We start from the raw sequence: 57671 nt of genomic DNA, 5'->3' as shown, positions 1-57671 counted from the left end.
CGGGCGGTTGACGCAGGATCTGGCCGCCGGGGCGCGGTTGCTCGTCGATGACGGCGATATCGAGCCCCCGGCCCGCAAGATGCAGCGCCGCCGCCTGGCCGGCCGGACCGCCTCCGACGATCGCGACGTCGAGAATGTCAGCCATCGGTGCGGACCTCCAGCCCATCGGCCGCCTCGGTCAGGCAGGCGCGGATGCGCCGTCCGTCGGCGACGCGGGTGACCAGGCATTCGGAGCAACTGCCCATGTTGCAGAACAGCCCGCGCGCCACGCGGCGCGTGTCGTGCCGAAAGGCTGTGCGGTCAGCGGCGATCATCGCTGTGGCAAGCGTCTCGCCGGCGAACGCGGGCACAGGCGCGCCATCGACGATGACGGTGATCGCCGCGCCGCGCGTTTCGCCGGGGATGCGCGTGCCGCTCATCCCATGAACCCGTTGAGATGTTCGAACCGCGCGGGCGAGACGATGTCGAGAGCTTCGGACGGCCCGCCCGCCATCGCCGAGGCGACCAGTCGCGCGAAGGTGGGGCCGAGCGTGAAAGCCGATCCGCCCGCCGCAATCCACAGCCCCGGCATGCGCGGCACCTGCCCGACGATCGGCAATTGGTCGGCGGAAATCGCGGTGACGCCGGTCCAGCTCCGGATCAGGTTCAGCCGCGAAATCGCCGGGACGACGTCGATCGCGGCGCGCAGGTTTCCGGACAGCGAATCCGGGATCATCGTCGCGCGGCGCGACAGGTCGAAACCGCCGCCCGGCAATTGCGCCAGCCGCGACGGCCAGCCGCCGCCGATCAGCAGATTGCCGGCATGGGTCTGCTTGAGCGACAGCCGGCGCCCGACATGCTGGACGAGATGCGGCACCATCGGCGCGGTCCGCTCGGTGGCGTTCATCAGCAGCGCAACCGGGTAGAGTGGCATATGGAGATTGGCGAGCGTGCAGAGCGCAGCCGTCCAGGCGCCCGCCGCGATCAGCACCTGATCGGCATGCAGCGAAAAGCCGTTGCCTGCGATCGTGAAACCGCCGCCCGCCCGGCGGCCGATAGCATGAACCGCACTGTGCGTCCGGATCGTCGCACCGGCCGCGCGGGCGGCGGCCGCGAGCGCGGGAGTCACCGTACGGGGATCTGCATGGCCCTCATCGGCGCTGTGATTGGCGGCCAGAACTGAGGCGGACAGATAGGGGGCGATCGCGCGCGCCGCGTCGCCATCGATCGTGCGCACCTTCAACCCTTCACGCTGTTCGCGCGTGGCCTTGCGTTCCAGCAGCGCGACATGATCGGCCGTCTCCGCGACCATCAAGCCGCCGGCCATCGAGACATGAAGGTCCGCATTCAGCGCGGTTTCCAGTCCGCGCCAATCCTCGACGGCGATGCGGCTGAGCGCGACGATGCTGCTCGCCTGCTCCGCCAGCGCATCGCCATTCTCAAGGAAGCGGCGCTCGATCTGGAAATGCAGCGACCCGGCATTCTGGCCCGATGCGCCGGCATTGATGTCCGCCGCTTCGATCAACTCGACCGATGCGCCGGCGGTGGACAGGCGCCATGCGGTCGCGCAGCCGACCAGCCCGCCACCCACGATCGCCACGTCCACCCGTTTCATGAAACTCTAGATGCGCCCGAGTGCGACCAGAGTCTCCCTGATTCGATCCAGGTCCTCCGCCGAGACGTCCTGAAGCGGGGGGCGAACATGGCCGCCCGGAAGCCCCTGGGCGTTGAGCGCCGCCTTCAGGATCGCGGGTCCGGAACCGAAGCGCCCGACCAGATCCGACGTATACCATTCGTCGAGGATCACGCGATCCTTGCGGCCGCATTCGCGCGCCGCATCGATATCGCCGGCCCAGAGATGGTTGTAGAAGTCCGGGTGGATGCGCCCGAGTACGCCGCCGGCCCCCATCGTGCCGTCGCCGCCACGCGCCTGGAGCAGCGCCAGGCCGTGCTCGTCCATCGAATGGCCGAAGACGCGGACGCGTTCGTTCAGGGCGAAGAAGGTCTTCACGAACCGCCGCAGATCGCCGGTCGACTGCTTGATCGCGACGACATTCTCGAGATCGGCAAGTCGTTCGAGCAGATCGAGCGGCATGTCGATGCCCGTGCCCGGCGGCCAATTATAGACGCAGATCGGCAGCGGGGAGGCGTTGGAGATATCCGAATAGAAGCCCAGTATCTCGGCCGGAGACGGGCAGAAATAGGGCGGAGGCGTCACCATGATTCCGTCGAAGCCGCTCGAAGCGGCCTGTTCGGCCAGGTCGATCGCTTCCTTGGCGGTGAAGGCGCTGCAGCCGGCGAGCAGGTGAAGCTTGCCCGAAAGCTGGTTCCCCGCCGCATCGAACAGGCGCTTGCGCTCAGCCGCCGACATGCTCGGCCATTCGCCGGTGGTGCCGGCGATGAGCAGGCCGTGCATACCCTCGGCATGCAGCCATTCGAGCAATCCGCCCAAAGCGGCGAGATCGAGCTCGCGGGCTTCGTCGAACGGCGTGGTGATGGCGGGGATATAGCCGCGCCAGTCTACGCGCGATCTTTTGGTGGTCGAAATCGGCTTTCCCCCTTGCTTGCGACACGTGGCCCGATGGGACCCGAGCGCCTCGATACGGCAAGGTGCATTGGCAGCAAGGGCAACGAAAGACGAATTTGATTGCGAAATACGCAACACTGCCGCCATGATGAAATTGCAGCACAGGATGGAGCGGCACGCGCATGTGGGACAATGCACTTCACTATTTCTACGAAGCGGCGAGCCTGGGATCGATGCGGCTGGCGAGCGACAAGATCGGCGTCGCCGTTTCGTCGATCAGCCGGCAGATCGCGCAGCTCGAAACCGAGATGGGCATCGCGCTGATCGAACGGGGCCGCCGCTCGATACGGCTGACCGAGGCGGGGCAGCTCGCGTTCGAATATCACAAGAATCAGCTCTCCGACCGCGAGGCGCTGATGAACCAGCTTCAGGAACTGCGAGAGGTGAAGACCGGGCGCATCGACCTGGCGATCGGCGAGGGCTTTTTCGGCCCGCCCTTCACGCGGACGATCGATGGCTTCCAGCGCCGCAATCCAGGCATCTCGATCACGGTGACGAGTTGCCCCAGCTCCGAGATCGTCCGCATGGTGCTGGACGACGAAGCCCATATCGGCATGATCCTGCACACGACCAGCGAGCCCAAGATCCGCACGCGCACCGCAGTCGTCCAGCCGCTGGTGGTCCTCTGCGCGCCGCAGCATCCCGCGGCGGCGATGGACGCGCTCACCATCGCCGATTTGAAGGAGTTCGAGCTGTGCCTGCCGCCGCGCGGCTTTCGTATCCGCACTTCGCTCAATGATGCACAGAAACGGGCGCATGTCTGGCTGGAGCCGAGATTGGTGACGACCTCTATCCAGATGATGCGCGAAATCGCCAAGGCCGGACGGGCGCTCACCATCCTGCCGCGCATCTCGGTGCTGGCGGAACTCGAGGAAGGATCGCTGGTCGCCCGCCCACTGCTCGACGACGGGCTGGAACACAGCACGGTCAGTCTGATCCACCGGTTGGGCCGTCAATTGGAAGGCGCACCGGCCCGGCTGCTCGCCATCCTCGAAGCCAAGCTGAAGACCTGGGTGTAGGGGGGCGGGCTATTTGGATGGATCTGGCTATTCTTCGACGTCATTGCGAGCGCGGCGAAGCAATGACGTTCAGGTTTGCGCGATATGATTTTCATGCCCGAAAGCTTGGATTTTCGCCGGCCAGACCAGGCACACCGCCGCCGCCACAGCGGCATCGATCGCCATTGCGATCAGCCCATGGTCCCATTGCGGCAGAAGCTGGTTCCACAGCGCCTGCGCCTGGGGAAGCAGCAGCGCAAGATAGCCGGCGACGATGCCCGCGAAGATGCCGGCGGCATGCGCACGTTTCCACAGAAAGGCGAAATAGACGCCGGGTGCGAGCATGCCGATCGCGGCATAGGCCGACAGGCCGATCTCGACGAGCGATCTGGAGCCGCCCAGGGTGAGCCAGACCGCGATGCCCGCGAAGACGATCATCGCGCCGCGTGACACCAACAGGCTTGCGCGGTCGCTCATGCCCTGCCGCAGCGGCAGCACGACATTGCGGCTGAAGATCGATCCGGCGGTCAGCAGCAGCACCGATCCGGGCACCAGGGCAAGCAGGCAGGCGGTGCCGGCGAAGATGCCGATCGCCCAGGGCGGATAGCGATCCGCGACGAACTGGAGCAGCACGGCGTTGGTATCGCCGCCATCGGGCACCGTTCCGGCCAGCAGCGCCGCGAAGCCCATCAGGATGATGAAGAAATAGGAGAGCGAGTAGATCGGCTGCCAGATCGCGTTGCGCCGGATCGTCGCCTCGCTTCCGGCAGAGAAGCAAAGCTGGAACATGTGCGGCAGGATCCAGTTGCCGAGCGCGACGTTGAGCGCGGCGGTCATCAGCCAGGTTGTCGACATGCCCGCTTCGGGCTGGAGTCCTGGAAAACTGCCGATGCCTGGATGCGTGTCCTGCGCCAGCCGGTAGACGTCGAGCATCGACGATGCCCCCACCTTGCCCGCGACGGTCAGGCAGAGGCCGGCGACGACCAGCAGCATCAGCACGTCCTTCACCCCGGCCGCGAAGGCGGCGGAGCGCAGTCCGGCGAAATAGACGAAGGCGAGCATCACCGCGGCGGCGATCAGCGCCGCGGCGAGCGGGGAGACATCGGGCCCCAATGTCAGCCGTACGATCAGGCTCAGCGCGACGATCTGGATCTGGACATAGACGACCAGCGCCGCGATGCCGGCGATGCCGACGACGACGCCCAGCCAGGTCGCCTGGTAATGATCGGCGAAGAAATCGGCCTGGGTCACCAGCCCGCGCCGCCGCCCGGCATCCCAGATGCGCGGCATCAGCCAATAGCCCAGCGTCGCCGAGAGCGAGACCGAGGTGAAAGCGAGATAGGCGGGCGCGCCATGCGCCCAGGCGAAGCCCGAAATGCCGAGCACGGCGAAGGTCGTGTAGATTTCCCCGGCATTGAGGAACCAGAAGACGAGCACGCCGAAACGGCGCCCGCCGACCGCCCAGTCCGCCAGCGTGCGCGCCCTGGCCTGGCGTCGGCTGTAGAGCAACGCGCCGGCCATGGTGCCGAGCACGATCGAAAGCGTGAGTGCGAGGATCAAGGCACCTCCTCCGCGCCAGGCTGTTCTGGGCCGTCGAATTCGGGATGCCGTTTGTCGATGGCGAAGACGATCGCGATCACGATCGAGGCGAGGATGATCCCCGCCATCTGCCAGACCATGGGGAAGGGCAGGGAGAAGGGGCGCCACGCGACTTCGTTGACCAGCGGCACCATGCCCACCTGCCAGAGAAAGGGCAGCAGCAGCAGCCAGCGATGGCGCCGGGGGCGCTGTGCTGTCGGGGTCTGGGATATCACGAAAAATTCCTCATCTTCATGGAGCGGGCTCAGCCCTTGCCGCCGCCCGCCGCGATCCATTGCCGGATCTTGGCGTCCAGCACGTCCATCGGCAATGCGCCGGTGCCGATCGCCTGATGGTGGTAATCGCGCACGTCGAATGCCGCGCCCAGCTTCGCCTGCGCCTCCTCGCGGAGCTGGCGGAACTTCAGTTCGCCGATCTTGTAGGCGCAGGCCTGGCCGGGATAAGCGATGTACCGGTCGATCTCGACCGCTACGTCGCGCGGCGCCATCGAGGTATTGTCGAGCATATAGTCGATGGCGCGCTGCCGATCCCAGCGCATCGCATGGATGCCGGTATCGACCACCAGCCGCACCGCGCGCAGCATTTCCATGTCGAGATGGCCGAACAACTGCATCGGATCGCCGAACATGCCCAGTTCCGGGCCCAATGATTCGGCATAGAGCCCCCAGCCTTCCGAAAAGGCGGTGGACGATCCATAGCGCAGCAGCGGCGGCAGCTTTTCGGTCTCGCGCGCCAGCGTGATCTGGAAGTGATGGCCGGGAATGCCTTCGTGCAAGGTCAGCGTTTCGAGCGTCGGGATCGGCCGCGTGCCCAGCATCGACATGTTGAAGAACAATATGCCGGGCGAGACGCCGTCGGGCGGACCGGGGCGATAATAGCCGGTGCCGCGCTGGTCGCCGAGCGCGGGCAGCGGGCGAACCTCGAACGGCGCCTTCGGGCGTTCATGGAACAGCTTCGGAATGCCAGGCCAGATCTTCGCCTCGATCGCCTTGAAGCGGGCGAGGAGTTCGTCGGGGGTCCTGCAATAATATTTCGGGTCGGTGCGGACATGCTCGAAAAAGGCCTTCAGGTCGCCGCCGAAGCCGGTTTTCGCGCGTACCGCCTCCATGCCGGCGCGGATGCGCGCGACTTCCGACAGGCCCAGCGCATGGATGTCGGCGGCGGTGCGCCGGGTCGTCGTATGCCGCGCCAGATCCCAGTCATAGAGCGCCGCGCCATCCTTCATCGCCCACAGGCCCGGCGCTTCCGGCGCCCTGGGCAGATAGGTTTCGCGCAGATAGCGCTGCCAGAGGCGGTAACCCGGATAGACGCGGTCGGCGATCATTGCGCGATAGGCGGCGGTGAGATGATTCCGGTCGGCCGCCGCGATGGTTGCGGGCATGCGGCGCACGCCGGCGTAGAAGGGGCTATCCTCCACGGGCAGCGCCAGCATCGCGTCGACCTGCGCCAATATGTTGTTCACGATGATCCGGGGCTGGATATAGCCTTCGGCCAGGCCGCGCTTGAGCCAGGCGATCGTGCTTTCCAGATAGCCGGCGAAACCCGCGAGGCGTTTCAGTCCGTCCTCATAATCGCCGATATCGGCGAAGGGGGCCGCACCGCTCGAAACGAAGTCGGGAAACTCGACCTGAAGCCCGAAAGACGGATTGAGCGGTGCCTTGCGCTGGACGTCGAACAGACCCGTCTCGAACAGGTCGAGGGTCTGGCGCGTGCGATAGTCGAAAACGTCATAGGCGATCCGATCGATCGGGCCGAGCTTTTCGCGCGAGATTCCCGCCAGCTCCGCCAGATCTCGCCGCTTGTTGGCCTGAAGCGCGCGCGCATGATCGTCACTCAGCGGATCGACGAAAAGTGGGCCGACGCTCGCCTTGCCCTTGCGGACCGATCCCATGGGGTCGAGCGCGGCGTCCGCGGCTTCGCTGCGATCGAGCAGGGCGCGCAGCCGCGCCGCATCGTCAGCCGCCTGGGCGAATGCCGGAAAGGCGGGCGTCATCGCGGTCGCCGTCATCATCCCCAGCATATGCCGGCGGGAAACCCCGCTTCGCCCTTGGTTCATGGTTCGCCCCTTGTTTCTTCACCCGATGGTGTCGCGGTCCGGCGAGAATGCAACCGCCGCGATCCAGGCGGGCGTAGCGGCGAAGACATCGTCAGAGTGACGGTTTTTCGCCATTTTGCGCTTCCATCCTTGCTTTTTTCGGTGCAATTTTGAGTTTACGTTGCATTATACGCAAAGAATTTGCGTCGCATTGCACATTGTTTTCTCGCGCCTTTCCCGCAGTCTTGGAAAAGATACCGGTCCACACCGGAGGGAGGGTTCCGCAATGAGATTAAGGCACTGGGTCGTCGCGGTCGCGGCATCGTTCGGCATGGCGGGAAACACCGCCGCGCAGGAGGCGCCGGCCACCACCGCGCTGGTCGGGGCGACAGTGGTCGCGATCGACGGCGGCAAGCCGATCGAGGATGCCACGGTGATCGTCCAGGGCGATCGCATCCTCCAGGTCGGCCCTTCGGCGTCGGTCAGCGTGCCCGCCGGCGCGAAGGTCGTGCCGATGAAGGGCAAATGGCTGATCCCCGGCCTGATGAACATGCATGTTCATTTCGGGTTGAAGCTGCCGGGCGCTGCCGGCGCCGAACTGCTCGACGAACAGGACGGCGAGGAAGCGCTGCGCATGGCCGACAATGCACGCCGCAGCCTGCTCGCCGGCGTGACCACGGTTCGCCTGACCGCCGAGGATCACGGCATCGATTTCATGCTGAAGCGCGCGATCGCGAAGGGGCAGGCGATCGGCCCGCGCATCGAATCCGCAGGCGAACTGATCGTGCCGACAGGCGGCCATGGTTCGCTGGAGGCCGACGGACCGGCGGAGTTCTCCAAGGTCGTGCGCCAGCAGATCAAGCGCGGCGCGAGTTGGATCAAGATCGCGATCTCGGGCGGCATTTCGGACACGCATGGCAGCATCGCCGCCGCACCGATGACCGATGCGGAAATGTCCACGATCATCGAGGTGGCGCACCGCAACGGCGTGAAGGTGACGGCGCATAACGGGTCGTCGGAGGCCGCGCTACAGGCGCTGCGCTTCGGCATCGACTGTTTCGAGCACGGCTATCATCTGAACGACGAGGTGTTGACCAGGATGAAGGCGCAGGGCGTCTGGCTGGTGCCCACCATCGTGGTCAGCCAGCCCGGCGCCTATGAATTCTACAAGAAGATCGGATCACCCGACTGGTATCTCGATCGCGTCGCATCGACCGGCAAGGATCATTGGGCGGTGCTGCAAAAGGCGATCCAAATGGGCGTGAACGTGGCGCTGGGCACCGACCAGTTTCCCTTCGAGCCCAATGGCGGCACCACCGCCACGGTCGCGGAGGCCGAGCTTTACGTGAAGGCGGGCATGACGCCGCTTCAGGCGTTGCAGGCCGCGACGATCCAGCCCGCGAAGATGCTGGGCATCGACAAGCAGGTCGGCCGCATCGTGCCCGGCCAATATGCCGATATCGTCGCGGTCTCGGCGGATCCGGTGCGCGACATCGCGGCGCTGCGCACGATCGGTTTCGTGATGAAGGGGGGCGCGATCCATCGCAACGATAGCGATCCCGCGACGATCGCGCGATGAGCGGGAAGGAGAGACGCGGAATGAAACATGCCCTGCTCGCCGCCGCTACGATCGCTCTGCTGTCCACGGCATCCGCTCATGCCGAAACCGTCGCGCTTGTCGGCGGCAATATCGTCGATCTGGCGGGCAAGGCGCCGCTGCACGATGCGGTCGTCCTGATCGATGGCGAGCGCATCACGGCGATCGGCCCGGCTGCGAGCACACCCGTGCCGGCCGGGGCGACGGTCGTGCCGATGCACGGCAAATGGCTGATCCCGGGCCTGATGAACATGCATGTGCATCTGGCGCTCAATCTGCCGGGTGCGGCGCGCATCCACAACGAAACGCCGGATTCCATGGCGCTGCGTACGCTCGACAATGCGCGGAAATCGCTCTGGTCGGGCGTCACGACGATCCGCCTGACCGGATCGGACGCCGGCGTCGACTTCACGGTCAAGAAGGCGATCGACGCGGGCATGTTCGACGGGCCGCGCATCCATACGGCCGGATCGTCGATCGTCGCGACCGGCGGGCACGGCAAGACCGAGGTCGATGGTCCGGCCGCATTCGCCAAGGCGGTGCGCGAACAGGTGAAGCGCGGCGCCACCTGGATCAAGATCGGTATATCCGGCGGCATATCGGACACGCATGGAGATATCGGCGCATCGCCCTTCACCGATGACGAACTCAAGACCGCGATCGAGGTGGCGCATCGCAACGGCGTGAAGGTGACCGGCCATACCGGTTCGCCGATCGCATCCGATGCCGCGATCGATGCGGGCATCGATTGTTTCGAGCATGGCTATTTCCTGACGCCGACAGTGTTGGGCAAGATGAAGGCCAGGGGCGTCTGGTATGTGCCGACCATCGTCGTCAGCCAGAGCGGCGCACGCGCCTTTTATGCCAAGATCGGATCGCCCGACTGGTATCTGGCGCGCGTCGATTCGGTGGGCAAGGCGCATTTCAGATCCTTGCGCGATGCGATCTCGGCCGGCGTCAGCATTGCGCTGGGCACCGATCAATATCCCTGGGAACCGAATGAAGGCACCACCGCCACCATCCGCGAAGCCGAGCTTTATGTCGATGCGGGCATGACGGCGGCACAGGCGTTGCGCGCCGCCACGATCGAGCCGGCACGGATGCTCGGCGTCGACAAGGAGGTGGGGCAGCTCAAGCCCGGCTATTATGCCGATATCGTCGCGGTCGACGCCGATCCCGCCCGGGATATCCGCGCGTTGCGCACCATCGGTTTCGTCATGAAGGGCGGCAAGACGATCCGTAACGATGCGAGTGTTCCGTCGGGCGCAAAGATCGATCGGTGATTTCGGTTATTTTGCGTTCAACGCAATGAATGTGAGTTTGTAATGTCGTTGCAACAACGATGCAACTGACGGACACTCATTTCCGCAACGAAGGGACATGAAGCCCTTCGAAAGATCAGATCAGGGGGGTCCATAGAATGAAGAAACCGATCCTGGCTTGCGCGCTGGCCGCCGCCTTCGGCTTCGCCACCGCATCGCCCGCGATTGCCGAGCGCCCGGCCACCGACATGCTGTCGCAGATGTTCCTGTGGTGGAACCAGGCCTTCAAGACGCCCGGCGCCTATACGGCCAAGAATTTCTCCAAATTCTTCACCCCCGATGCGACCCTGGTTCTGGAGGGCCGGACGGTGATCAGGGGCGTCGACCAATGGGCGACGCACTTCCAGAAGATCCAGGCTGGCGGCGGCGATGTCGAGATCGTCGTGCCGTTCAAGGAAGTCTTCGAAAAGGACGGCATGATCTACAATTATCATGTCATCCGTTCGCGCCGCGGCGGCAACACCGGCTGTTCGCTCGCGGCCGGACATGCGGTGCTGAGGGACGGCAAGATCGCCTCCATCGTTCTCGTGCGCAGCGAACTGGACCCGAAGAAAGGGCCGCTCGACCCGCAATGCTGGACGAAATGACCGCCTGAGCGCGGCCGCACCGGAGAGGTTTGGGAAACATCGAGCCGATGGCATGGCCACCGGCTGACGAGGGGGTTTTGACATGAAGAACGAGACAATCGGACGATACCGGCGCAGTCAGTTCGTGGGCTGTTCCGCGTTCGCCGCACTCGCGGCGGCGATCATGGCCACGCCCGCCATGGCGCAGGAACGCCCGGCGGGCGAGGCCGCGGCTCCGGCCGGCGACGATATCATCGTGACCGCGCAGCGCCGCGAGCAGAGCCTGCAGGACGTGCCGATCGCGATCACCGCGGTGACCGCCGAAACGCTGCGCGACCAGAATGTGCAGAGCGTCGAGGATTATTTCGCGCTGACCCCCAATGTGAGTTTCCAGAGCAACGGTTCGCGCGACCGCAAGGACCTGTCGATCCGCGGCATTTCCAACCAGCTCAACCCCTATGCCGACGTCCGCCAGGCGACCTATGCCTTTTATATCGACGAGTTCAACGTCGCGGCGGGCACCAGCAATCCGCAGATCGTCGACCTCGAGCGGATCGAGGTGCTGCGCGGACCGCAGGGCACCTATTTCGGCCGCAACTCGGTGGGCGGCGCGATCAACGTGATCACCAAGAAGCCGGTCAACCGGTTCGAAGGCAGCGTCGAGCTCGGCTATGCGAGCTATGAGACCTTCCGGGGCGAAGGCGTGATCAACGTGCCCGTGATCGATGGCCTGCTCGCCATCCGCGCATCCGGCAAATACGAGAAATCCGACGGATATATCAAGAACATCAATCCGGTCGGCGGCGGCAATGACAGCGAATATTATACCTATCGCATCCAGGGCAGGCTGACGCCGACGCCCAATCTGACGCTCGACGTCACCTATAATTATTCCGACGAGACCTTGGGCATGCGCAACGGCGTGCCGACCGGCTTCGTCACCTCCACCTGGGCGTCGGTCTATTATGGCAAGACCTCGGGCATGATCGGCAATCCCGATGGTGTCGGCTTCTTCCCGACCAACGACAATCGCGTGAACTTCAACCGTCCGCAGCAGGTGGGCAGCACCTTCGAATATCTGAGCGGCCGTGCGGTCTGGGATATCGGCACGGTTTCGGTGACCGGCGTGCTCGGCAAGCTCAAATCGACCTTGTTCAACTATGGCGATGTCGATGGCGGCAGCCGCGACTATTTCTACGAAGACCTGCTGCTCAAGCGCGAATCCACGAGCGGCGAACTGCGCGTCCAGTCCACCGGCAAGAATTTCCTCGACTGGAGCGTGGGGATTTCGGCGGGTCGCGACACCGGCGTTTCCGATCAGTCGACCTATCACGGTGCCGACAGCCCGATCTGCCCGGCGGCACAAGCCGGCAATTGTTCGGGGCTTGAAGTGACGGGCGCCGACGGCAAGAGCTCGTCCGATTATTGGGCGGTGTTCGGCCAGGGCACCTTCAACTTCACCGATGCCTTCGCCGCGACCGTCGGTCTGCGTTACTCGCGCGAGACCACCAAGAACAATTCGGTCACGCGCTCCAACACCATCCTGACCGGGGTCAACAACCGCATCGCGAAGTTCGACGACGTCTCGCCGAAGCTGACCCTCAGCTACAAGATGAATCCCGACTGGATGATCTTCGCGACCGCGTCGCGAGGCTTCAAGTCCGGTGGCACGCAGACCAGCAACAACGTCAATCTTCTCAATGAGTTCAAGCCAGAGACTCTGTGGGATTACGAGCTTGGCACCAAGTTCGACCTGCTCGACGGCAAGCTGCGCGTCGACATCACCGGTTTCTATATGGACTGGAAGGACGTCCAGCAGACCATCCGCTTCCAATATATCGATCCGATCACCGGGCTGCTGCGCGGTGTGAGCGGCATCGCCAACGCGGCGGCGGCTGAAAGCTATGGCGTGGAGGCGAGCTTCGATGCGCGCATCACGCCGCAGTTCAAGCTCAGCGGCCAGGTCGGCTACAACAAGACGCGCTTCAAGGACTATCCCAACGCGCTGATCGACGGCGTGGTCATCGACGTGACGGGCAAGGCGCTGGTCAACGCCCCCAAATGGTCGCTGGGTGCGCAGGCCCAGTATAATGTGCCGATCAGCGACGGGTTCGAAGGCTTCGTGCGGGCGGAATGGAATTTCCGCGACGCGATGATCTCGAACCCCTATGCCTATCGCTATCCGGTCTATCCCTTCATTTCGCCCAGCTATCACAATGTGAACCTGCGCGCGGGTGTCGAGACCGACGCGTTCCGCGCTGTCGTCTATGTCGAGAATCTGTTCGACGCGAAATATTTTGCCAATGCCTATGAGAAGGCGTTCTACAGCGGCGTTCAGGTCGAGCCGTCCTATCGCAGCTTCGGCGTCAGCGTGGGTTATAAATTCTGATTGCCGGGCGGCCCGAAACCGGGCCGCCCTCGATACCGAAACAGTGGAGAGCGTCATGGATCGCCGTCGGTTTCTCGAAGGGACGGCGGCGACCGTTCTGTTGGGCGTTTCAGGCCAGGCGGGGCAGGCCGCCGCGCCGGGATCGGCGGACAAGGCGCTGGCGGCGTTGCTCCAGCGGCATAGCGAGGCCTATCTTCGTCGGTCGCCGGAAGAAGCGACCGCCAATGATTTCGATACCGGCGCCAATGCCGCGCTACGCAGCCGGCTCGACGACCGCTCGCTTGCAGCGCGATCGGGCGATCGCGCTGCGATCCGGGCGGCGCTGAAGGATCTGGGCGGCGTCGACGCGCCGGCGCTTTCCTCGCGCGCCGCGCTCGATCTGCGCGTTGCCCGCTATGTCTACGAAACGCTCGACGATCTTCTTGGCCGTTATGGCTATGTGGACGGCAATCTGCGCCCCAGCCCCTATGTCGTCAGCCAGATGAACGGCGCTTATTACTGGCTGCCGGACTTTATCGGCACCCGTCATCCGATCGAGAATCGCGCGGATGCCGATGCCTGGCTGTCGCGCGTATCGGCGCTGGCGGTCGCGCTCGACCAGGAGACCGATCGCATAAAGCATGATGCCGGCATCGGCGTGATTCCGCCCGATTTCGTAATCGCGCGCACCGTCACGCAGATCGAAGGCCTGCGCGACGGCGATCCGCTCGGATCGTCGCTGTTGGCGCCGGCGTTGAAGCGGATCGCGGAAAAGGGGCTTGGCGATTGGTCCGCGCGCGCATCCGATGTTTTTCGTTCCGCGGTCGCGCCAGCGCTCGATCGCCAGGCCGCCGCGATGAAGGCACTGACCGCCAGGGCCGACGATCGCGCCGGGGTGTGGAAACTGCCTGACGGCGACGCCTATTATGCCGCCTCGGTCCGCTCCAACACCACCGCCGATACGCCGCCGGGCGAACTGCACCGCATCGGGCTGGCGCAATGCAAGGAATTGCTCGCCCAGATCGATATGCTGCTGAAACAGCAAGGACTATCGCAAGGCAGCGTGATGGCGCGGATCGGTGCGCTCAATTCGGATCCGCGCTTTCGCGTGGCACCCGACGATAGCGGGCGCGAGAAGCTGATCGCGCTTGCCAGGGCGCATCTCGATACCATCACCGGATTGCTGCCCGGCGCGTTCGGCATCACCGGCGTCGATCCGATCGTCGTCCGGCGCATTCCGCCGGCGATCGAGGCCGGAGCACCCGGCGCCTTCTATTCGGAAGGGGCGCCCGGCCAGCCCGGCATCTATTCGCTGAACCTGAAAACGCCGGGCGAGCATGTCACCTGGCGCCTGCCGACACTGACGCATCATGAGGGCATTCCCGGCCATCATTTCCAGTACAGCGTCCTGCGGCGCGCGCCGGCCTTGCCGCTGTTCCGCCGGATCGTGCGCTTCTCCGCCTATACCGAAGGCTGGGCGCTCTATGCCCAGCAGGTCGCCGACGAGCTCGGCGTCTATGCCCAGGATCCGTTCGGCCGGATCGGCTATCTCCAGTCCGAACTGTTCCGCGCCGCGCGCATCGTGGTGGATACCGGCCTGCACCATCATCGCTGGACCAAGGCTCAGGCGGTGGCCTGGATGGTCGACAATGTCGGCGAGCAGCGCGAGGCGACCGACCGGGAGGTGACACGCTATGCCGTCTATCCGGGGCAGGCGTGCAGCTTCAAGGTCGGCGCCAATGCCATCCATGCGGCGCGCGAGCGCGCACGCAAGGCGCTGGGCGCTCGCTTCGACGTGCGGGCATTCCACGATCTCGTGCTCACCGCCGGCCCGATGCCGATGTCGGTGATGGACGCCGCGGTGGACGGCTGGGCGAAGGGCGGGGTGGGGTAACTCATTTACGATGTCATTCCCGCGAACGCGGGAATCCAGTGGCGTAGAGCGCTATGATCGACACCCCCTGGATTCCCGCATTCGCGGGAATGACAAGGACGGTCTAGAACGCCGCAATCCCCGTGATCGCACGTCCCAGGATCAGCGCATGGACATCATGCGCGCCCTCATAGGTGTTGACCGTTTCCAGGTTCATCGCGTGGCGCATCACCTGATATTCGCCCGAAATGCCGTTGCCGCCATGCATGTCGCGCGCCTGGCGCGCGATATCGAGCGCCTTGCCGACATTGTTGCGCTTGACGATCGAGATCATCTCCGGCGCGAAGCGGCCGGCGTCCATCAGACGGCCGACGCGCAGGCTGGCCTGCAGACCCAGCGCGATATCGGTTTCCATGTCCGCCAGCTTCTTCTGGAAAAGCTGGGTGGCGGCGAGCGGCCGGCCGAACTGATGGCGATCGAGGCCATATTGGCGCGCGGCATGGAAGCAGAATTCGGCGGCGCCAAGCGCCCCCCAAGAAATGCCGTAACGCGCGCGGTTGAGGCACGAGAACGGCCCCTTGAGCCCCTGAACCTCGGGAAGCAGCGCGCTTTCGGGCACTTCGACATCCTCGAGCACGACCATGCCGGTGATCGATGCGCGCAGCGACAGCTTGCCTTCGATCTTGGGTGCCGACAGGCCGGGCGTGCCCTTTTCGAGCACGAAGCCGCGAATGCCGCCGCCATGCGCATCGGACTTGGCCCAGACCACGAAGACATCGGCGATCGGTGAGTTGGAGATCCAGGTCTTGGCGCCGTTCAGCAGATAACCGTTCTCCGTCCTGGTCGCGCGCGTGCGCATGCCGCCGGGATCGGAACCGGCATCGGGCTCGGTCAGGCCGAAGCAGCCGATCCATTCGCCGCTGGCGAGCTTCGGCAGATAGCGACGCTTCTGTTCTTCCGATCCGAAGGCGTAGATCGGATACATGACGAGGCTGGATTGGACGCTCATCATCGAACGATAGCCGGAATCGATCCGCTCGATCTCGCGCGCGATCAATCCGTAAGCGACATAGGATGCGCCGACGCCGCCATAATCTGCCGAAATGGTCGGGCCGAGCAGGCCGAGCTCGCCCATCTCGCGGAAGATCGCGGGATCGGTGGTCTCATTGGCGAACGCATCGATGATGCGCGGCGCCAGCCGGTCCTCGGCATAGGCGCGAGCGGTGTCGCGGATCATCCGCTCGTCCTCGTCGAGCTGATCGTCGAGCAGGAAGGGATCGGCCCAGTCGAATTTTTCCACGTTTCTTGTCCTTCTGTTCAGGCGGGCACGACCGCGATGGTCTCGATCTCGAGCAAGGCTTCGGGTTCGACGAGCGCCGAAACCTCGACCACCGCCATCGCGGGGAAATTGCGGCCGATCAGCTCGCGATAGGCTTCGCCGATCTGGGGCAGGCTGGCGACATAATCGTCACGGCTGGTGACGTACCAAGTCATGCGCACGATATGTTCGGGGCCGGCGCCGTCCTCGGCCAGGATCGCCAGCGTATTGGCCAGCAATTGGCGGAACTGGCCCGCCAGATCCTTGGCGACGAAGCGTTCCTCGCTGTTCCAGCCGACGACGCCGGCGGTGAAGACCATCCGGCCCTGCGCCGAAATGCCGTTGGCATAGCCCTTGGGACGTGCCCAGCCGGGCGGAAGAAGCGTGCGATGTACGGTCATGGATTTTCCTTCTTGGCGGCGTTCCGGAGCCGCTGGAGCAGATGGTCGGGCCAGGGAACCGACCGGCTTTCGGTCAGGCTGGTCAGGACCTGGACGTAATTGACGGCGAAGCGCGCTTCGCCCGCGCAGGAGATGTCGAGCGCCAGCGCGACCGAACTGCGCCCGACGCGCTCGACCGCGACCGCGATATCAAGCAGATCGCCGAGACGGCTGGGTGCCGCAAAACTCGCCTTCAGATCGACCGTCGGCATGCCCAGCCCCAAGTCGAGATGCATCTCGCGCCGGCTGATCCCGATCACTTCGGCCGTCCAGTCCTCGATCGCCGCGTCGCACAGTTCGAAATAGCGCGGATAATAGGCGATGCCGGCCGGATCGCAGTGCGCGAAGCGCAGGGGGTAGGTGGCGCGGAACATCGGCGTCACGCGGCGCTGTCGGCCAGATGCTGGCGGGCGATCACCACTTTCTGCACTTCAGAGGCGCCCTCATAGATGCGCAGCGCCCGAACCTCGCGATACAGGCTCTCGACCGGCACGCCGACGGTGACGCCCAGGCCACCGAAAAGCTGCACGGCCTTGTCGATGACGCTCTGCGCGCTGTCGGTCGCGTGCAGCTTGGCAAGCGCCGCTTCGCGCGTGTTGCGCTGTCCCTTCACATCGCGCAGCCAGGCGGCGCGATAGATGAGCAAAGCCGAGGTTTCGACATCGAGCACCATTTCCGCCAGTTTGGACTGGGTGATCGGATTGTCGGCAAGCGTGCCCGCGCCCAGCCGGCGTATGCGGACGCGCGCGGTCGCCTCGTCCAGCGCGCGGCGCGCAAAGCCCAGCGCGGCGGCGCCGACGGTGGTGCGGAAGATATCGAGAGTCGCCATCGCGGCGGCGAAACCACGGCCGGATTCGCCGATCAGCGCGTCCGCGGACAGGCGCATATCGGTGAATTCAAGCGTCGCCAGCGGATGCGGCGCGATCACCTGGATGCGATCGGCGATGGCAAGGCCGGGATTGTCGGCATCGACCAGCAGGGCGGAAATGCCACGCGCGCCCGGCGCCTCACCGGTGCGGGCGAACAGCACATAATAATCGGCGATGCCGCCATTGGAGATATAGGTCTTGGCGCCGTTGACGCGATAGCCGTCGCCATCGACTTCGGCGGTCGTCTCCATCGAGGCGACGTCGGAACCGGAGGCCGGCTCGGTCAGCGCAAAGGCGGCGATCTTCTCGCCACGCGCGACGGCGGGCAGATAGGCCTGTTTCTGCGCTTCGGTGCCGAGCAAGGTAATCGTGCCCGATCCCAGCCCCTGCATCGCGAAGGCGAAATCGGCGAGCCCCGAATGACGCGCCAGCGTCTCGCGGATCAGCGCGAGCGAGCGGACGTCGAGCTGGTCATGGACGCCGCCATAGGCCGCCGGCACGCAATAGCGCAGCCAGCCGGCCTCGCCGAGCTTGCGCACCAATGTCCGGCATTCGCCGTCGATATCGGCTTCGTCGTGATGGTGCGACAGGTTGGCCTGGCACCATTGTTCCAGCCCGTCCGCCAGCGCGCGATGGCTGTCGTCGAAAAAGGGCCAGTCGAGAAAGCTGCGGTCCGCCATCAGTTGCCTGCGAACTCTGGCGTACGCTTGGCCGCGAACGCTTCGAAGGCGCGACGGAAATCCTTGGTCGCCATGCAGATCGCCTGGGCCTGGGCCTCCATCTCGATCGCGGTTTCCAGGCTGACCGCCCATTCGGTGTTGAGCTGGGTCTTGGTGATGCCATGCGCGAAAGTGGGGCCGGCGACGAGCGAACGGGCCAGATCCTGCGCGGTCGCCAGCACCTCCTCGGATGCGACCAGGCGATTGTGGAAGCCCCAGCGCTCGCCTTCCTCGGCAGTCATCATCCGGCCGGTGTACAGCAACTCCGAAGCACGCCCCTGGCCGATGATGCGCGGCAGGATCGCGCACGCGCCCATGTCGCAGCCGGCGAGCCCCACGCGGGTGAACAGGAATGCCGTCTTGGTCCTGGGCGTGGCGATCCGCATGTCGGAGGCCATGGCGATGATCGCGCCGGCGCCGACGCAGATGCCGTCGAGCGCTGCGACGATCGGCTGCGGGCAATTGCGCATCGCCTTGACGAGATCGCCGGTCATCCGCGTGAAGGCGAGCAGTTCGGGCATCGCCATTTCGGTGAGCGGCCCGATGATCTCATGAACGTCGCCACCCGAGCTGAAATTGCCGCCCGCGCCCGCGAAGACCACCGCCTTGACCTCGGGCACATAGACCAGATCGCGGAACGTATCGCGCAGCTCCGCATAGCTTTCGAAGGTCAGCGGGTTCTTGCGATCGGGCCGGTTGAGCGTCACCGTCGCGACGCCGTCTGCGAAGCTCCAGCCGAAATGGGCGGGGGCGAACGTCTCGGGATTCATGGTTTCTCCTCTCCGGTATCGGCGGCGAGCGACAATTTGAGCGCGCCCAGAAGTTCGTACAGCGCCTCGCGATCGTGGCGCGACATGCCGGCAAGCATCGCATCGATCCATTCGTGATGCGCCTCGGACAATTCGGCGAAATGATCCTGCCCTTCCGGCGTCAGCCGCACGATCGAGGCGCGGCCATCGGTGGGAGAGGTCGTCATCAGCACATAGCCGTCGCGCAGCAGCGCCTGGACGACGCCGGTGACATTGCCGCTGGAGACGAGCAGCGCACGCGAAAGCGCGCCCATCGTCATGCCGTCCGGCGCGCGATCGAGTGCCGCAAGCACGTCGAAGCGGGGCAGGGTGGCATCATATCTGTCGGCGAAGCGGCGGCGGATGCGCTTCTCCATGACGGTGGTGCAACTCAGCAGCCGCAACCACAGGCGGATGCTGGTGCGATCGGCAAGCGCGCCGTCATGCTTTTCGCGGATCGCGGGCGCGCCGGTCACATCACTTCTCCGCCGGCGACCGCGATCGCCTGGCCGGTGATCGAGCGGTTCTCGGGCAGACACAACCAGACCACCGCGCTCGCCACTTCCTCCGGCGCGATCAGCCGTTTCTGCGGATTGAACTTGGCGAGCTCGGCGCGTGCCTCTTCATCGCTACGCCCGGTCTTGGCGCGGATATTCGCAATCGCATCGGCGACGATATCGGTTTCGGTGAAGCCCGGGCAGACCGCGTTGGCGGTGACGCCGGTTTTCGCCAGCTCGACGGCCAGCGCACGCATCAGCCCGATCGCGCCGTGCTTCGAGGCGACATAGGGCGCGGTATAGGCATAGCCCTTCAGTCCCGCAGTCGAAGCGATGGTGACGATACGGCCGGCCTCGGCCGCCAGCAGGTCGGGCAATGCGGACTGGCAACAGTCGAACAGGGCATCGAGATTGACCGCCATCGCACTGCGCCAGCCCTCGGCCGTCACCTTGGCGAAGGGCGCGCTGGGAGCGGCGCCGGCATTGTTGACGAGGATCGAGATCGGGCCATTCGCCTTCCGCGCCACGGCGAACGCAGCGTCGATCTCGGCACGGCTGGTGATGTCGGCGGGTGCGACCGTCGCGCCGGGCAATGTCGCGGCAACCTGTTCCAGCGCGTCGCGGCGGCGGCCGATCAGCGTCAGCGCCGCGCCCTCCGCCGCCAGCGCGCGCGCGATGGTGGCACCGATGCCCGATCCGCCGCCCGTGACAACCGCATGTCTGCCCGCCAGTTTCATCCTCAGCCTTTCAGTGCAGCTTCCTGCTCCGCCGCGCGCTTCAGGTTGCGGGAGAGCTGGCTCAACCCACCCAGATAGCCCGGCGGCACATGGACGCCACGATATTCGTGCGCGGCGGCCGCACGCAACGTCCACATCGGATCGATCAGGTGCGGGCGGCCGAGCGCGACCAGATCGGCGCGTCCGGCGGCGAGGATCGAATTGGCGTGATCGGTTTCGAAGATGTTGCCGACCGCCATCGTCGAGACGCGCGCCTCGTTGCGGACCTGATCGGCGAAGGGCGTCTGGAACATCCGGCCATAGACGGGCTTGCACGTCGCCCAGGTCTGTCCCGCCGAAACGTCGATCAGGTCGGCGCCGGCCTCGTTAAAGGCGCGCGCGATCTCGACCGCCTCGTCCGGGGTCACGCCTTCCTCCCCCATCCAGTCATTTGCGGAGATACGCACCGACATCGGCCGGTCCGCCGGCCAGGCGGCACGCATCGCGCGGAATATCTCGAGCGGATAGCGCAGCCGGTTCTCCAGGCTGCCGCCATAATCATCGGTGCGCTTGTTCTGGAGCGGGGTGATGAAGCTGGAAAGCAGATAGCCATGCGCGCAGTGCAGTTCGACCATGTCGAAACCCGCCTTCAGCGCCATCCGGGTCGAGGCGACGAACTGATCGCGGACCATGTCCATATCCGCGCGCGTCATCGGCGTCGGCGCCTGATTGTCCGGGCTCCACGGCACGTCGGACGCGGCGAGCAGCGGCCAGTTGCCGCTGTCCAGCGGCACGTCATAGCCTTCCCAGCCGATCTTGGTGGACCCCTTGGATCCCGAATGGCCGAGCTGGAGGCAGAATCTGGCGGCGCTGTTGGCATGGACGAAATCGACGATCCGCTTCCATGCCGCGACATGTTCGGGCGCGTACATGCCGGGGCAGGCAGGGGTGATCCGCCCCTCCGGCGAGACACAGGTCATCTCGGTATAGACGAGCCCGGCGCCGCCCTGGGCGCGGCTGCCATAATGGACGAGATGGAAGTCGTTCGGGGTGCCGTCCACCGCCGAATACATCGCCATCGGCGAAACGACGATGCGGTTGGCCAGCGCCATTTCGCGCAGGCGATAGGGAGCGAACATCGGCGGCACGGCATCGTTGCCAGCCTTGCCGCCGGCCTGCGACTGGAACCAGCGCTCGACGTCTTCGAGCCAGGCCTTGTCGCGCAGGCGGAGATTTTCGTGGCTGACGCGCTGCGAACGGGTCAGCAGCGAATAGGCGAACTGGATCGGCTCGAACGGCAGATAGCGATCGAGCGTCTCGAACCATTCGGTCGAGTTGCGTGCGCTGTTCTGGAGTTTCAGCACCTCCACATTGCGCTCGTCCTGATATTCCGCGAGCGCCTCGGCGCGGCCGAGGCCGGGGCGGTTGAGCACTTCGGCGAGCTTGATCGAATCCTCCAGCGCCAGCTTGGTGCCCGATCCGATCGAGAAATGCGCGGTGTGCGCGGCGTCGCCCAGCAGGATGATCTTGTCGTACGACCAGCGATTGGTGATGATCCGGCGGAAATTGAGCCAGGCCTGCGGCCCCGGCAGATGCGTGGCGTTGGACATCAGCGCATTGCCGTCGAGATATTTGGCGAAGATGTTTTCGCAGACCGCGATCGCCTCGGGCTGGTCCATCCTGTCGAAGCCCAGCGCCGCCCAGACATCGGGATCCATCTCGACGATGAAGGTCGAGAGATTGTCGTCGAAGCGATAGGCGTGCGCCCAGATCCAGCCAGCCTCGACCTTTTCGAACGCGAAGGTGAAGGCGTCGAACGTCTTGTGCGTGCCGAACCAGAAGAATTTGTTGCGGCGAACCTGGATATCGACGTCGAAATGCTCGGCATAGGCGTTGCGGATGCGGCTGTTGGCGCCGTCGGCGGCGATGACGAGGTCGTAATCGGCCCAGTCGGCGAGATCGGGGCTCGCCTCGTGCTGGAAATGCAGGTTGACGCCGAGTTCGCGGGCGCGTTCCTGCAGGATCGCGAGCAGCCGCTTGCGGCCGATGCCGATGAAGCCATGGCCGGAGGAGCGGATGCACTGCCCGTGGATATGAACGTCGATATCATCCCAATGGGTGAATTCGTCGCGGATGGTGGCGCCGCTGACCGGATCGTTGGCCATCAGATTCTCGACGGTCTGGTCCGAGAAGACGACGCCCCAGCCGAACGTGTCGTCGGGCCGGTTGCGTTCGAACAGATCGATCTGATGGCCCGCATCGCGCAGCTTCATCGAAATCGCGAAATAGAGGCCGGCGGGGCCGCCACCGAGGCATGCGATCTTCATGACATCGACCTTCATTGAACCGGACAGGCTGCGATCCTATCCCGGCCGGAAAAAGTTTCAAGCTTAAAATATCAAGCTTAAACTAATTTGGCCGGCGAAGATGGCTCAGGATCGCAACATGCATGATTCAGCCGCGCGCCAGCGGCTCCAGATTGTCGTGAACGCGATTGAGCAGGCCGATCATCAGTTCGAATTCATCCGGCGCCAGTCCGGTGACGAGATGTTCGTAGACCGGCGCCGATACGCGCCGGGCTTCACCCAGTTTTTTGCGGCCGTCCGGCGTCAAGGTCACCAATGTGACGCGCGCATCCTCGGCGCTGTTCGCGGCGGAAACCAGGCCGGCGGCGGTCATGCGCTGGATGATGCGCGTCATCGTGGACAGATTGATTACCGCCGCCTCGGCGATTTCGCGGGTACCGCGCGGGCTGCGCTCGCCCAGGATCATCAGCACGCGCCACGACGGGATATCGAGTCCGATCGCGCGCAGCCGCGTCTCGATGATGCCGTTGTAACGGCTCACAAGCCGGTTGAGCAGATAGAAGGGGTATCGCTCGACCTTGAAAGCCGACGTGCCGGGATTGCTCGACCGGAACGCGTCCATGCGCTCTTTCTCCATATCCCCGGCTCTACGGTCTGGATCGGTTCACCGCAATCCGGCAGCGCGGAGAGCGGGCGACATGACCGTCACTCACGATGCCAGCTGCAATTCCTCCAGCGCACCCGTCAGCGCAACACCGTCCTCATCCGCCAACGCCGCCTCGCGAAGCTTCCCGATCGTCGATGCATCCGCATGACCACCCAGAGCGCGATAGCGGTCGATGATCCGCGAATAGCTGGAAAGCCCGCGCGCGAAGGTATCGCCATAGCCCTTGATCAGCCGCTGGCAGAGGATCAACTCGGTCGCGAGCGCGGGATCGCGGCCCGCCACCTCGCGGGCAAGGCCCAGCCAGTCCTCGATGCGCGCCTGCTCGATCTCGTAGCGTAGCGTGCCGCGCCGCCAGCGCCGAAAGCCGGCAAGCAGCGACAGCATCAGGAACCAGCGCAGGCTGGTCGTCTTCACATGGCGCCCCTTTTTGAACAGGGGGTGCAGCCGCCGCGACAGGCCTTCGCTTTCCAGGATCCGCCGTCCGAGCCCCGCTGGCAGGGTCTCGCAGATCTCCTCGAGCCGGGGATGCATATATTCGGTGATGTGGAGGAGCTGGTCGGGGGCCGCCTTCACCTCGTCGCGCACGCGCGCGAAACGGCTGGCGCGCACTTTCAGATCGGCGACGCGGATCGTGTCCTCATAGCTCATCCACAGCGCCAGATGGCGCGCGGCCTCGCGCGTCATCCGCCAGTCGTCGGCGCCGTCGTCGACTGAACGAATGCCAGCCAGGCGATCGAGATAAAGCTCGGCATAACGCGCGTCCTGATAGTCCATCAGGCGGCGCACGCCCTCGATCGCGAATTCATGCGCCGATGCCGGAAGCTGTTCCTCGATCCGGGCGAAGAAGGCGCGCCCCGCGGCGCTGGTCGGCCGTATCGCCGGTACGGCTTCCACCGCCTCGGCCAGGCGCCCCTGCGCCGCATCATAACCGGCGGCGAAGCCCGCGAGATTGGTCTGGATCGCCTTGCCGCCGGCGCGGATCGCCGCCTCGAACGCCTCGCGCGGGAAGGGAAGGGCACCGCTGCCGGCGAGCGCGCCGAACATCACCGAACTGATGACGCTGCCGGTCTTCGCGGAAAGCGCATCCATGTCGAAGCCGATAAAGGCCCTGGAGCGTTCATTGGCGGCGGCCAGGATGCGCTCGCCGCTCGCGCGCCCGTCGCCCATCGCCGACTTTTCGGAAATGGCGTAAACGCGGTGGGTCGATCCGATCAGCACCGTCCGGTCGGCGCTGACGAAGCCGCGCAGGATGGCGCGGCCCGCTTCCATCAGTTCGGAGGCGATGACGATATCGACATCGCCCGGCACCGGGGTCAGTGCCAGCACCGGCTGGGCCGGACCATCGGGGATCATCTCGATATAATAAACGGTCGATCCGGTGCGCTGGGCGACACCGGGCACCGAGGTTCCCTGCGAGACGAAGCCGTTATGCGCGCCCAGTTCGACGATCCAGTCGGCGAGCACGCCGCCGCCCTGGCCGCCCAGGCCGAGTACGGCGATGGCGATGCGCTTGCGATCCTCTGTCATGGTCAGAATGTCCTTGCCGCGATCGCGCGCGCCGATCGCCTTTGCACCGCACCGATCACCCAATTGCGCACCCGATCGCGCGTGCGATCCCAGCGGGTCGGGTTTGCGACGATCTCCGCCTTGTAGAAGGACGGGCAGAGCACCGCCGCGTGGCTGACCTCTCCGCACACGCCGCAGCCGACGCAGCTATTCTCGACATGCGCGATCGGATCCTGGCGCAGTGGATCGGGATTGGGCTTGATCGTCAGTGACGGACAGCCCGAGAGACGGATGCAGCTATGGTCGCCGGTGCAGGTATCGGGATCGACACCGAAGCGTTCGCGCACGACGCGCTGGCCGGACTTGATCGCCTTGGCCATCAGCGGCTTCACGCGGCGCTGGCGGTTGAGCTGGCATTCGGACTGGGCGACCAGCACCTTCGGGCCCTTTTCCGGGCTGGTCAGCGCCTCGCGGATCGCGTCGCGCATGCCCGCCACGTCATAGGTGCGGGTCAGCGTCTTCGCCCAGCCGATGCCGATGCCGCGCACCGCCTTCTCGATCGGGTTGTTGGTCTGCCGATTGGCGTTCTCGGCCTTGGAGGAGAGGATATCCTGTCCGCCCGTCGCCGCCGAATAGCCGTTGTCGACGATGATCGTCAGATTGTCGTCCTGATTGAAGACGGCATTGCCGATGCCGGAGGTCAGGCCGTTATGCCAGAAGCCGCCATCGCCCATCATCGCGATCGCCCGCTTGCCGCGCGGCTTGAACGCCGATGCGCCGGCGGTGCCCAGGCCATAGCCCATGGTGGTGTTGCCGATGTTGAAGGGCGGCAGGATCGAGAACAGGTGGCAGCCGATATCCGCCGAAACGTGGAATTCGCCCAGTTCCTTCTGGACCAGCTTCATCGCCGAGAAGATCGGCCGTTCGGGGCAGCCGGTGCAGAAGCCGGCGGGGCGCTGCGGCACCATGGCGGGCGTCAGGGCGGGCGGGGCGGCGGGCGTCTCGGCCGGGGCCCGGTCCGGCGCCCAGGCGCGCAGGAATTTGGCGACGCCGTCGCGGATCACCTGTCCGCTATATTCGCCGGCGCGCGGCAGCACCTCCTTGCCGATGATCCGCGTCTGCAGGTCGGCGCGGCGCACAAGGGTATTGAGTTCATGCTCGATGAACTCGGGCTGGCCTTCCTCCACCACCAGCACGGCGCGCTTGCCCGAACAGAAATCGCGGACTTCGTCGGGGATCAGCGGATAGGTGACGTTGAGCACATAGATGGGCAACCGGGCATTGCCATAGGCGTCCGACAGGTCGAGCAGTTCGAGCGCGCGATTGAGCGAGTTGAACAGCCCGCCCTGGACGATGATGCCGATATCGTCGTTTTGCGTGCCGAAATGCTCGTTGAGCCGGTTTTCCTGGATATAGCGGATGCCCGCGGGCCAGCGCTTCTCGATCTTCTCCACTTCATGGAGGAAATTCGCGGGGGGCAGCACGATGCGTTCGGTATCGCGCGTCGGCGCTTCCGCCGCTTCGGACACCGTCAGTTTCGGCCGCTGATTGTCGCGCGCGACGAAGCTGCCGGTGACGTGGCAGGCGCGGACGCGCAATTCCAGCATCACCGGCGTGTTCGAGGCTTCGGAAAGCTCGAAACCCTTCTCCACCATATCGACGATCGCCGTCAGGTTCGGGCGCGGATCGAGCAGCCACATCTGCGACTTCATCGCAAAGGCATGGGTGCGCTCCTGCATGATCGAGGAGCCTTCGCCATAATCCTCGCCCAGGATGATCAGCGCACCGCCGGTCACCCCGCCGGACGCGACGTTGGAAAGGGCATCGGACGCCACATTGGTGCCGACCACCGATTTCCAGGCAACCGCGCCGCGCAGGGGGTAGTTGACCGATGCCGCGAGCATCGCCGCCGCACTGGCCTCGCTCGCGCTCGACTCGAAATGGACATCCAGTTCGCGCATCAGGTCGTTGGCGTCGGCGAACACGTCCATCAGATGGCTGATCGGCGAGCCCTGATAGCCGCCGACATAAGCGACGCCCGACTGGAGCAGCGCCTTGGTGACGGCCAATATGCCTTCGCCGTGGAACACCTCGTTCGCCCCGATCCGGAGCTGCTCCACCTCGGCCTTGAACGAGCGTTCCGCCATCGGATCAGCCCCCGACCAGCGCCAGCACGCGCAGCGGGCTGCCCGAACCGCCGGCGATCTTGAGCGGGGTGGCGATCACCACGCTGCCGGTGGCGGGAAGCTGGTCGAGATTCTGCAGGCACTGCAGGCCATAGCGGCCGGCGCCGTGGAAGATGCCATGCGCGGGATAGGGTGGGGTGAGCAGATGCGCCTGGCCGGCATCGGTGCCGATCGTCTCGACGCCGAAGCCATGCGCGTCGCGCTGCTCGACCAGGAACTGGACGGCCTCGGCCGACGGTCCGGGCGTGTGGGCGCCATCCTCGCGGCGATTGACATAATCCTCCACCGAACGCTTCGACCAGTCGGTGCGCAGCAGCACCCAGTTGCGCGGCGGGATGCGGCCATGCTCGGCTTCCCAGGCCTCGATATCGGCAACGGTCAGCAGGTAATCGGGATCGGCTGCAGATTTGGCCGAAATGTCGATGACGACGGCAGGCGCGATGAAATCGGCGGGCTTGATCGTGTCGAGCGCATTGTCGGGCAGGTCCTTGCCCGTCACCCAGTGGATCGGCGCGTCGAAATGCGTGCCGGTATGTTCGCCGACCGTGAAATTGTTCCAGTACCAGGCGACGCCGCGATCGTCGTAGCGCGAGATTTCCTGCTGGCTGAAACCGGCGCATTGGCCGAATTCGGGCGGAAGCACCAATGTCGGCGTATCCGGTGACAGGGTCTGGGTCAGGTCGACGGTGCGGATCGCACCCGATGCGATCCCGGCGGCGAACTGCTGAAGCGTCTCGGTCGTCATTGATTTTTCTCCCTCTCTGCCGGCGAGTATGACTCCAAAAACGTGCACATGCAACTTTCTTTGCGGAGCACGTTTCTCCGGACGCGGAAGCGCCGCGATCGTGGCGACAATCGGGTATTCGATCGATCTAAGAGCGGGAGTTGCCCGTCAGAACGCTACGTTCGCGCCGATGCCCGCCTTGCCCGCGGCGGCGCAGAGCCATGCCGCACTCGCCAGATCCTGCACGACATGACCGATCGATTTGTAGATCGTCACATCCTCCGGCGCGATGCGCCCGGCAAGTTTCCCGTCCATGACATCGCCGATCTCGCCCAGCACATGATCGTCACCGATCAGCCCGGCGGCCCTGGCATTGAGGAATTCGGCGCCCTGTTCGAGCACCCCGGCGCGATAGTCAGCGATGAAACGTGACCGCACGACCAGCGCATTGCCGATCTCCGCAGGGCCGGCGCGGCTCGATCCGACGGCGTTGATATGCGTGCCGGGCCGGACATGGCCGGTGTCCAGGATCGGATCATGCGCCGCCGTGGTGGTGCAGATGATATCGGCATCCGCCGCCGCCGATGCGACATCGTCCGCCGCCACGGCCGCGATCCCGAAAATCTCGCGCGTGCGTACGGCCAGTGCATCGGCCAATGCGCGATCGCGCCCCCAGATGGTGACGTGCGTCAGTCGCCGGACCTGCCGGATCGCTTCGATATGGCGCCACGCCTGCTCGCCATAGCCGAGCACAGCGAGCCGGGCCGCATCGGGCCGGGCGAGAATGTCAGTCGCAGCGGCCGATGCCGATGCCGTCCGGATGGCGGTGACTTCTCCGGCATCGACGATCGCCGTCGGCGCCCCCGTGGATGCATCGAAAACCACGATGACGCCTTGGTGGGACGGTTTGCCCGCCGCGAAATTCTCCGGAAACACGCTGACGAGCTTGGCGCCAAAAGCTTCCTGACCGCCCATGGCGCCCGGCATGACGCCGAAGGCGCGCCCGGCATCCAGATCGATGATGCTGCGCAGCAGCTGCCGCGTCCGGCCGCGCGACAGTGCGATCATGGCATCGCGCATCAACGGGATGCAGGCCTCATATGTCAGCAGTCGAGCGACATCGGCATGGCTCAGAACGAGCAGCCCGGTCATGCGCCCGCTCCGGCCAGGCGGGGGCGAAACCAGCGGATCAACAACATGGCATTCAGGATCATCACCACTCCGTAGATATTCTGCGTCACCGCCAGCGGCAGGCTGTCCAGCACGGTCAGCGTCAGGAAGGTCGCGAGCGTGACATTGTGGACACCGACCTCGATCGCCAGCGTCATCGCGTCGGCATCGCTCGCGCGGATCAGCCGCGCGATGCCGAGCCCCGCCGCCATCGCGGCGACGTTCAGCAGCAGGATCGCGGGGCCTGCGCCGACCAGGTTGGCGAGCACCATATCGATACTGATGCCGATGGCGAATGCGATGACCGCGATCAGCACGATCAGCGAAACCGGCCGGAGCCAGCGGCTGGCCCGATCCGCGAGCGCCGGCAGGAAACGCCGGATCGCCATGCCGATCGCGATCGGCAGCACGGTAATGCGGACGAGCTGCATCATCACGTCGGGGATCGAGAGCTTGGGGATCGTTCCGCCGACCGCGAAATGCGGCAATGCCCAACTCAGCAATATGGGGATCGAGAAAACGGTGATCAGGCTCGACAGCGCGGTCAGCACCACCGCGAGCGCGACATTGCCGCGCCCGACAAAGGTGAGCGCGTTCGACGTGGTGCCGGCTGGGCAGATGCCCAGGATGAACAGCCCCAGCGCATATTGCGGCGGCAATTGGAGCAGCCAGCCGATCGAGAGCGCCAGCAGCGGCATCAGGACGAGTTGGCCGCCGAGCCCCGCCAGCACCGTCCAGCGTTTGGCGATGAGCAAGCCGAAATCGCCGAGCCTGAGCGTCAGCCCCATGCTGAACATGATCAGCATCAGACCAATGGGCACCAGCCCGGTGTTGACGAACGCGATCAGCTCCGGCGACATCCCCATCCTCCCGACTTGTCTTCACGACAGGAGGCGATTCGCGGTTTCGCGCAGGATGGCAGGCGCTTTCGATTGCAATCCGGCACGAACATTCCCCCTTGTTGCGCATGGTGATGCCAGCGCACGCGCCCGCTTGCCAAGCCCCCGCGCGCCTTCGAACAAAGGGCGGAACAGGTTTCGCACGACGACGACGACGGTTACGATGGCGATTGTCTTCAAGGAGGGGCGATGTTCGACTGGGACGATCTGCGCGTTTTTCTGGCCGTCGCGCGCGCCAGGCGCATGGCGCCGGCCGCACGCACGCTGGGCGTGGACGCAACCACGATCGGCCGCCGGCTGACGCGATTGTCCGACGCGCTGGGCGCCGAACTCTTCGAGTCCGTTGGCATCGAAAAACGGCTGACCGATCGCGGCCAATCGCTGTTCCGCCATGCCGAGGCAATTGAAAGTGCGGCGCTGGCGGCGATGGGCGAGGTGGCGGGCGAATCGCGCAGCCTGTCCGGCCAGGTGCGATTGTCGGTCGCCGAAGGGTTCGGCACCTGGGTGCTTGCCCCGGCGCTTCCGGCCTTTCACCGCACACATCCCGATATCCAGCTCGATGTGATCACCGCGTCGGGGTTCCTCAACCCGTCGAAGCGCGAAGCCGATATGGCGGTGATGCTGGCCCGTCCGCGCAGCGGCAAGCTGGTGGCAAGCAAGCTTGGCGATTATCGGCTGCGGCTCTACGCCTCGCGCGCCTATCTTGCGACGCATGGTCGCCCCGAGCGCGCCGAAGAGCTCAAGCGTCACACGCTGATCAGCTATGTCCCCGAATTCATCTATTCGCCCGAACTCGATTATCTGGGCGAGATCGGCGCAGGACTCGAACCCAAGCTGCGCAGCAGCAGCATCAATATCCAGCACCGGCTGGTGAGCGGAGGCGCCGGGATCGGCATGCTGCCCGGCTTTATCGGCGAGCGCGATCCGGACATCGTGCCATTGCTCGTCGACGAGAAGGAGATCCGTCGCAGCTATTGGCTGGTCACGCACAGCGATACGCGCGGGCTGGCGCGGATCGAGGCCGTGGCGGACCTTCTGCATCGCTGCACCAGGCAAGTCGATTGACACTGGACCGCATCGGCTTGTCGACGCATGGGGAATGAAACCGGCATCCTTCATCCGGATGCAACGATCTGGGAGAATGGGTTTTGACGGCGAACAAGGCGCAGGGACCGCTTGGCGGACTGAAGGTGGTGGAATTCGCGGGCATCGGCCCCGGTCCCTTTTGCGGCATGCTCTTGTCCGATCTTGGCGCGGACGTCATCCGCATCGACCGCAAGGTGCCGGGTAATGACGGCGTCGGCGTCAGCGGCAGCCCGCATGCCGTAACCGAGCGAGGGCGGCGGTCTATCGCGCTCGATCTCAAGCGCCCCGAAGCGATCGAAACCTGCCTGACGCTGATGGAACGCGCCGATGCGACGTTCGAAGGGTTCCGCCCCGGCGTGATGGAGCGGCTGGGGCTCGGCCCCAATGTCGCGCTCGCACGCAATCCGAAGCTTGTCTATGGCCGGATGACCGGCTGGGGGCAGACCGGCCCCTATGCGCCGCTTGCCGGGCACGACATCAACTATATCTCGATCAGCGGTGCGCTCGACGCGATCGGCCTTCAGGACAAGCCGGTGCCCCCGCTCAACCTGGTGGGCGATTTCGGCGGTGGCGCGCTTTATCTCGCCTTCGGCCTGCTCGCAGGTGTGCTCCATGCGCGTGAGACGGGCATCGGCCAGGTGATCGATTGCGCGATGAGCGATGGCGCGGCGTCGCTGATGGCAATGTTCTACGGATTCCGCGCCAGGGGCATGTGGAATGGCGGGCGCGAGGGCAATCTGCTCGACGGCGGCGCGCACTTCTACGGCACCTATCAATGCGCCGACGGCAAATGGATCTCGCTGGGGCCGATCGAGCCGCAATTCTATGCCGCGTTCCGCAAGCTCGCGGGGATCGACGATCCCGCTTTCGATGCGCAGGCCGATCGCTCGGCATGGCCGGCGCTGCGCGAGACGCTGGCGAAGCGGATCGCCGAGCGCAGCCAGGCCGAATGGTGCGCGGTATTCGAAGGCAGCGATGCCTGTTTCGCGCCGGTGCTCGACATGGCCGACGCGCCAGCCAATCCGCACAATGCGGCGCGCGGCACCTTTGTCGAGCTGGGCGGCGTCGTCCAGCCCGCGCCGGCGCCGCGCTTTTCGGTGACACCCGGCGCGATCCAGTCGCCGCCGCCGGCGCCCGGCCAGCACAATGATGCGGCGCTGGGGGACTGGGGGCTGAGCAGCGACGAAATCGCTGCCCTGCGGAAAACCGGTGCGCTGTAGCGTTCAGCCCGGCTGGGTCGGATCGGTGAGCGCATCGCCCACGCCCGGCGGATAGAGGATCGGCAGCGATCCGGTCTGGCGTTCGATCATGCGGTGCACGCGCGGTTTGTCCGGCCCCTTGTGCAGCGCCATCACCCGATCCGAATTGGCGGCGTCGGCATGGGTGCGACGCTGATTGTGCCGGACATATTCGAGCCAGGTCGCGACGTGGTAGCGCTCGATCCACAGATCGGGTTCGCCCAGGTCGCGCATCAGCGCCCAATGCCTGGCGCCGTCGCGAATGCGGATGCGACGACGTTCGGCCATCACGGCCAGGAAGGCGCGGATGTCGGTCGCCGCGATGCGATATTCGATCGTCACGACGATGGGGCCGCTGCGCGGTTCGACCGAGACGGCGACCTGCGGCTCCGTCCAGCGGCTGAGCGGATCCAGGTTGAGCGTCTGAACCTCGGGCAGGGGGCGCCACAGCCCGACCATGGCGACCGCCGCCTGCAAGGCGGCGGCGATCAGCAGCGCGATATCGACGCCATAGGCGCCGGCAAGCCCGCCGAAGAGCCAGCTGCCCAGGGCGATGCCGCCCGATGACGCCATCTGGTAGGACGCAAGCGCCCGACCGACCACCCAGCGTGGCGACGCGAACTGCACGGTGATGTTGAAGGTGGAAAGCGCGAGCACCCAGCCCGCGCCCGCCACCATCATCGCGACGATGGTGATCGGCAGGATATAGCTGATCGCGGAAACCGCCGTGCCGACCGCGAAGGCCAGTGTCGCCAGCCGCACGATCATCTCGTTCGATCGGCTGCCGCGCAACCGGCTGCTCGACAGGGCGCCCGCCACCGCGCCGAGCCCGAACGCGCCGAGCAGCACGCCATAGGTGAGCGCGCCGCCCGCGATATGATCGCGCGCGATCAGCGGCGTCAGTGCGGGCAATGCGCCTGCGGCGAGGCCGAACAATGTCGCGCGCAACATCACTGCGCGAAGATGCGGCGACATCGCGACATAGCGGATGCCCGCGCCGACGGCCTCGCCGATCCGTTCGGGGGGCAGCAGGCGCGGCGGCAATTGCGGCCGCCAGCGCGACAGCACCATGATCAGGCCGATATAGCTGAACGCGTTGGCGAAAAAGGCGGCGGCGGCGCCTGCCGCTGCAACGATCACGCCGCCGATCGCCGGCCCCAGGCTGCGTGCGAGATTGAACCCCATCGAATTGTACGCGACGGCCGCCGGCAACGCCGCGCGCGGCACCATCTCGCCCACCGACGCCTGCCAGGCCGGACCGTTGAACGCCGTGCCCGCGCCGATCAGGAAGGTGAAAGCGAGCAATAACCAAGGCGACAGCAGCTCCTGCCAGGCGCAGATGGCAAGGATGGTCGAGACCACAAGCATGAAGCCCTGCGCCCAGAGCATCACCTTGCGCCGATCGAGATTGTCGGCGACCGCACCGGCCCAGAGCGCAAGCAGCATCACCGGCGCCATTGTCGATGCCTGGACAAGCGCGATCAGGGTCGGCGATGTGGTGAGCGACGTCATCAGCCAGGACGCACCGACCGACTGGATCAGTGTTCCGAAATTGGTGGTGATGTTGGCGATCCAGACCGCGCGGAACACCGGGACTGAAAAGGGGGAGGGGGGCCGCTCGCTTTCCGGCGGCGATGGCGGTGACGGTTCGGCCATGAACCCCTCATGCAGCGATGTGGAGGTCTTGAGAAGAGGCGAATGGCCGATAAGGGCCAAGCGGCCTGTTCGACCGACACCGCATAGCCATCGACGAGCGTCGGCCGCCCGCTCTGGCGGGTGTGGCATCGGCGCACCAGATCTCAGCAAATCGATGGAAGGCACTACGGAAACCGCATTTCCGAGCGTCATCATCGGTAGGGCATTGGGAGGTCCAGGGTGGAAATTTTTGAACGCAAGCTCGAACGCGGGCAACTCGCGGTGGGCATCGTCACGAACGGACGCGTCGCGCTGGGGCTGTTCGCAGACCTGATGCGAGAGTTCGATCGCGGCTTTCGCCGCTTCGCGCTGCAGCGCGGACGCCGGGTGGGGCATTTCCTGTCGATCGACGCGCTCGCCACCGATTGCGTCATCCTTCGCCACGATCCCGGCGCCTGTCATTGCGGCGTCGACGATGTGGTCGAGCGTGCGCTGGACGAATTGCGCACGGCGATGGCGGCCATTTCCGATGGCAGCACCGATATCCGCGACCATTCGCTGTTCCGCCTGATCGACAGCCTTGGCCGTCTGGTCGGCAGCAAATGGGTGGACGGCATCATCCTGCGCAGCGAGACGCTGTTGATGATCGACAGCGGCTTCGGCGAACGCTGGCGGGCCATGCGGATGCTTTGGGCCGATGCCGATGCGGATGCCGCGACGGACGATATCGGACCGTGCCCGATCGCGCGCGCCGCCTGACGGTCTGACGCTGGGGACCGGTGCGCCCAAGGGAAGGCGCACCGGCCATGATCGGCGCCGAAGCGCCGCCCTTACCCGGCCGGGAGATACGCACCCGACGACAAGGAGACGCATGGCGCGACGTTTTCCTTGAAGCGTCGTCGAAAATTTCGAAAAGGGCCGAAGCACCAGTCGACATTCTCCATTCAGGCGATATCGATCTCCTCCGGAAAATGCCGGATGCGAGTCCCGGCGATGCGGGGGGATATCGATGAAGCAGCTTCGTTCCACGGCGCTCTGGGCAATCGCGGCCGCCTTGGCCATCCAGCCCGTTGCGGCGCAATCACCGGCGGCCCAGCCACAGGATGCCGAATATGGCGCGCTGATCGCCAGGCATCTGCAGGACAAGCGCATCACCACCGAACTGGTCGATCATATGCCCGCGTCGGACACGGTGCCGTCGCCGCTCAAATTCTTCGGGCGCATACCCGGCACGCCGGACGAGCTGACCTATGCCAAGGATATCCAGCGCTATTATCAGGAACTGGCCAGGACCTCTCCCAACGCCCGGTTCTGGACGATCGGCAAGACGGAGGAGGGGCGCGACCTGTTCGTCATCGCGATCGCCGACAAGGCGACGCTCGACCGGCTTGAACAGAACAAGGCCGACCTGGCCGCACTGGCGGATCCGCGCAGGACCAGTGAAGCGGACGCGCGGCGGATCATCGGAACCGCCAAGCCGATCTACTGGGTGACGAGCGGCGTCCATTCACCCGAAACCGGCGGCCCCGAAACGCTCGTCGAAACCGCATTCCGCCTGGCGGTCGAGGATACGCCCTTCATCCGCAAGATCCGCGAGAACATCATCACCTTCATCACGCCGGTGGTGGAGGTCGATGGCCGCGAACGCATGGTCGACACATTTTACTACGGCAAGAAGACCGGCAAGCCGAAGCCACCGATGATGTATTGGGGAAAATACGTCGCGCACGACAACAACCGCGACGGGCTCGGCCAATATCTGAAGATGACGCAGCATCTGACCGAAGGCGTGCTGGAATGGCATCCGACGGTGCTGCACGACCTGCACGAGGCGCAATCCTATCTCTACACCTCGACGGGGAGCGGCCCCTACAATGTTTCGCTCGATCCCATCCAGTCGCAGGAATGGTGGCTGCTCGCGCAAACCGAAGTCATGGAGATGACCAAGCGCGGCGTGCCCGGCGTCTGGACCTATGGCTTTTACGACGGCTGGGTGCCCAATTACCTGTTCTGGATCGCACTGACGCACAACAGCTTCGGGCGCTTCTACGAAGTCCAGACATACGGTCCCGATATCCGCAAGGGCCTGACCTTGCCGGCGACCACCACCAGCCGCGAATGGTATCGCCCCAATCCACCCTTGCCCAAGATCGACTGGGGGCCGCGCAACCATGTCAACATCTCGCAATCGGGGCTGTTGTTCGCGCTCAACAAGGTCGCGGCCGATCGTGAACTCTATCTCGAAAACTACTGGCTGAAGAACCGGCGCGCGGTGGAGGCAGGGCGGTCGGGCGAGGCGATCAATGCCTGGGTGATCCCGGCCGCGCAGACCGCGAAGCTCAATGTGATCGACATGGTCAACACGCTGCGCCGCCAGGGTGTCGAGATCAGCCGCGCCGACGCCGGTTTTTCGGCGGGCGGCGTCGTGGTGGCGGCGGGTGATTATGTGATCCGTGGCGATCAGCCCTATCGGACGCTCGTCGACATGTACACGAGCGTCCAGAATTATCCGGCAAGCAATCCACGGCCCTACGACGATACCGGCTGGACCATGCAGTATATGCGCAATGTCGATCTGAAGACGGTGCGCGATCCGGCGATCCTGCAAAAACCGATGACGCTGCTGACGACCGATGTCGCGCCGCGCGGCGGCATCGCCGGCAGCGGATCGACGATCCTGATCAACCATAGCGGCGACAATGAACTGGTTTCGCTGCGCTTCCGCCTGAAGGGCGTGAAGATGCTGGCGGCCGAACAGCCGTTCCAGGCCGGCGGGCGCAGCTATGCGGCGGGCAGCTTCATCATACCCGATGCGGACCGCGCGGCCGTTGAAAAGGTGGTGACGGAACTCGGCATCAGCGGGCAGGCGGTGGTGCGCGCGCCGACCGTCAAATCGCACGAACTTACCGCGCCGCGCATCGGCTACCTCCATTCCTGGCTGCGCACGCAGGACGAGGGCTGGTGGCGCGCCGCGCTCGACCGCTATGGCATCCCGTACGATTATTTCGCGGACATCAAGGTGCGCGAAGGCGGGTTACGCCAGAAATATGACGTCATCATCTACCCAACGGTGGGCGGCAGCGCGCAGGACATGGTCGCCGGCGTGCCCAAGGACGGCGCCGATCCCATCCCCTACAAACGCACCGAACTCACGCCCAATCTGGGCGGCATCGACGAGGCCGACGATATCCGCGGCGGGCTGGGGCTCGACGGCCTGGCCGAACTCAAGAAATTCGTCGAGGAGGGCGGCACGCTGATCGGCGACGGATCGACGGTCGAAGCGCTGGCCGATTACGGCGTCGCCACCGGCGTCAGCGTCACCCGGCCGACGGACCTCTACACCAAGGGCGCGATCATGCGCGGCGTCTTCGCCGACAAGACCAGTCCGCTCAGCTATGGCTATGAAGGCGGCGAATTGCCCATCTATTTCTCGCAGGCGCCGGTGCTCAGCGTCGGTCCGCGCCCGGCTCCGACGCCACCGGGCGGACGGCAGGTGCAGAATATCACGCCCAATGCGGTACCGGCCGAAATCTCATCCTGGGGCAGCGAGCCTGCAAGGCCCAAAGCGGCAGACGGCACACCATCGACAGCCGCCGCGCCCGGCGCGAAACCGCCGGTCCAGAAACCGCGCACCATCATGCAATTCCCCGCCAAGGCTGAAACGATCCTGTTGAGCGGCATGCTGAGCGGCGGTGAGGCACTTGCCAACAAGGCACTGATCGTCGACGTGCCGCGCGGCAAGGGCCATATGGTGCTCTATGCGCTCCGGCCCTTCTGGCGCTGGCAGACCCAGGGCAATTATTTCCTGGGCTTCAACGCGATCCTCAACTGGGACAATCTCGGCGTGGGCGATCCGCCGAAACCGTGAACGCGATGGAGCATCTCCTCCCTGCGCAAAGCGTGGGGAGGAGAGTAAAATAGGCGACTATCCTCCGCTTGGGTGAACACCGTCCGCCAGGCCCAGCCAGGCCGACATCCGCTCCAGTTCGCCGGCCAGAGCGTCGCGGCTGTCTGCGGGAGCGCCGGGCTCGAAGCCCATTTTCTGCACAATCAGCCGCCCGCGCTGGCGATCGGCCTTCACATCGACGCGCCCCACCAACGCACCGTCGAGCAGGAAGGGCAGGTCGTAATAGCCATGCGCCCTTCTCTCTGCCGGTGTGTAGATGCCGATCCGGTAATGAAAGCCGAACAGGCGCTCGGTTCGCGCGCGCTCCCAGATCAACGGATCGAAGGGCGCCAGCAGCGCCGCTCCACCAATCCGGCGCGGCCAATGCGCATCGCGATGGACGAAGACCGGCTTTGCCCAGCCGTCGACGCGGACCGGCAGCAACAAGCCTTCCTCGACAAGCGCCGCAATCGCGGCCCCGGCTTCATGCGGTTTGAGCCGGAAATAGTCGCGCAATTCACTTTCGGACGCGATGCCGAGCGCCCGCGCCGCACGCTCGATCAATGCGCGCTGCGCATCGGCTTCATCGGGTGTCGGCAGCGCAAGGATATGCGGCGGGATGACGCGTTCGGTGAGGTCGTAGACACGCTCGAAGCTGCCCCTGCGGGTGGCGGTGGTGATATGGCCCGCCCAGAACAGCCATTCGAGCACACGCTTGGAATCGCCCCATTCCCACCAGCCACTGCGGCTCCGGCCATGGTCGAAATCGGAAATGGCGACGGGCCCGCCCTGGCGGATCCGGTCGAGCACCGTTTCGGCTTCGCCACGGCGTTCGGTCGCATAGGCGCGCAGGGCCGACCAGCCCGATCCGCCGCGATCCGCGCGCGCCATGCGCCAGCGGAGCAGGGGATGGAATTCGAGCGGCAGCAGCGACGCTTCATGCGCCCAATATTCGAACATGCGGCGTTCGCGCTTCGGGCCCCAGGCGGCGCGATCGAGCAGGCCGCGATCATAATCGCCGAGCCGCGAGAATGCCGGGAGATAATGCGCGCGCGTGACGACGTTGACACTGTCGATCTGATGAAGCCCCAGCCGTTCGATCGTGCGGCGAAGGTGGCCCTGATCCACTTTGACGGGCCGGGCGCGCCCGAACCCCTGCGCCGACAGCGCGATCCGCCGCGCCTGGCCCGGCGTGATCCGTTCGGTCACGTCCGCCCGATGCGCGACGCGGCCCAGGCATAGTCCTCGGCAGCCTTCCGGTCCTTGGCATCCTTGAAGACGGTGCCTGGATCAGGGGCTGCCCCCAGGGCGTGCATCAGCGTCCACAAGGCGAAGCGCCGGCCGGCGTCGCGTTCGGTGCCGAGCGCCACGCCCAGCCGCTCCAGCCCCGTATCGAGCGCGGCATCGTCGAGCGTCTCGATCGCGGCCGTCCCGAAATAAAAGGTCAGAAGCTCGTCGAAATCCATGATAGCCCGATATATTGCGCGATCGCCCGCAGTTCGACCAAAATCACGATCGCGACAAGATCGTCGTCAGGCCGGCCGGAATTCATCCGTCCGCGTGTCGAGCAGATGCAGCGCACCGTCCGCGATCGCGAAATAGGCGCCATGAATGGTCAGCTTGCCCGCGGCTTCGCGCTCGGGAATGCAGGGGAAGGTCCGCAGATTGGCGATGCTCACGCGCACGGTTTCCAGTTCCAGCGCGCGAACGGCCTCCGGCCCGTCTCCCAGTTCGCCTGCGATCCGGTCGCGCGCCTCGTCGAGCAGATCGACCCAATGCGCGATGAAGCCGCCTTCGCCGGGCGCCGCATGCGCGAAACGGCGCGTCAGCGCGGCATGGACGCCACCGCACGCGCCATGGCCGAGCACGACGATCTCCGGCACCTCGAGCTGGGTCACCGCGAATTCGAGCGCCGCCGACACGCCGTGACGACCGCCGCCCAGTTCGAACGGCGGCACGAGATTGGCGATGTTGCGCACGACGAACATCTCGCCCGGCGCGGTGTCGAAGATCTGGGTGGGGTCGACTCGGCTGTCCGAACAGGCGATCACCATCACCTTGGGGCTCTGCCCTTCGGCAAGCTCGGACCAGCGTTCACGCTGGCGGGCCCAGCCGGTTTCACGGAAGCGGCGATAGCCGGAAAGGAGCGCGTTGAAGTCTGTCATGGACATGCGCGTTAGCCTGATGGGGGCAGGGGTGGCAACCGGGCGATGAAATCGCTATCTGCGCCTGCATGAGCGAAGCCGATCCTGCCATCACCCCCGAAGCCCGCCCGCCGCGCCAGCGCAAGCCCGACTGGATTCGCGTCAAGGCGCCCACCAGCGTTGGCTTCGGAGAAACACGCGCATTGATGCGCCGGCTCAACCTGGCCACCGTCTGCGAAGAGGCCGCGTGCCCCAATATCGGCGAGTGCTGGACGAAGAAGCACGCCACGGTGATGATCCTGGGCGACGTCTGCACGCGCGCATGCGCCTTCTGCAACGTCAAGACGGGCATGCCGCGCAAGGTGGACCCGCTGGAGCCCGAGCATGTCGCGGTCGCCGCCGCCGAGCTGGGGTTGGAGCATATCGTGATCACCTCGGTCGATCGTGACGACCTGCCCGATGGCGGCGCGTCGCAGTTCGTGAAGGTGATCGAGGCGCTTCGCCGCAACACGCCGAAGACCACGATCGAGATTCTGACGCCCGATTTCCGCAACAAGGCGGAAGCGGCGGTCGAGGCGATCGTCGCGGCGCGGCCCGACGTCTACAATCACAATCTGGAAACGGTGCCCCGGCTTTATCCGACGATCCGGCCCGGTGCGCGCTATTATGCGTCGCTGCGCCTGCTCGAATCGGTCAAACGCCACGATCCCTCCATCTTCACCAAGTCGGGCGTCATGCTCGGGCTGGGAGAGGAGCGGCTGGAAGTCCATCAGGTGATGGACGACATGCGATCGGCTGATGTCGATTTCCTGACCATGGGCCAGTATCTGCAGCCCACGCCCAAGCACACCAAGGTGATGGAGTTCGTGACGCCCAAGGCGTTCGATGCCTATGCCGCCATCGCGCGCGCCAAGGGCTTCCTGCTCGTGGCATCGTCGCCGCTGACGCGCTCCAGCTACCATGCCGGCGAGGATTTCGAGCGCATGCGCGCCGCGCGCGAGGCGAAGCTGGCGCGCAAGTGATCCGGGGCTGAGCATATGCCCCGCCATTCGGAAACCCGCCATCTTCCCTATTCGCCGCAACATGTGTTCGATCTGGTCGCGGATGTTCCCAGCTACCGGGAATTCCTGCCCTGGGTGAGCGCGGTGCGGGTGCGTTCGAACAGCGAGACCGAAATGGTCGCGGACCTGATCGTCGGCTTCTCCGCGCTGCGCGAGACCTTCACGTCACGCGTGAAGAAGGATCGTCCGCATACGATCAGCGTCGACTATGTCGATGGGCCGCTCAAATATCTGCGCAACGAATGGGCCTTCCGCCCCGATGGGCAGGGCGGCACCTTCGTCGATTTCGCGGTGGATTTCGCGTTCCGCTCGTCCTTGTTCGAACGGCTGGCGGGGCAGATGTTCGATCGCGCGCTGAGAAAGATGATCGGCGCGTTCGAAGCACGCGCGGCGGCGCTTTACGGCGCCGGCGATCCGGGCATCAGCAGTTCGAGCGCGCACAGCGCCGCCTGAAGCCTGATCCCGCCACGGCCGAGATCGCCGAATTCCCGGCTGTCGGCAATGATGTCCTCCGGATCGGACTGGCGTTCGGCACGCGCGAAGACGACGGTTCCGACGGGCTTGCGCTCGCTGCCGCCGTCCGGCCCCGCGACGCCGGTGATCGCGACCGCGACATCGGCGTCCGATCGGACGATCGCGCCGCGCGCCATCGCCCAGCCGACGGCGATCGAAACCGCGCCGAAGGTTTCGAGCACGTCCAGGCTGACGCCGAGCATCGCGATCTTGGCTTCGTTCGAATAGGTCACGAAACCGGCCTGAAAAACGTCCGACGATCCCGGAATCTCGGTCAGCGCCGCGCTTACCAGTCCGCCGGTGCAGCTTTCGGCGACCGCGATCCTGCGGCCGGCGGCTCGGTTGGCCTCGATCACCCGGCGCGCGGCATCGACCAGCACGGCGGGCAGGGTGGTGTTCTTCTTCTTGACGGTAGCGGTCACAAGCATCTCGAATTTCGTTACAACGCCTCAACAAGCGTCAGGGTTGCGCCCTTTCGGCCGCACCGGCGGGTGCGGCGACGGGGCATATCCTCAGATCATCCTCCCAGTGCGGGTTCTTCTTGTTCTTTTCGACGTTCTTCTCCGTATTGTCCTCGGAAACGATCTGCAGGATCGTCGTGAAAAGGCCCGCCAGATTTTGCGGGGGCAGCGGATCCAGAAGGCTCGCGAATCGGTCGGCCGCGACGCATTCCTTCGGTTTGATCTTGGCGATCGCTTGCGGGATCAGGCTCTCAATCATCGCGCGCGTCGCGTCCGCATCGATCAGAGGATTGAGTTTCGCCTTGTCCATGCCGCTGATCTTCAGCATCGCCTTGTGCGCGACGGGCCAAAGCGGTGCCCCGATCGCGCGATAGCGCTCGGCGAGCGCGCGCGATGACTGATTGAGATAGGCGGTTTCGGGAAGATAGGGCTTGCAGGTCGTGCTGGCAGCCTCGATCAGCTTGGGGGCGAGCGAAAGCAGCACAGCGTCGACCTCTTCCGGCTGCAGGCATGGCTTCGCCTTGGTCTGGGCGGCGACAGGCGTGGCCAGCAGCGCCAGTGCGCCCAGGATCAGCGAAAGCGGCGATCGAGGCTTCATATGAGGTCCCCCAATGCGATCGTGGCCACCGCCTGCGCTGCGATCCCCTCGCCACGGCCGGTAAAGCCCAATCGCTCCGTCGTTGTCGCTTTAACGCTAACCCGGCCCAAGTCGAGCCCGAGCAATTCGGCGATGCGCGCCTGCATGGCGGCGCGGTGCGGGCCGACCTTCGGCGCTTCGCAGATGATGGTCAGGTCCACATGCTCGATCCGGCCGCCGGCATCGGCGATGAGCCCGGCGGCATGGCGGAGGAAACGATCCGAGGAGGCCCCCCGCCATTGCGGATCGGAAGGCGGAAAATGCTGGCCGATATCGCCGGCGGCGATCGTGCCCAGCAGCGCATCGGTCAGCGCGTGGAGCGCGACATCGGCGTCGCTGTGCCCCGAGAGCCCCTGGCGATGAGGGATGCGGATGCCGCCGAGCCACAGTTCCTCGCCGTCGACGAGGCGATGCACGTCATAGCCCATGCCCGTCCGGATGGATGTCCGCGCGGAGAGCCGGGCTTCCGCCGCGGCGAAATCGGCGGGATGCGTGATCTTTTCCAGCGCTGGATCTCCTTCGACGATCGCGACCGGATATCCGCCCGCGCGTAGGATCTGTGCATCATCGGTCGCGTCGCGATCGGCGGGCCAGTCGCGGTGCGCCGCCACGATATCGGCGAAGCGGAATGCCTGCGGGGTCTGTACCCGCATCAGTCCGTCGCGCGGGACGGTATCGCCCAGCACATCGCCGGCGCGCGCCAGCGTGTCCGCGACGGGCAGGGCAGGGATGGCGCCCGCATTCTCGTCGAGCGCGGCGAGCAACCGATCGATCACGGCCGCCGGCAGCAACGGACGCGCGGCATCATGGATCAGCACATATGAGGCGGAGGCGATAGCGGCGAGGCCATTGAATACCGACTCGCGGCGCGTGGCGCCTCCCATCACGAAATGATGGTCGCCGACAGCGGCGCGGGCTTCGGCTTCCTGGCCTTCGCCGATCACGATCACGATCTGGTGGATCGCAGGATGGCGGCGGAAGGCCGCGACGCTGTGCGCCAGCACCGCGCGGCTGTCCAGACGCGCGAATTGCTTGGCCACGGCACCGCCAGCGCGCTCGCCTTTTCCGGCGGCGACGATCAGCGCGACGACTGGTCCCTTTGCATCCATCGGCGCGCGCATAGAGGTTGATTGCCCCGGGTGGAAGCCACACCGCACCGATCGCTTGCCGGATGATCCCAATCCCGCTATGGCGCTGCCTCTTTTTTAGGCAAATGATGACCAAGCTCGCTCCCATCGATATCGGCCCCGTGCGGATCGACATGCCGGTGATCCTGGCGCCGATGACCGGCGTCACCGATCTGCCGTTCCGTTCGCTCGTCCGTCGTTTCGGCTCGGGATTGAACGTGACAGAGATGATCGCCAGCCAGGCGGCGATCCGCGAGACGCGCCAGTCGATCCAGAAGGCGGCATGGGATCCGGCAGAAGAGCCCGTTTCCATGCAGCTTGTCGGCTGTACCGCCAAGGAAATGGGGGAGGCCGCCAAATTGAGCGAGGATCGCGGCGCCGCGATCATCGACATCAATATGGGCTGCCCGGTGCGCAAGGTGACCAACGGCGATGCAGGATCGGCGCTGATGCGCGACCTGAAGAATGCCGCGTCGCTGGTCGAGGCCACGGTGAAGGCGGTTTCGGTGCCCGTCACGCTCAAGATGCGCATGGGCTGGTGCCATGACAGCCTGAACGCGCCCGAACTCGCCAGGATCGCCGAGGATCTGGGCGTGAAGCTGGTGACCGTCCATGGCCGCACCCGCAACCAGATGTACAAGGGATCGGCGGACTGGGCGTTCATCCGCAAGGTCAAGGATGCCGTCTCGATCCCCGTGATCGCCAATGGCGATATCTGCTCGATCGAGGATGCGGAAACGGCACTGGCGCAATCCGGCGCTGATGGCGTCATGATCGGGCGCGGCGCCTATGGCCGCCCGTGGCTGCTCGGCCAGGTGATGCACTGGTTCCGCACCGGCCAGGCGCTTCCCGATCCGTCAATCGAGGAGCAATATCACGCGATCATAGGCCATTACATGGCAATGCTCGATCACTATGGCGAGTTTACCGGCGTCAACATGGCGCGCAAGCATATCGGTTGGTACACCAAGGGACTGCCGGGATCGGCTGAGTTCCGCAATGCGGTGAACCAGGAACCCAAGGCGGAAACGGTGCTGGCGATGCTGGCGGAATTCTACGGTCCATGGCTCTCCCGGGCAGCCGCCTGATCCGCCTGGGCCGGCGGCCGGCCCCGTCATCGCGCCCCGGATCGCCGGCACTGGCGGAACTGTTCGCGATATTGCCGACGCCGATGCTCGTGATCGACCCGGACGGGCTGATCACCGAAGCCAATGTCGCAAGCGAGACGCTGCTCAATCTTGGCCGCAACGCCATTATCGGCCGATCGATGGAAACGCTGACGGGGCATCCGCTGACCTCGATGGCGAAGGATTCGCCATTCTCCGCCTTCGACCTCCCGATCGATCTGCCGGGTGGGCGCACCCAGAATGTCGATATGATGGCGGCGCCGATGCCCGATCATCCCGGCTGGCGCGTCGTCACCATTCATGTCCGCTCGACCACGCATCTGGTGGGGCGTCGCACCGAACGCGAAGGCGGGAAGCTGACCGCGGTCGGCGCGGCGGCGATGCTCGCGCACGAGATCAAGAACCCGCTTTCGGGCATTCGCGGCGCCGCGCAATTGCTCGACAAAAGCGTCGAACCCGACGCTCGCGACCTGACGCGGCTGATCCGCGACGAGGTGGATCGGGTCGCTGCGCTCATCGATCGCATGGAGGGTTTTACCGATACCCGGCATATCGAGCTCGAACCGCAGAATATCCATGCGATCCTCAGCCATGCCCGCGAAGTCGCGCGCCAGGGCTTCGCCCGCGCCATTCCGGTCCGCGAAGCCTATGATCCGTCGCTACCCGAAGTGCTGGGGCATCGCGACTCGCTGGTCCAGATCTTCATAAACCTCCTGAAGAATGCGGCCGAAGCGATTGGCGATCGTGAAGATGGGCAGATCCTGCTCAGGACCGCCTATCGCCATGGCGTCTCCTTTCTGAAACATGGCGCCGACGGCAAGCAGGCGCTGCCGATCGAGGTCTGCGTGATCGACAATGGCCCCGGCGCGCCGCCCGAACTCGCCGAACATCTGTTCGATCCCTTCGTGACCTCCAAACGGACCGGGAGCGGACTGGGGCTCGCACTGGTCGACAAGCTCGTCACCGATCAGGGCGGTGTGGTTGAATATGCGCGTGAAGGACATCCGGAAATGACCGTTTTTCGCCTCTTGCTGCCACGGGCCCGGGATCGCTGATGATCAGTGGCCGCATCCTGGTGGTCGATGACGACGCCGCGATCCGCACCGTCGTGCGCGAGGCGCTGCGGCGCGAGGGTCATGAGGTCGAAACCGCCGCGTCCGTCGCCGAACAGCGCAAGGCGATGGCACGCTTCGCGCCGGACCTGCTGGTAACGGATGTCATGCTGCCCGACGGCAACGGGCTGGATCTGGTGCCCGAGATGCTGGCCGACCATCCCGGCATGCCGGTGATCGTGCTTTCCGCGCAGAACACGCTGGCGACCGCGGTGCGCGCGACCGAGCAGGGCGCGTTCGAATATCTGCCAAAACCCTTCGATCTGGAGGAATTGTGCCGCGCCGTAGCCGACGGGCTGCGCAGCCGCGCCACGCGCACCGATGTCGAACCCGAGGGGATCAAGGAAGACCTGCCGCTGATCGGCCGCTCTCCGGCGATGCAGGACGTCTATCGCACGATCGCCCGCGTCGTCTCCAACGAACTGACCGTTCTGGTCTTCGGCGAGTCCGGGACGGGCAAGGAACTGGTCGCGCGCGCGATCCATGATCTCGGCGCACGGCGGGGAAAGCCCTTTGTCGCGATCAACATGGCGGCGATCCCGCGCGAACTGATCGAATCCGAGCTGTTCGGCCACGAACGCGGCGCCTTTACCGGCGCGCAGGCGCGCACCGCGGGCAAGTTCGAACAGGCCCAGGGCGGCACATTGTTCCTGGACGAGATCGGCGACATGCCGATGGAAGCCCAGACCCGATTGCTGCGCGTGCTGCAGGAAGGCGAATTCACCACGGTGGGGGGCGCCAGATCGATCCGTGCCGATGTGCGGATCATCGCCGCCACCCACAAGGACCTGCCGGCGATGATCGCGAACAACATGTTCCGCGAGGATCTGTTCTACCGGCTCAACGTCGTGCCGGTTCATTTGCCGCCACTGCGCGACCGGCCGGGCGATATCGCCGAACTCGCGCGCCATTTCCTCGATCGCGCGGGGCAGGAGGGGCTTTCGCGCAAGCGGCTTGGCCCGGATGCGCTCGCGCGACTGACCGCGCATGGCTGGCCGGGCAATGTCCGCGAGCTCGAAAACCTGATGCGCCGCCTCGCCGCGCTGAGCCGCGAGGAAGTGATCGGCGCCCGGCTGATCGATCAGTCGCTGTCAGGCGGCGCTGAAACCCCCTTGCCATTGCTGGTGGGACGGGGGCTGTCCGATGCGGTCGAAGCCAGCCTTTCCGGCTATTTCGCGAGCTTCGGCGACGAACTGCCGCCCGATGGCCTTTACGATCGCGTGCTGGCCCAGATGGAGGAGCCCTTGCTGCGGCTGACGCTGGCGGCGGTGCGCGGCAACCAGCTTCGCGCCGCCGACCTGCTCGGGATCAACCGCAATACGTTGCGCAAGAAACTGACCGATCACGCGATCGACCTAGCGAAGCTGCGTCGCGGCCCCTGAGACGATTGCCGGATCGGGTGCGCCGGATCGTGCCGGGCATGCGATGGGCATTCCTCCATTTCGGCGCAGAGTGTGTTTGTCTTGCAACGGGAATGTTGTAAGCAAGCAACGGTGAACGCGCTCGATCGTGACTTTTCGATGAAACCGGCCCGGTGGCGGCGCGCGCTGACAGCCTTTTATCGTCGCAACAATCTGGTCGCCTGGGTCGAACTGGCAACGCTTGCGCTCGCGATCGCGATCCTGATCGCCAGCTATTTTATCGTCACTGCGGAATCGACGGCCGATCGCCTCCTGTCGCCGGCGATGGTGGCGCTGCTGCTGATCTCCAATCTCGTACCCGGCGTCGCATTGCTGGTCCTGATCGGACGGCGCATGGCGAAGCGCCGTGCCGCCCGGTCGCTGGTGGGCGGGGGCGGGGGATTGCACGTCCGGCTGGTCGCCCTGTTCTCGCTGATCGCGGCGGTGCCGACCTTGCTGGTGGTGATTTTCGCTTCGCTGCTTTTTCAATATGGCGTCGAATTCTGGTTTTCCGACCGAGCGCGCGGCATGCTCGAAAATGCGAGTATCCTGGCGCAGGAAACCTATGCGCAGAATCGCGACGACGTGCAGGCGCAAACCGTCACAATGGCGTCCGACCTGATCCAGTTCCTGCAGGAAGCGCCGATCGAGAACCCGCTGTTCCAGGAGGCGTTCGCGCGCCAGGTTTATCAGCGCGAACTGTCCGAAGCCGCGATCCTCGTCGCAAAGCCCGGCGTCGGCTTGCAAACGCTGATCATGGTCGATCCCTATGTTCGCGGCGAAACCAATGTTGTGAAGCCGGAGGTGATGGAGAAGATCCGCCGCGGCGCCCCGGCGGTGGTTACCGAAACCAACGACCGGATCGAGGCGGTCGTGCCGCTCGGGGTCAAGGAAGAAGCCTATTTGTGGGCGGCGCGCGTCGCCAATCCGAAGATGCTTGCACAGGCCCAGCGTGCGGACACGGTGCTTCAGGACTATAAGCGATTGCTCGGGCGGTCGCGCGCGCTGCAACTCCAGTTCAACATCGCCTTGCTTGCGGTCTCGCTGCTGATCGTGGGCGCGGCCGTGTTCATCGCGCTCGCGGTCGCGGACCGGATCGTGCGCCCGCTCGGAGACCTTGTCGATGCGGCGCAGCGCATCGCCGGCGGTGACCTGACGGCGCGCGTTGAGCAACCCGTCCGCCAGGACGAGATCGGCAGCCTGGCCAACGCCTTCAACCGCATGACGCGGCGGATCGAGGAGCAGACCGGCGCACTCGAAAGCCGACGCGCCTTTATCGAGGCGGTTCTGTCGGGCGTCAGCGCCGGCGTGGTTTCGGTGGACGTCAACGGCAAGATCCTGTTGATGAACAGCCAGGCCGCCGCCCTGCTGAAGGTCGGACCGCTTCACGCCGTCGGGCGGAGCCTGGGCGATCTGGCCCCCGAACTCGGCGCGCTTGCGGCAAGCGGCGACCGCAGCGAGATCGTCCAGTTCAATTCCACCGGGGAGGCGCGGACGCTGGCGGTCCGCGTGGTCGGGGACGAAAGCGGGCGGGTGCTCACCTTCGACGATATCACGCAGCAATTGCTCGACCAGCGCCGCGCCGCCTGGTCCGACGTCGCCCGCCGCATCGCACACGAGATCAAGAATCCGCTGACCCCCATCCAGCTCGCCGCCGAGCGGCTGCAGCGCCGCTACGGCAAGCAGATCAGTGACGAGACGGGGACGTTCACGCGCCTGACCGAAACGATCGTGCGCCAGGTGGCGGATCTGCGCCGGATGGTCGACGAATTCTCGTCCTTCGCCCGCATGCCCAAGCCGGTGTTCCGGCCGGAATCGCTGACCGACATCGCGCGCCAGTCGCTCTTCCTCCACGAAGTCGCGCACCCGGAGATCCGCTTCAACTTCGAGCAGGAGGAAGATGTTCAGCCGATGGTCTGTGACCGGAGACAGATCGGGCAGGCCTTGACCAATCTCGTCAAGAATGCGGTGGAAGCCATTGAACCAAAATCAGAAGTGAGCGAGGGCGATTATACCGGCGAAGTGACGCTTTCGATCACCCGGCGTAACGATCCCGCACGCTTGACCGTGACGGTCACCGACAATGGCATCGGCCTGCCGCAGGAGCGCGACCGGCTGGTCGAACCCTATGTCACAACGCGCGTGCGCGGCACCGGCCTGGGCCTGGCGATCGTGAAGAAGATCGTGGAGGAACATTTCGGTACGATGCAGTTCGCCGACAACCCCGGTGGCGGCACGATCATCACGACAAGCTTCGACCTCGATATGCTTGCCAATATCGCCTGCGACGATGCGGCGATCGATCTCGACCAGGACGAAAAGACCCCGCGGCTGACGCGGAAAGGAGAAGGCTGACCCATGGCGCTAGACATTCTGATTGTCGATGACGAGCAGGATATCCGGGACTTGGTGTCGGGCGTGCTCGAGGATGAAGGCTATTCCCCTCGCACCGCGGGCAACAGCGACGCCACCTTGGAGGCCATTGCCGAGCGCAGGCCCTCGCTGGTTCTGCTCGACGTCTGGCTGCAGGGCTCCAGGCTCGACGGGCTCGATCTGCTCGACGAGATCAAGCGCCGCGATCCCTCCTTGCCGGTGCTGGTGATGTCGGGCCACGGCAATCTCGACACCGCGGTCGCCGCGATCCGGCGCGGTGCGGTCGATTTCATCGAGAAGCCCTTCGAGGCGGCACATCTGCTCCACCTCGTCAGCCGTGCCACCGAAACCGAGAAGCTCCGCCGCGAAAACGCCTCGCTCAAGGCCCAGATCGGCCGCGAGGAGGAACTGACCGGCAATTCGACCTCGATCAACGCGGTCCGCGCCACGCTGAAGCGCGTGGCGGCGACGGGCAGCCGTGTGCTCGTGACCGGTCCGGCGGGCGTCGGCAAGGAAGTCGCGGCGCGGCTGCTGCACATGTGGAGCAATCGGGCGGCGGCGCCGTTCATCGTCGTCAGTTCTGCGATGATGGAGCCCGAACGCGTCGAGGACGAATTGTTCGGGGTGGAGGAGGGGGGGGAACTCGTCCGCCCCGGCCTGCTCGAACAGGCGCATGGCGGCACGCTGTTCCTCGACGAGGTGGCGGACATGCCGCTCACCACCCAGGCCAAGATCCTGCGCGTGCTGACCGACCAGAGCTTCACCCGCGTCGGCGGCCAGCGGGTGGTGAAGGTCGAGTTTCGCGTGGTTTCAGCCACTTCGCGCGATCTGAGCGAGGAGATTGCCGCCGGGCGTTTCCGCGAAGATCTCTATTACCGGCTGAATGTCGTGCCCGTGCATATTCCGCCGCTGTCCGAGCGGCGCGAGGACATTCCCGGGCTGATCGATCATTTCGTGGCGCGCTATGCCAATGAGCGCCGGGTGCCGCCGCCCGGTGTCGCGGGCGACGCGATCGCCGCGCTTCAGGCCTATGACTGGCCCGGCAATGTCCGTCAGCTCCGCAATGTCGTCGAGCGAACGATCATCCTGGCGCCCGGCGACCGGATCGGCCAGATCGATCTGGACATGCTTCCCCCCGAAGTGATGGGCGCGCAGGGCGATGCCAGCATGGGCGGCAATGCCGCGTCGGCGATCATGGGCGCTCCGCTCCGCGAGGCGCGCGAAACCTTCGAGCGCGAATATCTGCGCATCCAGATCCGGCGTTTCTCCGGCAATATCTCGCGTACGGCGAGCTTCATCGGCATGGAAAGATCGGCGCTCCATCGCAAATTGAAGCTGCTCGGCATGGCGGATTCGAAAACCGACGGCGACGAATGACCGGACGGCGGTGGACGAAGCCGCCGCGACGCACTAGATAGGAGGCGCCACAACGGCAGCCCAAGCCCGCCGCAACGGGCGACCGCGGACCGCGATCCGCCAAGAACAGGACACTTAGAAATGGCCGACAAGATCAACAATCTGCAGGATATTTTTCTCAACACGCTGCGGCGCACCAAGACGCCGGTCACCATGTTCCTGGTGAAGGGCGTGAAGCTCCAGGGCATCATCACCTGGTTCGACAATTTCTCGGTGCTGCTGCGCCGCGACGGCCAATCGCAGCTGGTCTACAAGCATGCGATCTCCACCGTCATGCCCGCGGCGCCGATCGATCTGAAGCCGATCGAAAAGGCTTTCGACGAGAGCCGCGGCAAATCCAAGTCGTTGCAGGAAGTGTTCCTGAGCGCGGTCCACAAGTCCGAAGCGCCGGTCACCATGTTCCTCGTCAACGGCGTCATGCTGCAGGGCGAGATCGTGGCATTCGATCTGTTCTGCATGTTGCTGCAGCGCGACGGGCTGTCGCAGCTTGTCTACAAGCATGCGATCTCGACTGTGCAGCCCGCCCATCCGCTCAACCTCGCCGAGGAGAGCGGAGATACGGACGAGGATTGAAGGCGCCGGATCACTCCGTCATTCCCGTGACGGCGGGAAAGGCGGAATGAGGGTCTATGAGCGTATTTCAGCGTAGCGAAGACGAAGGACTGGCGCGCGGTGCGCGGGCGATCGTGGCATTGCCCGACACCGGCGGCTCCGCGCGCGATTCCGATGCCCGGCTGGAGGAGGCCGCCGGCCTTGCCGAGGCCATCGGCATCGACGTGATCGACAAGCTCCATTTCCGCGTGCGCCAGCCCAAGCCGGCAACATTGTTCGGCAGCGGCCAGGTCGATCAGCTCGCCGTCGCCGTCCAGCAGAACGAAGCAGAACTGGTGATCGTCGATGCCTCGGTGACGCCGGTGCAGCAGCGCAATCTGGAAGACAAGCTCAAGGCCAAGGTAATCGACCGGACCGGCCTGATCCTCGAGATTTTCGGTGAACGCGCCGCGACCGCCGAAGGGCGGTTGCAGGTGGAGCTGGCGCATCTCGATTATCAGGCGGGCCGGCTGGTGCGCAGCTGGACCCACCTCGAGCGCCAGCGCGGCGGTTTCGGCTTTCTGGGTGGTCCCGGCGAAACGCAGATCGAAGCCGACCGACGTATGATCCGCGATCGGATGGCCAAATTGCGCCGCGAGCTTGCCGATGTACGGCGCACGCGTGGACTTCACCGCGATCGACGACGGCGCGCGCCTTGGCCGGTGATCGCGCTTGTCGGCTATACCAACGCCGGAAAATCGACGCTTTTCAACCGGATGACCGGCGCCGACGTCATGGCGGAAAACCTGCTGTTCGCAACACTCGACCCGACAATGCGGCAGATCCGTCTGCCGGGCCTCGACAAGGCGATTCTCTCCGACACGGTGGGCTTCGTCTCCGATCTGCCGACCCAACTCGTCGCGGCATTCCGGGCGACGCTGGAAGAAGTGACGGCAGCCGATCTGATCGTCCATGTCCGCGACATCGCGCACCCCGACAGTGAAGCGCAGAAGGCGGATGTCGAGCAGGTGCTCGCCGAAATCGGCGCGCGTGAGGACACCCCGGTGATCGAGGCGTGGAACAAGGTCGACCTGCTCGACCCCGAAACACGGGCGGAACTGACGGGGGAGGCAGCCCGCCGCGATGATGTCGCGATGCTGTCCGCACAGACGGGGGAGGGCGTCGATGCGCTTCGCCAGACGGTATCGGACCTGTTGACCGCGCAAAACCGCGTTCGCACCGTGCGGCTTTCGCAGGCTGATGGCGCCGGCATCGCCTGGCTGCACCGCCATGGCGAAGTGCTCGATACCGTGGAGGAAGGCGAATTGCTGCGCATCGACGTGCGTATTTCGGAACTGGATTGGGGACGGTTCGAGGCGCGGGGATAAAAGGTCCTGCTTTCTCGCCCCCGTGCTGCGGCAAATTCCGGCTATTGCCTCGGAGCCTTCGCCTTCACGCGTTCCCAGAGCGCATCCTTCTCCTCCAGCGGCAAGCCGTTGAACATCTCGCCGGCTTCGGCCTCCATCGCACGGAAGCGCGTTTCGAACTTGCGATTGGCGCGCCGCAACGCGGCCTCCGGGTCGATGCCCAGATGGCGCGACCAGTTCACGCAGGCGAAGAGCAGATCGCCGATTTCATCCTCGAGTTCATCCGCCCCTGAACACTGTTCAATTTCAGCAAGTTCCTCATCGATCTTCAGCCGGGGCCCTTCGGCATCCGGCCAGTCGAAGCCGGTTCTGGCCGCCCGCTTCTGGAGCTTCTCGGCGCGCAGCAGCGCGGGCAGGCCCAGGGCGACACCGGCGAGCGCACTCTTGTCGGGCTTGGCGTCGCGCTCGGCCGCCTTGATCGCTTCCCATTGCGCATGGCCGGTCTCGCGAGGATCGGATCCGAAGACATGCGGATGACGGCGGACCATCTTTTCGGAGATGGCGGTGACGACGTCGGTGATCGCGAAATGGCCGGCTTCCTCGGCGATGCGCGAATGGAACACGACCTGGAGCAGCAGGTCGCCGAGTTCGTCCTTGAGATCGTTCATGTCACGGCGCGCGATCGCGTCGGCGACTTCATGGGCTTCTTCGATCGTGTAGGGCGCGATCGTCTCGAAGCTCTGCTCGATATCCCAGGGACAGCCATTCTCGGGATCGCGCAAACGGGCCATGATCGCGACCAGATCGTTCAACGGGGGGCTCGACACCGAGGCAGCTCCATAAGTTCGATAATATACATTATGTAAAGCTCAGATCGATCAGCCCTCAAGGATCAGCGTGCGCCCTTCCACGCGCCAACTCTTCAGAGAGGACAGGAAATTCATGCCGAGCAGGTTCGTGTCGCCCAGTTCCTCCATCACGAACACATGCATGCCCTCGCGCTCGATCGGCCCCAGTTGGAAGCGATCGATGCTTGAGCGTTGCGCCTCCGCCAATCCATTGGCGGTTTCCACGATCGCCGGATAACCGGCTCCATCGAGCGCGATGCCCACGGCCTTCGCCGTATCGCGCGACATCGACGTCACCGTCGCGCCGGTATCGATCATGAACCGGACGCTGTGACCGTTGACGATCGCCACGGCATAATAATGCCCATCCTCGGACGCCGGAATGCGCAGACTGCCGCCGACCGTCTCCGCGCTTTCGCCGACAGCCGCCGTCTTCACTTTCTGCCAGATCGCGCCGAAATCATCGCGCAGCGCCACGATCACGAAAAGCCCGGCGAAAATCGCGACCCAGGCCAATGCCATCTTGAGCGTCTGCCGCATCGGCAACCGCCTGGCAGCCAGTGCGCTGCCGACAAGTACCAGCCCGCCGACAGCATATATCAGGCTGATCGATTGATCCTCGTTCAAGCGGTTCCGGCCTCCAACCCATCCCAGCCCGGTTCGACGCCGGCCGGCAGCATGGCGCACAATGTCGCATAATCCATCGACTGGTCCATATGCGTCAGGATGGCGCGGCGCGGCGACTGGTTTTCGATCCAGTTCAATGTGAGTTCGAGGTGCGGATGCGTCGGATGCGGCCGATGCCGCAGGGCATCCACAACCCAGATATCCAATCCTTCGAAAAGAATCTTCATATCATGTGTGAATTCATTGAAATTGGTGGAATAAGCGATCGATCCCTCCGGTCCGTCGAAGCGCAGCCCCGCCGACGTGATCGTACCGTGCGGCTGATCGACCACCCGGATACGGATATCTCCGAGTATCCAGTCGTCTTGCAGGACTTGTCCCGTCACCGTCGGCGGATAGCCGTCCTTGCCGTCAAAGGCATAGGCGAAGCGCGAATGGAGCGACGCGAGCGTTCCCGCGCGCGCATAAGCCTCCACCGGTCGCTCGCGGACATGGAAAAGCTGGCGCAGATCATCAAGGCCGTGGCAATGATCGGCATGATCGTGCGTCCAGATCACCGCGTCGACATCGGCCACATCGGCCTTCAGCAACTGCTCGCGCAGGTCCGGCGAGGTATCGACCAGGATCCGCGTCGTCGCGCTTTCGACGATGATCGACGCGCGGCTGCGCCTGTTCCTGGGCTCGGCCGGATCGCAGTCGCCCCAGTCATTGCCGATGCGCGGCACTCCCGACGATGTGCCGCATCCAAGGATGCGCAGCTTCATCGCAGCGTCCCGCGCGCCGTACCGATCATGCGGCCGCTTTGGCGAACAGGGCCCGGAAATTGCGCGTCGTCTGTTCGGCGAGTTGCTCGACGCTGACGCCGCGCAATTCCGCAAGGAAGCGCGCGGTATCCGCGACATGGCCGGGTTCGCAGGTCTTGCCGCGATGCGGCACCGGCGCCAGGAACGGCGCATCGGTTTCGATCAGCAGCCGGTCTGCGGGCAGTCGTGCCGCAGTTTCCTGCAGATCCCTGGCGCTCTTGAACGTCACGATCCCTGAAATCGAGATATAAAGCCCAAGTTCCAATGCCTTGTCGGCGAATTCTCCACTGGCGGTGAAGCAGTGGATAACGCCGGGATAGGCGCCCTTCCCCATTTCCTCGCCCAGGATCTCCGCCGTATCCGCCTCGGCATCTCGGGTGTGGACGATCAGCGGCAGGCCGGTTTCGCGCGCCGCCGCGATATGCGCGCGAAAGCTCGTCTTCTGCTGCTCGCGATCCGAATGGTCGTAATAATAATCGAGCCCGGTTTCGCCGATGCCGATCACGCGATTGTGCGCGGCCTTGGCGACGAGCTTCGCGGTATCGACATCGGGATGATGGTCCGCCTCGTGCGGATGGATGCCGACAGTCGCCCAGACATCGGCCTCGCGCTCGGCGGTGGCGATGACGTCATCCCATTCGCGCTCGCGCGTCGCGATGTTGAGCATCGTGCCGACGCCGGCGGCGCGCGCACGCGCCAGCACCGCCGATTGCTCCTCGATCAGCCCCTTATAGTTCAGATGGCAATGGCTATCGACGAACATCGTTTACGCCTCCGCCGGCAGTTCGAGCCGCGGGAAGATCGGGCTCGGCGGCGCAAGCGTGAAGTCCGACGCCACAAGGGCGTCATACCAGCCATCGTCTTCCAGCGCCGCGAAATCGCGGGCTTCGGCTCCCATCTGGTCGAGCAGCTTCGCCGACGCCGCCGGGATCACCGGCGCGATGACGATCGCAAGATCGCGGATCGCGCGATACAGCGTCGCCAGCACCGCCATCATGCGCTCCGGGTCGGTCTTGCGCAGCGCCCAGGGCGCCTGGGCGTCGATATACTGGTTGCAGGCGAACACGCCGCGCAGCCAGGCTTCGATGCCCTGAGACAGGCCGAGATCGGCAAAGGCGGCGGGCACGTCCTTGCGCGTGATCTGCGCGATCAGCGCCAGCAGATCGGTGTCCGCAGGCTCGCCACGACCGCCGCTCGGCAGCGCGCCGAGATTCTTGGCGATGAAGCTCAGGGTGCGCTGCGCGAGATTGCCGAAGCTGTTGGCGAGATCGGCGTTGCAGCGCGTGACGATCGCTTCGGCGCTATAGCTGCCGTCATTGCCGAAGGTCACTTCGCTCAGCAGGAAGTAACGCAACTGGTCGACGCCGAACGCCTCGGCGAGTTCGAGCGGATCGGCGACATTGCCGAGCGATTTCGACATCTTCTCGCCGCGATTGAGCAGAAAGCCGTGGCCAAACACCTGTTTAGGCAACGGGATGCCCGCCGACATCAGGAAAGCCGGCCAGTAAACGGCGTGGAAACGCACGATATCCTTGCCGATGATGTGATAATCGGCCGGCCAGTATTTACGGAATGCCTCGCCATCCTCGGGATAGCCCACACCCGTCAGATAATTGGTCAGCGCATCGACCCAGACATACATGACATGACCGTCGCTGCCCGGCACCTTCACGCCCCAGTCGAAGCTGGTGCGCGAGACCGACAGGTCCGACAAGCCACCCTCGACGAAACGCATCGTCTCGTTGCGGCGGCTGTCGGGCCGGATGAAATCGGGCTGCGTATTATAGAGATCGAGCAAGGGCTGCTGATATTTGGACAGCCGGAAAAACCAGCTTTCCTCTGCCGTCCAGGTGACGGGCGTGCCCTGGGGGGACAGTTTCTCGCCCCCTTCCCCTTCGACCAGTTCCTTCTCGTCGTAAAAGGCTTCGTCGCGGATCGAATACCAGCCTTCGTAACGATCGAGATACAGGTCGCCATTCGCCTCCATCGCCTGCCAGATCGCCTGGCTGGCAACATGGTGCGCGGGCTCGCTGGTACGGATGAAGCGATCGTACGAAATGTTGAGACTGTTATCCATTTTCTTGAAATAAGACGACATTTCTTCCGCCAGAGCGGCGGTTTCGATCCCCTTGTCGCGCGCCGTCTGAACCATCTTCAGCCCATGCTCGTCGGTGCCGGTCATGAAGAAGACGTCGCGGCCCATCAGCCGCTGGAAACGCGCGATCGCGTCGGTCGCGATCGCTTCATATGCGTGTCCGATATGGGGGCGACCATTGGGATAGCTGATCGCGGTGGTGATATAAAAGGGCTTGGCCATGCCGCGGCTTTAGAGTGGTTCAGAGGCAGGTGGCAACACCTGCCGGCCCGGGAGCCACGGCAAACTCCCGATTGGCGGATGCGCCAAATCAGATCGGCTCGACAGAGCGCCGCATAGTCGCGGGGCGGCTCAGAATCTGTTTGGAAATGCGCCTATGGCGCATTGCTGCACCGGCCCGCTCCCCCCCCCCCCCCCCCCCCAACTAATCGCCGGGGGGGGGGGGGGGGGGGGGG

At 65.0% G+C, this 57671-nt stretch carries 51 protein-coding genes and 1 pseudogene (1 of these 52 running past the window's edge); 19 read left to right on the top strand and 33 right to left on the bottom strand.

From position 1 onward, the window contains the following. The 4 genes in view from K7G82_RS04025 to K7G82_RS04010 are tightly spaced (at most 6 nt apart) and all read right to left on the bottom strand, a layout consistent with a single transcriptional unit that may run on beyond the window. On the bottom strand, positions 1-145 hold the 5' portion of the coding sequence (locus K7G82_RS04025; protein WP_222988565.1) for an FAD/NAD(P)-dependent oxidoreductase. The gene continues 1223 nt to the left of window position 1, outside the view; the window shows 145 of its 1368 coding nt (coding positions 1-145); it begins with the start codon at positions 143-145; the stop codon falls past the left edge of the window. Continuing rightward, complete coding sequence (locus K7G82_RS04020) at positions 138-419, bottom strand: (2Fe-2S)-binding protein (protein ID WP_222988564.1); 282 nt, start codon at positions 417-419, stop codon at positions 138-140. The genes K7G82_RS04025 and K7G82_RS04020 overlap by 8 nt, the downstream gene beginning before the upstream one ends. Then, positions 416-1594: an NAD(P)/FAD-dependent oxidoreductase gene (locus K7G82_RS04015; RefSeq protein WP_222988563.1), complete on the bottom strand. Its 1179-nt coding sequence runs from the start codon at positions 1592-1594 to the stop codon at positions 416-418. Before K7G82_RS04015 ends, K7G82_RS04020 begins: the two co-directional genes overlap by 4 nt. A 6-nt stretch (positions 1595-1600) precedes the next feature. Next, a complete protein-coding gene (locus tag K7G82_RS04010) occupies positions 1601-2485 on the bottom strand; it encodes a dihydrodipicolinate synthase family protein (RefSeq protein WP_343228536.1) in 885 nt (294 codons plus the stop codon). Between the two features lie 203 nt (positions 2486-2688). Here K7G82_RS04010 and K7G82_RS04005 point away from each other — a divergent pair, with 203 nt between their 5' ends. Further along, positions 2689-3585, top strand: coding sequence for a LysR family transcriptional regulator (locus K7G82_RS04005; RefSeq protein WP_222988561.1), 897 nt, complete (start codon positions 2689-2691; stop codon positions 3583-3585). Positions 3586-3654: 69 nt separating this feature from the next. Here K7G82_RS04005 and K7G82_RS04000 read toward each other — a convergent pair whose 3' ends face one another. Genes K7G82_RS04000 through K7G82_RS03990 form a run of 3 tightly spaced genes read right to left on the bottom strand, consistent with a single transcriptional unit; the run spans position 3655 to position 7219 of the window. Next, on the bottom strand, positions 3655-5124 hold the full coding sequence (locus K7G82_RS04000; protein WP_222988560.1) for a sodium:solute symporter family protein: 1470 nt from the start codon (positions 5122-5124) through the stop codon (positions 3655-3657). After that, entirely contained in the window at positions 5121-5378 is a 258-nt protein-coding gene (locus tag K7G82_RS29670) for a DUF3311 domain-containing protein (protein ID WP_343228524.1), read from the bottom strand. The genes K7G82_RS04000 and K7G82_RS29670 overlap by 4 nt, the downstream gene beginning before the upstream one ends. Before the next feature lie 29 nt (positions 5379-5407). After that, the gene (locus K7G82_RS03990; RefSeq protein ID WP_222988558.1) at positions 5408-7219 is read right to left on the bottom strand and encodes a DUF885 domain-containing protein; all 1812 of its coding nucleotides are present in this window, start codon (positions 7217-7219) and stop codon (positions 5408-5410) included. Between the two features lie 265 nt (positions 7220-7484). Between K7G82_RS03990 and K7G82_RS03985 the strand changes: the two genes are divergently transcribed. The 5 genes from K7G82_RS03985 (at position 7485) to K7G82_RS03965 (ending at position 14945) form a co-directional block, all read left to right on the top strand. Continuing rightward, positions 7485-8777 (top strand): amidohydrolase family protein, encoded by a 1293-nt coding sequence (locus K7G82_RS03985; RefSeq protein WP_222988557.1) that lies wholly within the window; start codon positions 7485-7487, stop codon positions 8775-8777. Between the two features lie 20 nt (positions 8778-8797). Beyond that, positions 8798-10078: an amidohydrolase family protein gene (locus K7G82_RS03980; RefSeq protein ID WP_222988556.1), complete on the top strand. Its 1281-nt coding sequence runs from the start codon at positions 8798-8800 to the stop codon at positions 10076-10078. Positions 10079-10215: 137 nt separating this feature from the next. Beyond that, the gene (locus K7G82_RS03975; RefSeq protein ID WP_222988555.1) at positions 10216-10704 is read left to right on the top strand and encodes a hypothetical protein; all 489 of its coding nucleotides are present in this window, start codon (positions 10216-10218) and stop codon (positions 10702-10704) included. 82 nt (positions 10705-10786) lie between these two features. Then, on the top strand, positions 10787-13072 hold the full coding sequence (locus tag K7G82_RS03970) for a TonB-dependent receptor (RefSeq protein WP_222988554.1): 2286 nt from the start codon (positions 10787-10789) through the stop codon (positions 13070-13072). Positions 13073-13127: 55 nt separating this feature from the next. Further along, on the top strand, positions 13128-14945 hold the full coding sequence (locus K7G82_RS03965) for a DUF885 domain-containing protein (protein WP_222988553.1): 1818 nt from the start codon (positions 13128-13130) through the stop codon (positions 14943-14945). Between the two features lie 103 nt (positions 14946-15048). On the opposite strand, the gene K7G82_RS03960 is transcribed toward K7G82_RS03965, so the two are convergent. From K7G82_RS03960 to K7G82_RS03895, 14 genes are all read right to left on the bottom strand, one after another. Next, positions 15049-16224, bottom strand: a complete 1176-nt coding sequence (locus K7G82_RS03960) for an acyl-CoA dehydrogenase (protein ID WP_222988552.1) — start codon at positions 16222-16224, stop codon at positions 15049-15051. 17 nt (positions 16225-16241) lie between these two features. After that, positions 16242-16643 carry a RidA family protein gene (locus K7G82_RS03955; RefSeq protein ID WP_222988551.1) on the bottom strand — a complete coding sequence of 134 codons (402 nt, stop codon included), beginning with the start codon at positions 16641-16643 and terminating at the stop codon, positions 16242-16244. Continuing rightward, the gene (locus K7G82_RS03950) at positions 16640-17056 is read right to left on the bottom strand and encodes an acyl-CoA thioesterase (RefSeq protein WP_222989007.1); all 417 of its coding nucleotides are present in this window, start codon (positions 17054-17056) and stop codon (positions 16640-16642) included. The genes K7G82_RS03955 and K7G82_RS03950 overlap by 4 nt, the downstream gene beginning before the upstream one ends. Positions 17057-17061: 5 nt before the next feature. Further along, the gene (locus tag K7G82_RS03945; RefSeq protein ID WP_222988550.1) at positions 17062-18231 is read right to left on the bottom strand and encodes an acyl-CoA dehydrogenase family protein; all 1170 of its coding nucleotides are present in this window, start codon (positions 18229-18231) and stop codon (positions 17062-17064) included. Next, on the bottom strand, positions 18231-19040 hold the full coding sequence (locus K7G82_RS03940; RefSeq protein ID WP_222988549.1) for an enoyl-CoA hydratase family protein: 810 nt from the start codon (positions 19038-19040) through the stop codon (positions 18231-18233). The genes K7G82_RS03945 and K7G82_RS03940 overlap by 1 nt, the downstream gene beginning before the upstream one ends. Beyond that, entirely contained in the window at positions 19037-19534 is a 498-nt protein-coding gene (locus K7G82_RS03935; protein ID WP_222988548.1) for a MarR family winged helix-turn-helix transcriptional regulator, read from the bottom strand. Before K7G82_RS03935 ends, K7G82_RS03940 begins: the two co-directional genes overlap by 4 nt. After that, positions 19531-20292, bottom strand: coding sequence for an SDR family NAD(P)-dependent oxidoreductase (locus K7G82_RS03930; RefSeq protein WP_222988547.1), 762 nt, complete (start codon positions 20290-20292; stop codon positions 19531-19533). The genes K7G82_RS03935 and K7G82_RS03930 overlap by 4 nt, the downstream gene beginning before the upstream one ends. 2 nt (positions 20293-20294) lie before the next feature. Further along, positions 20295-22598 carry a bifunctional salicylyl-CoA 5-hydroxylase/oxidoreductase gene (locus K7G82_RS03925; protein WP_222988546.1) on the bottom strand — a complete coding sequence of 768 codons (2304 nt, stop codon included), beginning with the start codon at positions 22596-22598 and terminating at the stop codon, positions 20295-20297. 127 nt (positions 22599-22725) lie between these two features. Then, entirely contained in the window at positions 22726-23199 is a 474-nt protein-coding gene (locus K7G82_RS03920) for a MarR family winged helix-turn-helix transcriptional regulator (protein ID WP_222988545.1), read from the bottom strand. 87 nt (positions 23200-23286) lie between these two features. After that, positions 23287-24771 (bottom strand): indolepyruvate oxidoreductase subunit beta family protein, encoded by a 1485-nt coding sequence (locus K7G82_RS03915; RefSeq protein ID WP_222988544.1) that lies wholly within the window; start codon positions 24769-24771, stop codon positions 23287-23289. A 2-nt stretch (positions 24772-24773) separates the two neighbouring features. After that, positions 24774-26897, bottom strand: coding sequence for a ferredoxin family protein (locus tag K7G82_RS03910; RefSeq protein ID WP_222988543.1), 2124 nt, complete (start codon positions 26895-26897; stop codon positions 24774-24776). A 4-nt stretch (positions 26898-26901) separates the two neighbouring features. After that, positions 26902-27681: a cyclase family protein gene (locus K7G82_RS03905; protein ID WP_222988542.1), complete on the bottom strand. Its 780-nt coding sequence runs from the start codon at positions 27679-27681 to the stop codon at positions 26902-26904. 147 nt (positions 27682-27828) lie between these two features. Further along, positions 27829-28812, bottom strand: a complete 984-nt coding sequence (locus tag K7G82_RS03900) for an ornithine cyclodeaminase family protein (RefSeq protein WP_246623256.1) — start codon at positions 28810-28812, stop codon at positions 27829-27831. Further along, positions 28809-29690, bottom strand: a complete 882-nt coding sequence (locus K7G82_RS03895; protein ID WP_222988541.1) for a bile acid:sodium symporter family protein — start codon at positions 29688-29690, stop codon at positions 28809-28811. Before K7G82_RS03895 ends, K7G82_RS03900 begins: the two co-directional genes overlap by 4 nt. Before the next feature lie 228 nt (positions 29691-29918). Here K7G82_RS03895 and K7G82_RS03890 point away from each other — a divergent pair, with 228 nt between their 5' ends. After that, positions 29919-30794: a LysR family transcriptional regulator gene (locus K7G82_RS03890; protein WP_222988540.1), complete on the top strand. Its 876-nt coding sequence runs from the start codon at positions 29919-29921 to the stop codon at positions 30792-30794. Positions 30795-30877: 83 nt separating this feature from the next. Beyond that, entirely contained in the window at positions 30878-32035 is a 1158-nt protein-coding gene (locus K7G82_RS03885; protein ID WP_222988539.1) for a CaiB/BaiF CoA transferase family protein, read from the top strand. A 3-nt stretch (positions 32036-32038) separates the two neighbouring features. Here K7G82_RS03885 and K7G82_RS03880 read toward each other — a convergent pair whose 3' ends face one another. Further along, positions 32039-33709, bottom strand: coding sequence for an MFS transporter (locus K7G82_RS03880; protein ID WP_222988538.1), 1671 nt, complete (start codon positions 33707-33709; stop codon positions 32039-32041). 219 nt (positions 33710-33928) lie between these two features. On the opposite strand from K7G82_RS03880, the gene K7G82_RS03875 reads away from it, so the two are divergent. Further along, positions 33929-34447, top strand: coding sequence for a hypothetical protein (locus tag K7G82_RS03875; RefSeq protein ID WP_222988537.1), 519 nt, complete (start codon positions 33929-33931; stop codon positions 34445-34447). A gap of 250 nt (positions 34448-34697) precedes the next feature. Further along, entirely contained in the window at positions 34698-37556 is a 2859-nt protein-coding gene (locus K7G82_RS03870) for a M14 family zinc carboxypeptidase (protein ID WP_222988536.1), read from the top strand. 57 nt (positions 37557-37613) lie between these two features. Here K7G82_RS03870 and K7G82_RS03865 read toward each other — a convergent pair whose 3' ends face one another. The 3 genes from K7G82_RS03865 to K7G82_RS03855 all read right to left on the bottom strand — a co-directional run bounded on the left by K7G82_RS03865 (position 37614) and on the right by K7G82_RS03855 (position 39739). After that, the gene (locus K7G82_RS03865) at positions 37614-38783 is read right to left on the bottom strand and encodes a winged helix-turn-helix domain-containing protein (RefSeq protein ID WP_222988535.1); all 1170 of its coding nucleotides are present in this window, start codon (positions 38781-38783) and stop codon (positions 37614-37616) included. Then, positions 38780-39040 carry a hypothetical protein gene (locus K7G82_RS03860; RefSeq protein ID WP_222988534.1) on the bottom strand — a complete coding sequence of 87 codons (261 nt, stop codon included), beginning with the start codon at positions 39038-39040 and terminating at the stop codon, positions 38780-38782. The genes K7G82_RS03865 and K7G82_RS03860 overlap by 4 nt, the downstream gene beginning before the upstream one ends. A gap of 66 nt (positions 39041-39106) precedes the next feature. Beyond that, the gene (locus K7G82_RS03855) at positions 39107-39739 is read right to left on the bottom strand and encodes a carbonic anhydrase (RefSeq protein ID WP_222988533.1); all 633 of its coding nucleotides are present in this window, start codon (positions 39737-39739) and stop codon (positions 39107-39109) included. Positions 39740-39807: 68 nt separating this feature from the next. Here K7G82_RS03855 and lipA point away from each other — a divergent pair, with 68 nt between their 5' ends. After that, entirely contained in the window at positions 39808-40740 is a 933-nt protein-coding gene (gene lipA, locus K7G82_RS03850) for a lipoyl synthase (protein WP_222988532.1), read from the top strand. Between the two features lie 15 nt (positions 40741-40755). Next, positions 40756-41232, top strand: coding sequence for a type II toxin-antitoxin system RatA family toxin (locus tag K7G82_RS03845; RefSeq protein WP_222988531.1), 477 nt, complete (start codon positions 40756-40758; stop codon positions 41230-41232). Here the strand turns inward: K7G82_RS03845 and K7G82_RS03840 are convergent. The 3 genes from K7G82_RS03840 to K7G82_RS03830 are packed head-to-tail and all read right to left on the bottom strand — an operon-like array spanning position 41178 to position 43511. Next, positions 41178-41720, bottom strand: a complete 543-nt coding sequence (locus K7G82_RS03840; RefSeq protein WP_222988530.1) for a CinA family protein — start codon at positions 41718-41720, stop codon at positions 41178-41180. The genes K7G82_RS03845 and K7G82_RS03840 overlap by 55 nt on opposite strands. A 31-nt stretch (positions 41721-41751) precedes the next feature. Beyond that, the gene (locus K7G82_RS03835) at positions 41752-42351 is read right to left on the bottom strand and encodes a hypothetical protein (protein ID WP_222988529.1); all 600 of its coding nucleotides are present in this window, start codon (positions 42349-42351) and stop codon (positions 41752-41754) included. Continuing rightward, positions 42348-43511, bottom strand: a complete 1164-nt coding sequence (locus K7G82_RS03830; protein ID WP_222988528.1) for a bifunctional 2-C-methyl-D-erythritol 4-phosphate cytidylyltransferase/2-C-methyl-D-erythritol 2,4-cyclodiphosphate synthase — start codon at positions 43509-43511, stop codon at positions 42348-42350. The genes K7G82_RS03835 and K7G82_RS03830 overlap by 4 nt, the downstream gene beginning before the upstream one ends. Before the next feature lie 95 nt (positions 43512-43606). On the opposite strand from K7G82_RS03830, the gene dusB reads away from it, so the two are divergent. From dusB to hflX, 7 genes and pseudogenes are all read left to right on the top strand, one after another. Continuing rightward, positions 43607-44605 (top strand): tRNA dihydrouridine synthase DusB, encoded by a 999-nt coding sequence (dusB, locus tag K7G82_RS03825; RefSeq protein WP_222988527.1) that lies wholly within the window; start codon positions 43607-43609, stop codon positions 44603-44605. Continuing rightward, the gene (locus tag K7G82_RS03820) at positions 44581-45699 is read left to right on the top strand and encodes a two-component system sensor histidine kinase NtrB (protein ID WP_222988526.1); all 1119 of its coding nucleotides are present in this window, start codon (positions 44581-44583) and stop codon (positions 45697-45699) included. Before dusB ends, K7G82_RS03820 begins: the two co-directional genes overlap by 25 nt. Next, positions 45699-47138, top strand: a complete 1440-nt coding sequence (ntrC, locus tag K7G82_RS03815) for a nitrogen regulation protein NR(I) (RefSeq protein WP_222988525.1) — start codon at positions 45699-45701, stop codon at positions 47136-47138. The genes K7G82_RS03820 and ntrC overlap by 1 nt, the downstream gene beginning before the upstream one ends. 138 nt (positions 47139-47276) lie before the next feature. After that, the gene (locus tag K7G82_RS03810) at positions 47277-49511 is read left to right on the top strand and encodes a sensor histidine kinase (protein WP_222988524.1); all 2235 of its coding nucleotides are present in this window, start codon (positions 47277-47279) and stop codon (positions 49509-49511) included. A 3-nt stretch (positions 49512-49514) separates the two neighbouring features. Continuing rightward, positions 49515-50906 (top strand): nitrogen assimilation response regulator NtrX, encoded by a 1392-nt coding sequence (gene ntrX, locus K7G82_RS03805; RefSeq protein WP_222988523.1) that lies wholly within the window; start codon positions 49515-49517, stop codon positions 50904-50906. Positions 50907-50966: 60 nt separating this feature from the next. After that, positions 50967-51518: pseudogene (hfq, locus tag K7G82_RS03800) on the top strand (RNA chaperone Hfq); the annotation flags it as partial. A 56-nt stretch (positions 51519-51574) separates the two neighbouring features. Further along, positions 51575-52864: a GTPase HflX gene (gene hflX, locus K7G82_RS03795; protein WP_222988521.1), complete on the top strand. Its 1290-nt coding sequence runs from the start codon at positions 51575-51577 to the stop codon at positions 52862-52864. A 41-nt stretch (positions 52865-52905) separates the two neighbouring features. Here hflX and mazG read toward each other — a convergent pair whose 3' ends face one another. Genes mazG through metG form a run of 5 tightly spaced genes read right to left on the bottom strand, consistent with a single transcriptional unit; the run spans position 52906 to position 57438 of the window. Further along, positions 52906-53670, bottom strand: a complete 765-nt coding sequence (gene mazG / locus K7G82_RS03790; protein ID WP_343228523.1) for a nucleoside triphosphate pyrophosphohydrolase — start codon at positions 53668-53670, stop codon at positions 52906-52908. 51 nt (positions 53671-53721) lie between these two features. Next, positions 53722-54318 (bottom strand): retropepsin-like aspartic protease family protein, encoded by a 597-nt coding sequence (locus K7G82_RS03785; protein WP_222988520.1) that lies wholly within the window; start codon positions 54316-54318, stop codon positions 53722-53724. After that, complete coding sequence (locus tag K7G82_RS03780) at positions 54315-55082, bottom strand: MBL fold metallo-hydrolase (RefSeq protein ID WP_222988519.1); 768 nt, start codon at positions 55080-55082, stop codon at positions 54315-54317. Before K7G82_RS03780 ends, K7G82_RS03785 begins: the two co-directional genes overlap by 4 nt. Before the next feature lie 25 nt (positions 55083-55107). Next, positions 55108-55884 (bottom strand): TatD family hydrolase, encoded by a 777-nt coding sequence (locus K7G82_RS03775; protein ID WP_222988518.1) that lies wholly within the window; start codon positions 55882-55884, stop codon positions 55108-55110. Positions 55885-55887: 3 nt separating this feature from the next. Continuing rightward, on the bottom strand, positions 55888-57438 hold the full coding sequence (metG, locus tag K7G82_RS03770) for a methionine--tRNA ligase (RefSeq protein ID WP_222988517.1): 1551 nt from the start codon (positions 57436-57438) through the stop codon (positions 55888-55890). Positions 57439-57671: the final 233 nt, after the last annotated feature.

Origin of the sequence: Sphingomonas colocasiae (assembly GCF_019880585.1) — a bacterium.
Lineage (GTDB): Bacteria > Pseudomonadota > Alphaproteobacteria > Sphingomonadales > Sphingomonadaceae > Sphingobium_A > Sphingobium_A colocasiae.
The sequence above is the reverse complement of the archived record's forward strand: the minus strand, read 5'-3'. Positions and strand labels throughout refer to the sequence as shown.

Excerpts from the sequence above, each read along its gene's own strand:
- K7G82_RS04020 (WP_222988564.1), bottom strand. The coding sequence starts at position 419 with ATGAGCGGCACGCGCATCCCCGGCGAAACGCGCGGCGCGGCGATCACC.
- K7G82_RS04015 (WP_222988563.1), bottom strand. The coding sequence starts at position 1,594 with ATGAAACGGGTGGACGTGGCGATCGTGGGTGGCGGGCTGGTCGGCTGC.
- K7G82_RS04005 (WP_222988561.1), top strand. The coding sequence starts at position 2,689 with ATGTGGGACAATGCACTTCACTATTTCTACGAAGCGGCGAGCCTGGGA.
- K7G82_RS03990 (WP_222988558.1), bottom strand. The coding sequence starts at position 7,219 with ATGAACCAAGGGCGAAGCGGGGTTTCCCGCCGGCATATGCTGGGGATG.
- K7G82_RS03985 (WP_222988557.1), top strand. The coding sequence starts at position 7,485 with ATGAGATTAAGGCACTGGGTCGTCGCGGTCGCGGCATCGTTCGGCATG.
- K7G82_RS03980 (WP_222988556.1), top strand. The coding sequence starts at position 8,798 with ATGAAACATGCCCTGCTCGCCGCCGCTACGATCGCTCTGCTGTCCACG.
- K7G82_RS03975 (WP_222988555.1), top strand. The coding sequence starts at position 10,216 with ATGAAGAAACCGATCCTGGCTTGCGCGCTGGCCGCCGCCTTCGGCTTC.
- K7G82_RS03970 (WP_222988554.1), top strand. The coding sequence starts at position 10,787 with ATGAAGAACGAGACAATCGGACGATACCGGCGCAGTCAGTTCGTGGGC.
- K7G82_RS03965 (WP_222988553.1), top strand. The coding sequence starts at position 13,128 with ATGGATCGCCGTCGGTTTCTCGAAGGGACGGCGGCGACCGTTCTGTTG.
- K7G82_RS03955 (WP_222988551.1), bottom strand. The coding sequence starts at position 16,643 with ATGACCGTACATCGCACGCTTCTTCCGCCCGGCTGGGCACGTCCCAAG.
- K7G82_RS03950 (WP_222989007.1), bottom strand. The coding sequence starts at position 17,056 with ATGTTCCGCGCCACCTACCCCCTGCGCTTCGCGCACTGCGATCCGGCC.
- K7G82_RS03945 (WP_222988550.1), bottom strand. The coding sequence starts at position 18,231 with ATGGCGGACCGCAGCTTTCTCGACTGGCCCTTTTTCGACGACAGCCAT.
- K7G82_RS03940 (WP_222988549.1), bottom strand. The coding sequence starts at position 19,040 with ATGAATCCCGAGACGTTCGCCCCCGCCCATTTCGGCTGGAGCTTCGCA.
- K7G82_RS03930 (WP_222988547.1), bottom strand. The coding sequence starts at position 20,292 with ATGAAACTGGCGGGCAGACATGCGGTTGTCACGGGCGGCGGATCGGGC.
- K7G82_RS03925 (WP_222988546.1), bottom strand. The coding sequence starts at position 22,598 with ATGAAGATCGCATGCCTCGGTGGCGGCCCCGCCGGCCTCTATTTCGCG.
- K7G82_RS03920 (WP_222988545.1), bottom strand. The coding sequence starts at position 23,199 with ATGGACGCGTTCCGGTCGAGCAATCCCGGCACGTCGGCTTTCAAGGTC.
- K7G82_RS03915 (WP_222988544.1), bottom strand. The coding sequence starts at position 24,771 with ATGACAGAGGATCGCAAGCGCATCGCCATCGCCGTACTCGGCCTGGGC.
- K7G82_RS03910 (WP_222988543.1), bottom strand. The coding sequence starts at position 26,897 with ATGGCGGAACGCTCGTTCAAGGCCGAGGTGGAGCAGCTCCGGATCGGG.
- K7G82_RS03905 (WP_222988542.1), bottom strand. The coding sequence starts at position 27,681 with ATGACGACCGAGACGCTTCAGCAGTTCGCCGCCGGGATCGCATCGGGT.
- K7G82_RS03900 (WP_246623256.1), bottom strand. The coding sequence starts at position 28,812 with ATGACCGGGCTGCTCGTTCTGAGCCATGCCGATGTCGCTCGACTGCTG.
- K7G82_RS03895 (WP_222988541.1), bottom strand. The coding sequence starts at position 29,690 with ATGTCGCCGGAGCTGATCGCGTTCGTCAACACCGGGCTGGTGCCCATT.
- K7G82_RS03890 (WP_222988540.1), top strand. The coding sequence starts at position 29,919 with ATGTTCGACTGGGACGATCTGCGCGTTTTTCTGGCCGTCGCGCGCGCC.
- K7G82_RS03880 (WP_222988538.1), bottom strand. The coding sequence starts at position 33,709 with ATGGCCGAACCGTCACCGCCATCGCCGCCGGAAAGCGAGCGGCCCCCC.
- K7G82_RS03870 (WP_222988536.1), top strand. The coding sequence starts at position 34,698 with ATGAAGCAGCTTCGTTCCACGGCGCTCTGGGCAATCGCGGCCGCCTTG.
- K7G82_RS03860 (WP_222988534.1), bottom strand. The coding sequence starts at position 39,040 with ATGGATTTCGACGAGCTTCTGACCTTTTATTTCGGGACGGCCGCGATC.
- K7G82_RS03855 (WP_222988533.1), bottom strand. The coding sequence starts at position 39,739 with ATGACAGACTTCAACGCGCTCCTTTCCGGCTATCGCCGCTTCCGTGAA.
- lipA (WP_222988532.1), top strand. The coding sequence starts at position 39,808 with ATGAGCGAAGCCGATCCTGCCATCACCCCCGAAGCCCGCCCGCCGCGC.
- K7G82_RS03845 (WP_222988531.1), top strand. The coding sequence starts at position 40,756 with ATGCCCCGCCATTCGGAAACCCGCCATCTTCCCTATTCGCCGCAACAT.
- K7G82_RS03840 (WP_222988530.1), bottom strand. The coding sequence starts at position 41,720 with ATGCTTGTGACCGCTACCGTCAAGAAGAAGAACACCACCCTGCCCGCC.
- K7G82_RS03835 (WP_222988529.1), bottom strand. The coding sequence starts at position 42,351 with ATGAAGCCTCGATCGCCGCTTTCGCTGATCCTGGGCGCACTGGCGCTG.
- K7G82_RS03830 (WP_222988528.1), bottom strand. The coding sequence starts at position 43,511 with ATGCGCGCGCCGATGGATGCAAAGGGACCAGTCGTCGCGCTGATCGTC.
- dusB (WP_222988527.1), top strand. The coding sequence starts at position 43,607 with ATGACCAAGCTCGCTCCCATCGATATCGGCCCCGTGCGGATCGACATG.
- K7G82_RS03820 (WP_222988526.1), top strand. The coding sequence starts at position 44,581 with ATGGCTCTCCCGGGCAGCCGCCTGATCCGCCTGGGCCGGCGGCCGGCC.
- ntrC (WP_222988525.1), top strand. The coding sequence starts at position 45,699 with ATGATCAGTGGCCGCATCCTGGTGGTCGATGACGACGCCGCGATCCGC.
- K7G82_RS03810 (WP_222988524.1), top strand. The coding sequence starts at position 47,277 with ATGAAACCGGCCCGGTGGCGGCGCGCGCTGACAGCCTTTTATCGTCGC.
- ntrX (WP_222988523.1), top strand. The coding sequence starts at position 49,515 with ATGGCGCTAGACATTCTGATTGTCGATGACGAGCAGGATATCCGGGAC.
- hflX (WP_222988521.1), top strand. The coding sequence starts at position 51,575 with ATGAGCGTATTTCAGCGTAGCGAAGACGAAGGACTGGCGCGCGGTGCG.
- K7G82_RS03780 (WP_222988519.1), bottom strand. The coding sequence starts at position 55,082 with ATGAAGCTGCGCATCCTTGGATGCGGCACATCGTCGGGAGTGCCGCGC.
- K7G82_RS03775 (WP_222988518.1), bottom strand. The coding sequence starts at position 55,884 with ATGTTCGTCGATAGCCATTGCCATCTGAACTATAAGGGGCTGATCGAG.
- metG (WP_222988517.1), bottom strand. The coding sequence starts at position 57,438 with ATGGCCAAGCCCTTTTATATCACCACCGCGATCAGCTATCCCAATGGT.